This window comes from Nocardia mexicana NBRC 108244 (genome assembly GCF_001613165.1).
GTDB lineage: Bacteria > Actinomycetota > Actinomycetes > Mycobacteriales > Mycobacteriaceae > Nocardia > Nocardia mexicana.
Map to the genome: position 1 here is coordinate 1 of NZ_BDBV01000079.1, position 56,140 is coordinate 56,140.

The window sequence follows — 56,140 nt, forward strand, 5'->3', positions numbered from 1 at the left end:
CCCGCCCGGCGGCACCACCGACCTCGTCGAGCGCGACGTGCAGCCACAGGTCGTCATCAGCTTCGACCTGCCCGCCTGAGCACCCACCGTCATTCCGGATGCTTTGGCCGGAATCCACTGCGGCAGGGCATAGATCCCGGTCGAAAGCGTGCCGGGATGGCGGTGGTGGGTCGGCCGGGATGACGGTGGTTGGTCTGCCGGGATGGCGGCGGTGAGTTGTGTCGTGATGGCGGCGGGGAGCGACGGGTTACAGGTCGCTCAGGAGGGCGGCTGGGTTGTCTGTGAGCGAGGTCGTGCCGATCGTCCAGAAGTCTTGTCCCGGTGGGGCTTCCAAGGCCAGTTGGGTGGGAGTGCGCCAGGGGGCTTCCAGGCGTAGGCGCCAGGAGTGCAGGTGCGTGCGCGAGCGGGAGTCGGACTTGTCGAACAGCGGGTCGCCCGCGATGGCGTGGCCGATCCACGCCAGGTGCACGCGGATCTGGTGGCGCCGACCGGTGATCGGCCGGACCGCCAGCACCGTGCAGTCCTCGGTGCGCAGCAGGGTGGTGAATTCGGTGCGCGACGGATAATTCTTGCCCGCCAACAGATCTCGCTCCTCGACGTGCCACAGGTCGCCGTCGCGGACGATGCTCTCGCGGGGTGCGGCGATGCGCACCCGGTTCTTGCGGCCGATACCGAGCGGCAGCTCGATGACGCCGTGCTCGGGCAGCCCGGTCGACGCGGTGATCGCCAGATAGGTCTTGTCCACCGTTCGCTTGTTGAACTGCCGGGTGAGCTGCCCGTGCGCGGCGAGATCCTTGGCCAGCAGCACCAGGCCCGAGGTCACCTTGTCGATGCGGTGCACCGGGTACAACCGTTCGTCGTGCTCGGCCGCGAGCTCCACGATGTCGGTGTCGTGCCGCTCGCCGGTCACCGAGATCCCGGCGGGCTTGTTCAGCGCGAGGATTGCCTCGTCCTCGGTGATCAGGCACCGGTTGCGGAGTTCGGGCCAGTCGGCCTGCACCATCGATCCCTTTCGTCCGGCATGTACTTCCCAGACAGTACGACCCGGCGTCGGGGCGGTTCCGGCTCGGTGCCGGTACGGTGATGAACGCCTTCTAAACATTCGACAAAGGGCCGTTAAATTATGTACCGTCAAATGGCGTCATATAGCTAGGTCACCGCGGACCGATTGCGCCTCGGCCGGGTGTGCCACTCGATCTCCAGCCGAAGGTGAGGAAGAAAGAATGTTGAGGAAGTTCGCCGCCACGTCGGCGCTGTTGACCGCTGCCCTGGGGATCACCGCCGGTGCCGTCCACGCCGCGCCCGCGGCGGACGGGCCCGCGGTGAACAGTGGCGTGGTGAACTACACCGCATCGGTCGACGGCGCCTCGACCGTCATCCGGACCGACTCGGGTTCGATGGTCGACGAGAACGGGATCTTCAAGATCAAAGCGGCCGACGGCGCCACCGTAGCCGGCAGCGAACTCGGTTTCCGCGTAGACGATTTCGTCTTTCCGATCGCCGCGGAGATCACCGATCACACCGCGAGGCTGACGCCGGTGTTCGATCTGGAGCACGCGGTCTACCGGCCCGTCGCCCTGCCCTTCGAGAACGAGGCGCCGTGGAAGACGCCCTACGACCGGGAGGTCGACGCGTTCACCCGCCTGAAGGACACGGTCGCCACCGGCGCCACCATCGGCACCGTGGTGGGTGGTCTCGGCGGCGCCGCCGTCGGCTGCGTGCTCGGCGGCATCGCCGGCGCGACGGTCGCGGCCGCCACCATCGTCGGGCTGTTCGGCCCGTTCATTCCGGCCGCCGCGGTCGGCTGCCTCGGCGGCATTCTCGCGATCGGCGCGCTGGGCACCGTGGCCGGGCAACTGTTCGTCACGGCGCCGGTCGCCATCGCCGCACTCGCCCAGTACTTCACCACGATCAACGAGCCGTTCAAACCCGCGAAGTAGCGGCGCCACCGGCGGCGAAGCTGTGAGATTCCTGAGAGAGAGAGTAATCACAGTTTAGGTGGGGCGGCCGCGCGCGGATCGCTGTCTCCGGCGTGGGACGCACGAGTTGAAATGGGGTTGTTCGGGTCGAGCCCGGCGCAGCGAGAGGACCGGCGCGAGCACGGCCTGGAAGCCCGGCGGGGCAATGCTCCCGGTGGTCGCCGATGCCGGGTTTCGGCCAGGTCGTGCGCCGGTTGGCTGACCTTCGCCGCGATGCGGCCGGTACCGCGGGGGCAACCGCCGAGGGTGTCGCCGCACCGTGTCGGCGACATCCGATCCACGTCGTCTCCGCGGCTGCGCCGCAGTGGCCGCTCGCTTGCCGAAAACGTTGCTGTCGCTAATCATCTGGGCGGTCGTTCAACATGAGGCCGTTGACAAGGTTAGGTAGGGCTAACTTAAGCTCACGCCCCGTGACCTCGACAGACTCGACCAGTGCCGTGCGGTGGTGGCTCCGCGTGCCGGTGCTGGCCCTCGGGTTTGCCGCACTACTGCTGTGCGTGGTGCTCAGTCTCGCGATCGGCGCCCGCTCGGTACCGGTGCCGACCGTGGTCGAGGCCCTGCTGGGCCTGGGCGATGGGCGGGACGCGCTGGTGGTCACGGGTCTGCGGTGGCCCCGGACCGTGATCGGCCTGGTGATCGGCGCGGCGCTCGGCCTCGCCGGTGCGGTGGTTCAGGGAATTACCCGCAATCCGCTTGCCGCGCCGACGACCCTGGGTATCAACGCCGGTGCCGGGCTCGCCGTGGTGGTCGCGATCTTCGCACTGCGGCTGACCCATCCCGTGCAATTCGTGGGCTTCGCCTTCGCCGGTGCGGCCGGGGCGGCCGCGTTCACCCTCGCGCTGGGACGGCGGGCGGGCGACCTCGATCCGGTCCGGCTGGTTCTCGGCGGCACCGTGCTGCAGCTGTTGCTCGTCTCGTGGACGTCGGCGGTACTGCTGTTCAGCGAACGCACCTTGGACGAGGCGCGGTTCTGGCTGGCCGGATCGATCGCCGGGCGCGGCCTCGACGCGCTGACGCCGATGCTGCCGACGCTGATACTCGGCGCGGTCGTCGGCCTCGCGATCGGACCGGCGCTGAATGCGCTGGCCCTGGGTGACGAGGCCGCGACCGCGCTCGGTATGCCCGTCGCGCGCATCCGCTTCGCCGGAATGGCGGCGGTGGTGCTGCTGGCCGGGTCGGCCGTGGCCGTCGCGGGGCCCATCTCGTTCATCGGATTGGCGGCGCCGCATCTGGTCCGCCTGCTGGTCGGGGGCGATCATCGGCTGCTGATTCCCGGATGCCTGATCGCCGGTCCGGTGTTGCTGCTGTCGGCCGATATCGCGGGACGGCTCGTGGCGCGGCCGTCCGAGGTCGAGGTCGGCATCATCACCGCCTTCCTCGGTGCGCCACTGCTGGTCGTGCTGGCGCGGCGCGGAGCGGGCCGATGAATACCGCTCTAGGGTCACGAAAGATACTGTCCGGCAAGGACATTACGCAGAGCGTCGACGATCGTCGACGTCGGAACGCGATCCTGCTCGGGGCGGGATTCGTGCTCGCGGCGACGGCGCTCGCGGCCGTGGCGCTGTCGGTCGGCGAGATGGCGGTGCCGGTCGGCGCCGCCCTGCGGGCCGCGGTCGGTTTCGGCGATTCCGGAACCGTGTACGTCGTCCAGCAGTTCCGGGCGCCGCGGATGGTGGCCGGTGTGATCGCGGGTGCGGGCCTGGCCGTCGCCGGGGCCGTGCTGCAGCGGCTGTTCCGAAATCCGCTGGCCTCACCGGATGTCATGGGTGTCACCGGCGGTGCGTCCCTCGGGGCGGTGCTGGTGCTCGCCCTCGGCGCGGGGCAGCGGCTGATTCCGTTCGCGGCACTCGGCGGCGGATTGTTCGCCGGGGTGCTGCTCGCGATGCTGGGCCGCCGGGCGGGTCTTCCGGTCACCCGGCTGGTGCTCGTGGGCCTGGCCGTGCAGGCCGGGCTGGCCGCCACCGTGAACCTGCTCGTGGTGCGGTTTCCCCGCGAACTGGCCTCCTCGGCGATGCAGTGGACCACCGGCTCGCTCTACGGCCGGACCTGGCCGGAGGTGCAGATCGCCGCGGTCGGCAGCGTGCTCGTGCTGGCGCTGGTGTTCGCGCAGTACCGCACGCTGGCGGCGCTGGATCTGGGCGACGAATCGGCCGGTGCGCTGGGTATTCCGGCGTCGTCGGCGCGAATTCGCCTGTTGCTGAGCGCAGTTGCGCTGGCATCGCTGGCGGCCGCGCTCGCCGGGCCGATCGCGTTCGTCGCCCTGGCGGTACCGCACCTGGTGCGATTGCTGACCGGTCCGCCGACCGCGCTCGGCTTGATCGTCACCGGGCTGGCCGGTGCGGCATTGCTGCTCGGATGCGATCTCGTCGCGGCGCATGTGCTGCCGACGAGCGTGCCGGTCGGCGTCATGACGGCCACGATCGGCTCACCCTGGCTGCTCGTGTTGATGCTGCGGGAGAGCGGCCCGGCCCATCGGAGGAGCGCATGAGTATTCGGGAACGCGGCGGGCTCGACGCGGAACAGGCGGGCGCCGATGTCCTGGCGGCACAGGGGCTGGTGCTGAACTACGGCGAGCGATCCGTGATCGGCGGCATGGATCTCGAGCTGCCGGGCGGCGCGGTGACCGCCATCGTCGGACCCAATGCCTGCGGTAAATCCACACTGCTGCGCGGGTTTTCGCGGTTGCTGCGCCCCACCGGCGGTACGGTCACACTGGACGGCGCGGATATCCACCGGATGTCGGCGCGCACGCTCGCCTGCCGGCTCGGCCTGCTGCCGCAGCAGCCGATCACGCCCGAGGCGATCACCGTCGAGGCGCTGGTGCGGTTGGGCAGATACCCGCATCAGCGGCTGTTGCGCCCCTGGTCGGCCGGTGACCAGCAGGCCGTGCTCGACGCGCTGCACCGCACCGGGACCTCGGAGCTGCGGGGCCAACAGGTCGACCGGCTCTCCGGCGGTCAGCGCCAACGGGTTTGGATCGCCCTGGCGCTCGCGCAGGACACCGATCTGCTGTTGCTCGACGAGCCCACCACCTTCCTCGATCTGCGCCATCAGCTCGAGGTACTCGACCTGATCGCGGATCTGCATGCGACCGCGGGCCGGACCGTCGTGATGGTGCTGCACGATCTCGGGCAGGCCGCGCGGTACGCCGACCACCTGGTGGTCCTGGACTCCGGTGCGGTGGCGGCGGCCGGTGCACCGGCGGAGGTGCTCGACGCCGAGCTGGTGCGCACCGTTTTCGGCGTCGACTGCCGGGTGATCCCCGACCCGGAAACCGGTACGCCGCTGGTGATTCCGCGCAGCCGGGCCGCGCGACATACCGCCGCACCGGCATCCGCCGAAGGATCCTGACCCACCGTCACCGTCCGAAGCGGGCGGCCGAACACAGCTATCCGGAAGTGAGGACCACCCATGTCCACCAGGCGTTCACCTATGCGCGGATACCACCGGCTCATCGCCGCGCTGGCCGCGGCCCTGCTCGGCATCTCCGGGCTGGCGGCGTGCGGAAATGACACTGCCACAACGGGTTCGGTGTTGTCCGCCGCGGACCCGGCGAGCTTTCCCCGCACCCTGGACACCCCGATGGGGCAGGTGACGATCCCGCGGCCGCCCGCCCGGGTGGTGGTGCTCGACACCGGCGAGCTCGACTCCGCCACCCTGCTGGGTGTCACTCCGGTCGGAGCCGTGGTGCCGCACACCAAGACTCGCGGCGGCTTCCCGGACTACCTGGCGGGCAAGGTCGACGGCGTGGTGGATGTCGGCCCGATGCAGGAGCCGAATCTGGAGCGGATCGCCTCGCTGCGTCCCGATCTGATCCTGTCGTCGAAGATCCGGCACGAGCGGATCTACGACAAGCTGTCCGGCATCGCGCCGACCGTTTTCACCGAAAATACCGGTGGCCCTTGGAAAGCCAATCTGGCGGCGCACGCGAAGGCGCTGGGCCTCGATCGCCAGGCCGCCGACGCGTTGCAGCGCTACGAGCAGCGCGCGGCCGCCGTCGGCGCGGCGATCGCGGCGAAGAACGGCGGCGGCCTGCCGACCGTCTCGGTGGTGCGCTTCCTGGCCGGGCCGACGCGGCTGTACATGAGCAACTCGTTCAGCGGGGTCGTGCTGCAGGACATCGGGCTGCCGCGACCGGCGACGCAGCAATCCACCGACCCCAAGAAGATCATGCGGGAGGTCAGCCCGGAGCAGGTCGACCAGGCCGACGCCGATGCCGTCTTCGTGGCCACCATCGATGATCCGGGCAAGACCGAGAAGGCCGGGTTCACCAGCGGCCCACTCTGGCGCGATCTGCGAGCGGTCAAGGGCGGCAAGGTGTTCGAGGTGCCGGACGAGACCTGGATGTCGGGTATCGGGGTGCAGGCCGCCGATCGCATGCTCGACGACGTGGCCGCCGCATTCGGGGTGACACCGCCCGCCAAGTAGCGGGCACGGCCGCCTATCAGGCGTAATGCTCCCGCTGTTGAATGAACCGCTACATGACGGTACATTACTTTGCGACATGATTTGTCTCACAGTTAGGCCTGGTCATGAGCTCAGCGCGGCGACCTGTGGAGCTGTCGGCGCTGGCGGACGCGCTGCATGCCGAAGACGCCGGGTATCGGAGATCGCTGCGGACGCGACAGCTGCAGATGATCGCGATCGGCGGGGTGATCGGGACCGGCCTGTTTCTGGGAGCGGGCGGGCGCCTGGCGGGCGCCGGGCCCGGCCTGTTCCTGGTGTACGGCGTGTGCGGGGTGTTCATCTTCTTCATCCTGCGGGCACTCGGCGAACTCGTGCTGCATCGGCCGTCCGCCGGGTCGTTCGTCTCCTATGCGCGTGAGTTCTACGGGGAGAAGCTGGCTTTCGCGGTCGGGTGGACGTACTTCTTCCACTGGTGCATGACGGGGATCGTCGACATCACCGCCATCGCAACGTACTTCCGGTACTGGAATCCGGTCACCGTTGTCCCGCACTGGCTTCTCGCACTGATCGCTCTGATCGTGGTGGTGTGCACGAACCTGGTCTCGGTGCGATGGTTCGGGGAACTTGAGTTCTGGGTTGCCTTGATCAAAGTCGTTGCGCTCAGCGGGTTTCTGATTATCGGCACCGTATTCCTCGCGGGCCGCTTCACGATTCGTGGCAACGACACCGGAGTTGGGGTGATCGCCGAGCACGGCGGCCTGTTCCCGACCGGTGCCCTGCCGCTGGTAACGGCGACAACGGGCGTCGTATTCGCCTATGCCGCAGTGGAACTGATCGGCATTGCCGCCGGTGAGACGAAGGAACCGGAGAAGATCATGCCGCGCGCGATCAACTCCGTCATCGCCAGAATCGCGCTGTTCTATGTCGGTTCCCTGATCTTGCTCGGACTGCTGTTGCCCTACACGGCATTTCGACCGGGGGAAAGCCCGTTCGTGACATTCTTTGCGGGCCTCGGTGTTCCGGCGGCCGGATCGATAATGAACGTGATCGTCCTGACCGCGGCCTTCTCCAGTCTGAACGCGGGCCTGTACTCGACCGGGAGAATTCTGCGGTCGATGTCGATGAACGGCAGCGCCCCCGGCGTCGCCTCGCGGATGTCGGCCGGCGGGGTGCCCTACGTCGGCATCCTCGCCACCGGTGCGATCGCGCTGATCGGGGTCGCCCTCAATGCGGTGGTTCCGGATCAGGCGTTCGAAATAGTCTTGAACGTGGCGGCACTCGGGACCATCGTGTCGTGGGCCGTGGTGCTGCTGTGCCAGCTGCGGCTGTGGTACCGGTGGCGCCAGGGCATCGCGTTCCGCCCGAAGTTCCGGCTGCCCGGGACGCCGTACACGGGCGTGGCGGCCCTGGTCTTCCTCGCGAGCGTGGTCGTCCTGATGGCATGCAGCGGCACCTGGGTCCAGCGCGCCGCCGTCGTCGGGTTCATTCTGGTCGTGGTTCCGGTCCTGATCGTCGGCTGGTTCCTCACGCGCCGAAAAGTGATGCGCATAGCCGAGATTCGCCACGGCCACGCCGGGCAGTTCCCGGTCCTGGCCGAACGCCCGTGGCCCGGCCGCCCGGCCGAACCGACCGTGATCATCGAGCAGCCGCGCACCCGGTTCCCCGGGGACGAGCACCTCCGCGGGCCTATGCGGTAGCGATCTCCAGCTCCTTCAGCGCGGTGTCCAGGTGGTCGATCATCCGGGACAGGTGTGGGACCGTGCGGCGGCAGCCGACGAGGCCGAAGTCCAGGGTGTCGGCGGTGTTGGTGACGGTGATGTTCACGGCCTGGCCGTCGAGCGGGATGGACAGCGGGTAGTTGCTGTCGAGCCGGGCGCCCTGCAGATACACCGGTTTGCGCGGGCCGGGAACGTTGGAGATCACCAGGTTGAACGGGACCCGCGGCAGTGCCTGGAATCCCGGCACCAGGGTCATGCCGAGCGGCGACATCAGCAGTGCGGACAGCGCGATCGCCTCCAGCTGCGGCAGCTGCTGGAAAACCTGCTTGGAACGCCGCATCGAGGTGCTGATGGCCTGTAGCCGCTGCGCCGGGTCATCGATATCGGTACCCAGACTGCACAGCAGCGCCGCGACCATGTTGCCGTCGGATTCTCCCTCGGCCGGGCGGCGCACGTTCACCGGCACCATCGCGGTCAACGACTTGTCCGGCAGCGCATCGTGATCCAGGAGGTAGCCGCGCAGCGCCGCCGCCGACATCGCGAGCACGACGTCGTTGACCGTGGTGCCGGTCGCGCGTCGGACGGCGTGAATCCGTTCCAGCGGCCAGGACCCCACCGCGACACTGCGCGCGCCGCCGATCGGCACGTTGAACATCGTCGGTGGCGCCGACAGCGGCAGCTCGAGCCGCCCTTCGGTCAGGGCGCGCAGTGCCGAGGCCGAGGCGCCGACCCCGGTTGCTATGCGCGGCAGCGCCTTTCGTAGCTGATCCCACGGGCTGTCGGACGCCTCCGGATCGGTCTCGCGTTCCGGGCGGTCGAGCGTCCACGGCACCCGCAGCCGGGTGTCGTACGGGTCGTCGGTCAGGGTGCGCTGCATGAGCCGCAGCGCCGACACCCCGTCCATGAGTGCGTGATGGACCTTGATGTAGAGCGCGAACCTCCCCCCGGCGACGCCCTCGATCAACCTGCCCTCCCACAGCGGCCGGTGCCGGTCGAGCAGCGACGAGTGCAGCCGGCCGGTCAGGTCGAGCAGTTCGGTGGTGCCGCCGGGCGCGGGCAGGGCGCAGCGGCGCAGGTGGTAGCCGAGATCGATATCGTCGGCGTGCGACCAGACCACGCTGGAGAAGCCGCCGAGGATGCGGCGCTGACGGCGCCGGAACCGGGGCTGTACCTCGGTCGCCGCCCTCGCCTCGGCGTACATCGAACGGACGAAGTCGGCCGGGGCGTCGGCGGGCGGTTCGAACAGCTGCAGACCGCCCACGTGCATCGGATGCTCGCGCGATTCGGTCGCCAGGAAGATTGCGTCGATAGGGTTGAGAAGATCCATCGGTTCCGCCTATACCGGGTGGGCCGGAGGCCGTACGGGTACGGTCAGGCGTCGTTGCCACCGTGGGATTGAATGCGTATTACCTTATCACCGAATGTATTTGGTGTTGTCGCAAGCGACGAAGACGGTGCCGGACCGGGCAATCGCGGAAGCGGCGCCCCGGCCGTTCCACCGGCCGTAAGGCGCGCTTCATCTTCATCGGCTACCCGAAGACGGCGTTCTCAATCTGTCAGGCGGGCTGGAGATTCCCGATCGAGTCGGCTCACAGGCAGGTGTCGTCGAGATCGAGCGTGGTGCGGTCGAGCGAGTCGAGCAACTCGAACAGCGGTGTGGTGCGGGGTAGTTCCCAGCGGAAGAAGTACCGGGTCGCCGCGCGCTTGCCGTCGTAGAACGATCCGCTGCGGCCGTGCGCGGCGACGGCCTGCTCCAGCCAGATCCAGGCCAGCACCACGTGCCCGAACGCCTCCAGGTACGCCGCTGAATTCGCCAGCGCCACATCGGGATTCATATCCTTCCAGAGCAGCCCGGTGGTGGCGGCGACGCGACCGGCCGCCTGCTGCAGCGCATCGGCGTAGTCGCCCAGGTCGCCGTCGGCGGTGGCCCGGGCCGCCGCCACCGTGCCGCCGATGGTTTCGAGCAGCAGCGTCAGCGCGGCGCCGCTGTCGGCGGTGACCGCGCGCCCGAGCAGGTCCAGGCTCTGAATGCCGTGCGTGCCTTCGTGAATCGGATTGAGACGGTTGTCGCGGTAGTGCTGTTCGACGTCGTAGTCCCGGGTGTAGCCGGCGCCGCCGTGCACCTGGATGGCCAGATCGTTGGCGGCCAGGCACCACTGGCTGGGCCAGCTCTTGGCGACCGGGGTCAGCACGCGCAGCAGGGTGGAGGCGCGCTGCTGGTCGGCATCCGTGGTGGCGCTGCGCTGTTCGTCGATCAGCGTGCTGCAGTACAGCTGCAGCGCGAGCGCGCCCTCGGCGTAGGACTTCTGCGCGAGCAGCATGCGCCGGACATCGGGGTGCCGCACGATCGGAACCTGCGGGGTGGCCTGACCCTTGCTCGCGACCGGGCGGCCCTGCGGCCGCCCGCGGGCGTAGTCGAGCGATTTCAGGTACCCGGTGTAGCCGAGGGCGGTCGCGGACAGGCCGACACCCAGCCGGGCCTCGTTCATCATGTGGAACATGTAGGCGAGGCCGCGATGGGGCTCACCGACGAGATAGCCGACAGCGCCGGGCTGTCCGCCGGGGGTGTAGGCGCCGTCGCCGAAAACCGGTGCGGTGTTGACCGTTCCGCGCCAGCCCATCTTGTGGTTGATCCCGGCCAGCACGATGTCGTTGTGCTCGCCCGCCGAACCGTCTTCGGCGGGAAGGTACTTCGGGACGATGAACAGCGAGATGCCGCGGGTGCCCGCCGGTGCCTCGGGGATTCGCGCCAGCACCAGGTGGACGATGTTCTCCGACAGTTCGTGCTCGGCGCCGGAGATCCACATCTTGCGGCCGAACAACCGGTAGCCGCCGTCGTCCTGCGGAACCGCCCGGGTGGTGATGTCGGCCAGGCTGGAACCCGCCTGCGGCTCCGACAGCGCCATGGTGCCGAAGTAGCGCCCGGCCAGCATCGGCCGCACGAAGCGATCGATCTGCTCCGCGGAGGCGTGCGCGGCGAGCAGGTTCGCATTGCCCATGGTCAGCATGGCGTAGCTGGTGGTGGCGACATTGGCGGCGTAGAACCATGCCATGCAGGCGGTGAGCACGGTGTGCGGCAACTGCATTCCGCCCACCCGCTCGTCCATCGCCGCACCGACGAGCCCGGCCTCGTTGAACGCGTCCAGCGCCTGCTTCACCGCGGGCAGCAGGTGCACCTTCTCGCCGTCGAAGGTGGGTTCGTGCAGGTCGCCGTCGCGGTTGTGCGGCGCGAAGTACTTCGCCGCGAGCTCGCTGCTCAGCTGCAGCAGCTGGTCGAAGGTCTCCCGGGAATGCTCCCGGTAGCGCTCTCGGGCGGTCAGCCCGGTCACGTCCAGCCACTCGTAGAGGAGGAACTCGATATCACGGGCGGACATGATCAGCGAATCCATGACACCCACCCTTGTGGGTCGGTGCACGTCCGCGCAAGCCCCGCGTGCGGCGGCCGTTCCTAGTCGGTGCGGGTCCGCGCCTCTACGGCCAGCGGCGCGACGAAGCGCTCCAGCATCACCCGCTCCTCGTGCTCGTCCCGGCCCGGCACCGCGAGCAGCGACACGATGATTCGGGTCAGCCAGCCCGCGAGCACCGAATCCTGCTGTCCGGAACGGTCTTCCGAGGCGAACAGCGAGCCCGCGATCGCCGTGATCACCTCGGAGGTCGCCGCGATCTCGCCGGTGAGACCCGCATCGCCGGGCCGGAACCACGCGATCAGCAGTGGATCCGCGCGCACCAGGCGCAGCGCCTCCCGGACCCCCGCGACGAGGCGTTCGCCCGGGTCGTCGATCTCGCCGATCGCCCGCAGCACCGCGGTCCCGATCCGCCGCGCCTCGCGATGCACGAAGGCCAGCCGGACCGCCTGCCTGCTGTCGAAGTACCGGTACAGCGTGGCCCGCGAGCACCCGGCGGCCTTGGCGATATCGGCCATTCCGGACGCGGCCACGCCGCGCTCGGCGAACAGGCGGGCCGCGGCGTCGAGAATGCGCTCGGCCGGGTCGGCTCCCCGCCCGCTCATGCCGCCGCCCGGAAGGGGACGCTGACCGGCCAGCGCACGTAGTTGCCGTCGGTGTAGCGCACCGCGTCGAGGTCGACGGTGAAGTCGGGGCAGCGGGCGAGCAGTTCCCGCAGGGCGATGGTGGCCTGCATCCGCGCGGCGGCCGCGCCGAGGCAGTGGTGGTTGCCGTTGCCGAAGGTGAGGATGTTCCTGGGGCGTCGCGTCACATCGAGTTCGCCTGCGTCGGAACCGTATTCGCGCTCGTCGCGGTTGGCCGAGGCGTACAGCAGCAGCACGCGGCGACCCTCGGGAATGGTGACGCCCTCGATCTCGACATCGCGGGTGGTGGTGCGCGCCAGGCCCTGCACCGGCGAGGTGAGCCGCAGGAATTCGTCGACGGCCCCGGCTATCAGGTCGGGATCGTCGAGCAGCCGCCGCCGCTCGTGTGGGTACTCGGTCAGCAATTGCACTGCGCCGCCGAGGTTTCCGGTGGTCGTGTCGTTGCCGCCGGTGATCATGGTGAAGGCGAAGCCGAGGACCTGCAGGACGCCGCCGACATCGCCGTCCTCGGCCAGGCCCGAGGCCAGCAGGTGTGAGACGGTATCGTCGCCCGGCGCCGCGCGGCGGCGTTCGATCAGCCCGGCGAAGTACTGCGTCAGCTCCCCGACCGCGGCCTGCGCCTGCAGGACGCCGCCGGTGGCCGAGGCCGCCACGATGGCCTCGCTCCATTCGTCGAACTTCGACCTGTCCTCTTCCGGCACACCGAGATAGTGGGCCACCACCATCGTCGGCAGCGGCTTGAACACCTCGGCGGAGATATCGCCGCCGCCGTTCGCGCGCAGTCGTTCGATGCGCTCGACGACGAATTCCCGGACGGCCGGGCTGATCTCCTGCACCTGGCGTGGCGTGAAGCCCTTGGCGACCCGCCGCCGGAACTGGGTGTGATCCGGTGGGTCGGTGAATACGAACGGCCGGTTCTCGCCGAGGCCGATCTCGGTCAGGTTGTTGTAGTCGACGGTCAAACCCTGTGCGGAGGAGAAGGTTTCGGGGTCGCGCACCGCCTCGTACACGTCGGTGTAGCGGGCCAGCACGTAGTAGTCCTCGTGCTCGCGACCCTCGGGGACCACGTGGTGGACGGGGTCGTGCTCGCGCAGTGCGGCATACATCGTCCAGGGGTCGCGCCAGGTTTCGCCCGAGCGGAGTTGGAACCGAGCCGCATGAGACATATCGCCATGCATGTCTCGAAGATAAGACAAATCCTCGAAAGTGTCTAGAACCTGTTTCAGGATGTTCGGATCGGCTCGGTGGGTGGCTGGTCCCGCAGCTGCTCGGCCGCGCGGTCGAGCAGCGTGTGCACCGTCTCCTCGGTGACCTCGTCGAAGTGCCGGTACCACTGGCCGAGGGTGTGGAACAGCGCGGGCGTCTCCAGGCAGATCACGTTGTCCGCGCAGCTCGACAGCGCCCGGATCGGACGGCAGGAACCGACCGGGACCGCGAAGACCACCCGTGCGGCACCCCGCGCCCGCGCCCCCTCGCACGCCGCCCGCGCGGCGTTACCGGTCGTGACTCCGTCGTCGACGAGGATCACGGTGCGGCCGGCGACGGGCATCGGCAGGTGGCCACGCCGTAGGCGAGCGCTGTTGCGCAGCACCATTTCTCGCGCTTGGCGCTCCACCCGCGCCCGCTCCGGCGCGGTGATGAACGCGCGCACCACCAGGTCGTCGTCCACCACGCGCGCACCGGATTCGGCGACGGCGCCGAAGACCAGCCGCGGCCGGCCGGGCACCTCGAGCTTGCACACCACCGCGACGTCCAATGGCACGCGCAGCGCCGTGGAGACCTCGAACGCGACCGGTACACCGCCGCACGACAACCCGAGTACGACGGTGTCCGGACCGCGAAATGCGCGCAGGCGTTCGACGAGCCGTCGCCCGGCTTCGCGGCGGTCCAGGAAGGGCATCGCTCTCACCCTGACAGTTCGTAAAAGAGGATCGAGCCGCAGCAGTGGGCTCGGAAGACAGCTCGGTACTCTACGCCGGATCCGGCCTCCTGCGGGCCGAAATGGTCGCGATCTCCTTGCCTTTCGATATCGGTTTCGGCGCGGTCGCAGGTGACGGCCCCGAGGGCGGGGCATCGGGCCGCGATCGAGCAGCGAATCGGATTCCGCTCCCGTACGATCGCGTTCGAGACTCCGGCGCGACCGCCGGGCACGCCGAGAGATATTCGCGCTGCCTCTCTCCGTGCCGGACGAACGCCCGGTGCCTCGCGTGACAAGGATGAGGGGGAGGGAGCTTGGGACTTCGCCTACCGGCGACGGTCCGCAACGGCGCGGAATGGTTGCGGCGCTTCGCCGCAACGACGCCCGGTGCGATAGTCGCGATCGCTCTCGCAGCCGTACTGCTGTGCTTGGTCACCGGCCTGGTGAGCGCAAACGAGTTGAGCGGCAAGACCGCTCGGCGCGATGCGGCCCTGCAGCGCTCGGAACCGCTGGCCGATGCCGCGCAGCGGCTGTACGTGGCGCTGTCCGCGGCCGACGCCTCGGCGGCCACCGCGTTCCTGTCCGGCGGTATCGAATCACCGCAGATCCGCGGGCAGTACCAGCAGGCGCTGGCCGATGCGGCCGACGCGCTCGCGACGGCGACCGCGGGAGCGAGCGACGCCCAGACCCGGGAGGTGGCCGCGCGCATCGCGGCCGACCTGCCCGCATACACCGGCCTGGTGGAGTCCGCGCGGGCCAACAACCGGCAGGGTTTCCCGGTCGGCTCGGCCTATCTGCGCGAGGCGTCGGGCCTGATGCAGAACTCCCTGCTGCCGAGCGCCGCGAAACTCACCGACCAGCGGCACGCCGCGCTGCGGGCCGATCAGCGTGCCATCACCGGGCTGCCGTGGTGGTCGCTGACGCTGCTGGTCCTCACCATCGCCGGCGCCGTCTTCGTGTCCCGGATTCTGTTGCGGCGCACCAATCGCCGCTACAACCTCGGCGTGGTGGCCGGTGCGGGCGCGGCCGTGCTGGGCCTGCTGTGGATCCTGATCGCCACCGTCGTCTCGCACGGCTCGGTGGACACCGGTTCGAGCGGCCCGACGGCGCGCAGCGAAAATCTGGCGCAGGCGCGGATTCTCGCGCAGCAGGCCCGCACGGACGAGACCCTGGAGCTGATCACTCGCGGCGACACCAAGGAAACCGAGGAGGCCTTCAAGGCCAAGACGGCGCGGCTGCGCGACGAGCTGACGAGCGTCGCCGCTCCGAATTCCCCCATGCAGCAGCAATTCTCGCAATGGTCGGCCGGTCACGAGCGACAACTCGAGTATTACAACGCGGCCAACTACCCGGCCGCGGTCGCGCAGGCCATCGGCACCGGGCCCGAGTCGTCGGCCCTGCGCTTCGCCGAGCTGGACGGCTCCCTGCGCGCCGGGCTGGACGGGTCCAGGGTGCAACTGCGCCAACAGATCGACTCCGCCGGAGACGCCTGGATCGGCGCTGCCGTGGGCATCCTGGCGCTGATGGTGATCGCGGCCGCCGGGGCGGTCGCCGGGCTCTGGCCGCGTTTGAAGGAGTTCCTGTGAGTGCGCTGCCGAACTCGCCCCGGCGAGCACTGCGGGCGGTACTGTCCGTCGCCGCGGTGGCGATGCTGGCCGGTTGCGGCGCGGATGCGGCCGTGCCCCGCTCCGATCCGGTGCCCCCGGTGAACCCGTTGCCGCCCAAGGCCCGCGAGATCACGAACCCGACGGCCCCCGACAGCGGGTGCGATGCGGAGGCCAGCCTGCGGCCGGGTCCGCGATCCGGTGCGCTGCCGCCGGATTCGGCGCTGGCGCGAATCATGGCCAAGGGGCGGGTGACCGTCGGCGTGGACCAGAACACCTATCTGTTCGGATTCCGCAATCCGGCCACCGGGCAGCTGGAAGGCTTCGATATCGACCTGGCCCGCGAGATCGCGCGCGAGCTGTTCGGCGATGCGAACCGCATCGAGCTGCGCTCGCTGTCGACCGCGGAGCGGGTGCCAGCCCTGCAGCACAAGCAGGTGGATCTCGTCGCGCGCACCTTCTCCGTAACCTGCGAGCGGCGCCGTGACGTCGACTTCTCCAGCGTCTACTACCGTGCGGCGCAACGGATTCTGGCGCCGCGCACCTCGGGCATCCGCGGGCTGTCCGACCTGAGCGGCAAACGGGTGTGCGTGACCTTCGGCTCCAACTCCTCCCGGCCGCTGTTCACGCTGCCGACCCGGCCGACGGTGCTGGGCGTCGACAACTGGACCGATTGCCTGGTGGCGCTGCAGCAGGGCCAGGTGGACGCGATCAGCACCGACGAGTCGATCCTGATCGGGCTGGCCGAGCAGGATCGCAACCTCCAGGTGGTCGGCGACGGCCTGGGTTTCGAGAACTACGCCGTCGGTGTGCCCAAGGGCGAGGCGGATCTGGTCCGGTTCGTCAACGGTGTCCTGGACCGCCTGCGGGCGGACGGGACCTGGGAGCGGCTCTACGCCATGCACCTCGATGCGCTCGGCCCCTCCCCGGGAGCCCCGGCTCCCCGCTACACGGGGTAGGCGAGCCCGATGCGAGTGCTGACCGTCGCCGAGATCGACAGCGAATTAGCCCGGCGGGGCCGCGAAGTCGAGGCCATCACCGCGACCCTGCTGGAGTTGGACAAACACCCCGGCCTCACCCTGCTGCGCGGCTACCCGCCCAGCGGCGCGACCGCGACCCGATGGGAATCGGTGCGGCAGCAGCTGGATCTGATGTGGCAGGACTACGCGCGGCTGCAGGCGATCCTGGATCAGGCGCGGACCATCCGGTCCCGGCGTCAGCGCCCGGGCGACGCGGACCGCGCCGAACTCACCCGGCTGCTGCGTGATCGGCCGCACGAGATCTCGCGGACCGCGATTCCCCTCGCGCAGCGCTCGCTGACCGGGCCCAGCGAGGAGGTGCTGTTCGTCGGCGTCGCCGACACCGTGGAACGCATGCGCACCCACTTCCCGGTGATCGCGGAGTTCCTCGACGCCGTCGATGCCGTCAACACCCGCGTGCTGAGCGGGCTGGCGCCGGTGCAGGCCCAGCTGGACGGATTGGGCAGTGCCACCGCGGAATTGCGCGCCATCGCGGCGGGCGTGGCCGATCTGCTGCGCCGGTCGGCCACCGATCCGCTGGCCCTCACCCCCGGCGATATCGATTCCCGCGTAACGGAACTGAGCGGCCGCGTGCGGCGGGAGTCCGAGGCACTGGCGGAAGTGCGGGCCCTGAGCGCGGATTGGCCCGCCGCCGTCGACGAGACGCGCGCCCGCATCGATGCGCTGCGGGCCGCCGGAGAGCGGGCGGCCGATGCCCGCGCGGAGGCCGAGACCAAGATCGTGACCGCGCCGCTGCCGGTGCACGCCGACGATTCGGCCACGCTGCGCGCCGAATTGGCCGCGCTGTCGAGCGCCTGCGCCGATCCGGCGGGCCCGGACAGCCCCTTGACCTCGGCGGTGGCGCTGCTCGAACTGCGGCGGCGCATCGACGCGGCGGCGGCGACCGCGGCCGCCGACGAACAGCTGGCGCGGGGCCTGCTGGACCGCCGCATCGAACTGCGCGGCCGCCTCGCCGCCTACCAGTCCAAGGCCGCGCGGCTGGGCGTCAGCGAGGATCCGGAGGTGCTCTCGTCGCACCGGATCGCGAGCGGGCTGCTCTCGCGCCGGCCCTGTGACCTGGCGGCCGTCACGCGGGCCGTCACGGACTTTCAGCAGGTGATCGCGGAAAAATCGGGGAGGCGGGGATGAAGTGTACCGAAACGGGCTGTGGCGGAACGATTGTCGAGGGGTACTGCGATACATGCGGGACCGCGCCCCCGGCGGCGGAACCCGCGGGTACGGCATCGGGCCGAGGCGTGCTGTGCGGTGAATCCGGCTGTGGGGGAACGCTTGTCGACGGGTACTGCGATACATGCGGTACCGCTCCGCCGCCCGGGACGGACACCGCGCCCGGTATCGAGCGGGGGACCCGGGCGGCCACCGGGACCACGCGCACCAGCAGATCGGTGCGCACCCGGTCCAGTTCCGGGCGCTCCCGCCGACTCGGCGCGGGCATGGTGGAAATGCCGCGGGTGCAACCCGTCGATCCGTCCACCGCGGTGCTCGCCGATCCGCAGGTTCCGGAGAACAAGCGTTTCTGCGGCAGGTGCGATCGCCCGGTGGGCCGGTCCCGCGAGGGCAGTCCCGGTCGCGCCGAGGGCTTCTGCCCGCACTGCGGCACCAAGTTCTCGTTCTCGCCGAAGCTCACCCCGGGCGAGCTGGTCGGCGGTCAGTACGAGGTCCTGGGCGCCCTGGCGCACGGCGGCCTGGGCTGGATCTACCTCGCTGTCGACCACGCGGTCAACCGCCGCCCGATCGTGCTCAAGGGCCTGCTGAACGCCGCCGACCCCGATGCGGAGGCGGCGGCGGAGGCCGAGCGCCGATTCCTGGCCGAGGTCGATCACCCGAATATCGTGAAGATCCACAACTTCGCCGAACAGGTCGGCGACGACGGGGCGACGGTCGGGTACATCGTGATGGAGTACGTCGGCGGCACCTCGCTCAAACAGCTGCTGCGCCGCCGCCGCGAGAGCGACGGCTCGTATCTGCCTCCGGCACAGGCGATCGCCTACATCCTGGAGATGCTCCCGGCGCTGGGCTACCTGCACGCCCGCGGGCGTGCCTACTGTGATTTCAAGCCGGACAACGTGATGCAGACCGAGGAGCAGCTCAAGCTCATCGATCTGGGCGCGGTCATCGCGATGGACGACGAGCACAGCGCCATCTACGGCACGATCGGCTACCAGGCCCCCGAGATCGCCGAGACCGGTCCGACCGTGGCGACCGAGGTGTACACCGTCGGCCGCACGCTCGCGGTGCTGATCATGAAGGTGCCGCAGCGCGACGGGTTCTTCGCCGAACTGCCCGGCCCCGACACCGAACCCCTGCTGGCCGAACACGATTCGCTGTATCGGTTGCTGCTGCGCGCCACCGAGCCCGACCCGGAGGCGCGCTTCGCCTCCACCGAGGAGATGGCCGACCAGCTGACCGGCGTGCTGCGCGAGGTCCTGGCCGCCGCCGACGGGGTGCCGCGGCCGGGCCTGTCGGTGAACTTCGGCCCGCCGCGCGGCGTATTCGGCTACGGCATCGATACCGCACCCGAGGTGCGCGAGATCGTTGCGGCACTGCCGGTTCCGCTGGTCGACCCCACCGACACCGGCGCCGGGCTGCTGGCGACCACGGCGGGGGTCACGGTCGCCGATCTGGAGCCGGCGCTCGCCGCCGGGCTGCGGTCGGTCGTCACCGGCAAGGCGGATTCGGTCGAGATTCCGCTGCGGTTGCTCCGCGCCGCCGTGGAGGGCGGCGATGCGGGGGATGCGCAGCGCCGCATCGATGAGCTGGAGGGCACCCTCGGCGACGACTGGCGGCTGACGTGGTACCGCGGCATGACCGAGCTGCTGCGCGCCGATTTCCCCGCCGCCGCAGCGGAATTCGAATCGGTGTATCAGGCGCTGCCGGGCGAGTCGGCGCCCAAACTGGCGCTGGCCGCGGCCGCGGAACTGGCCCGCTCCGCCGACGGCGCCGAGCAGGCGGCCGAAACCGCCCGCGCCATGCGGTATTACGAGACGGTCTGGCGGACCGATCGCGGATTCGTCGCCGCCGCCTTCGGCCTGGCCCGGCTGTGCCGCGCCACGGGCGACCGGGATCGCGCCGTCACCGTGCTCGACGAGGTCGACCCCGCCTCGGCGTTGTATACCGAGGCTCGCATCGCCGCCGTGCACACGCTGCTCACCGGCCGCGATCCGGCCGACCTCACCGAAGCGCTGCTGCGCGACTGCGGCAGCCGGACCGAAGGGATCGTCATCGAATCGAAAAGCCGTGCGGCCCTGGTGCGCATGCGGGTGCTCGAGCCCGCGCTGCAGTGGCTGTCCGCCGGACACACTGCCGAAGGATCCGATCCGCTCCTGGGGCACGGGCTGGACCCGGCCGGGGTGCGCGCGGGATTGGACCGCTGTTTCCGCGACCTCGCCCACGAGACCGACGATATGTGGGCGCGGTTCGAACTGGTCGACCGCGCCAACGCGATCCGTCCGAGGTCGGTGCTGTGAAGCGGCCGACGCCAGCACGCGCTCAGGGCGGGAACAGGGGGAGTTGTGGGTGAACTGGCAACCGGGCTGCACTGCCCCGGATGCGGGCAGCGCATCGGGGCGGCCGACAGGTTCTGCGAGGAATGCGGCCGCGAACTGGCCGTGTACCGGGCCGCGCTGCCCGACCTCACGATCGATCCCGCGGCCGCCTGTGATCAGTGCGGCGGAACGGATTTCGACGACGATCGCTACTGCGCGAGCTGTGGCGCACGGCACCGGCCGCCCGATCGCGCCGAGGCCGACCTGGGCGTGGTGCAGCTGATCACCGATCGCGGAATAGCGCACGCGCGCAACGAGGACGCGGTCGCGGCCGCGGTCCTCGACGACGCGTCCGGCCCCACGATCGTGATCGCTGTGTGCGACGGCGTATCGACCTCGGACGACCCGCAGGTGGCGTCGGGCACGGCCGCCCGCACGGGGGTGGATGCGTGCCTGGCCGCCCTCGCCGCGGATCGCACCGCGGCCGAGGCCGTGATCGACGGCCTGGTGGCGGCGTTCGAGGCGGTGCGCGGGGTGTCGATCGCCGACGGCCACGCGCCCTCGTGCACCTATGTCTCGGCGGTGCTGCGGGCCTGCGGCGACGGGGAATTCGAGATCACCGTGACGAATGTCGGTGACAGCAGGGCGTATTGGCTGCGCGGCGACGGGCCCGGCGACAGCGTGGCCTCGCGGCGGCTGACCGCCGACGACTCCTACGCGCAATTGCTGGTCGACGCCGGCGGCATGGACGAGCAGACCGCGATGCGGGATCCGCGGGCGCATGCCCTGATGCGCTGGCTCGGCGCCGATTCCGAGCACGTCCCCGCCGACACGGCCGTGCACTCGCTGCGCGTACGCGGGCCGGGTGCGCTGCTGCTGTGCAGCGACGGGCTGTGGAACTACCTGCCCGACCCCACCGGACTGGCCGTGGTCGCGACCGCCTCGGCGCCGCTGCGGTCCGCCCGAGATCTGGTCGAGGTCGCGCTGCACGGCGGGGGCAGCGACAACATCACGGTGGCGCTCGCGGCGATACCCGCCGCGGCATCGATACCTGCAGGGGGTGCGCAATGAGTTCGCAAGCAGACGGTTCGGCGGCGGGCGGCGACATCTCGGTCGTCGTCGACCAGAACCCGTACCTCGCCGAGGGAGGCGACACGCTGCACGCCATCGTCACGGTGGCGACCGGTGCCGACTTCGCGGTGTCGGCCCCGCCCTCGGAACGCGTCGAGATCATCATCATCGACTGCTCGGGGTCCATGGGGGCCGGTGACCGGTTCGACGGCGCGCGGCGTGCCACCCTGGCCGCGCTCGACGAGATGCCCGACGGCACGCTGTTCGCGATCGTGCAGGGCACCCACGAGGGTGAGGTGGTGTATCCGCGACGCGGACCGCTGCGGGCCGCCGACCGCGGGTCACGATCGGACGCGCGGCGCGAGCTGGACAAGCTCCGGCCCTACGGCGGCACCGCGATGGGCACCTGGCTCGGGGTCGCCCGGCAGGTGGCGATGCAGCATCCGAAGGCACAGGTGCACGTCATCCTGCTGACCGACGGCAAGAACGAGCACGAGTCGGAGGAGCAGCTGCAATCCGAGATCGCGCAGTCGCAGGGGCATTTCACCTGTGACATCCGCGGTGTCGGAAAGGATTATCTCGTCAAGGAACTGCGCGCCATCGAGTCCGGAATGCTCGGCACGCTGGATGTGGTGCGGTCCGGTGACGAGCTGACCGCCGACTTCCGGACGATGATGCGGGGATCGATGGCGAAGGTGGTTCCGGATCTGGCGCTGCGGGTCTGGACGCCGGTCGGCGCCCGGGTGCAGTTCGTCAAGCAGGTGGCCCCGGCGCTCCAGGACCTGACCGACCGTCGCACCGAGACCGGATCGCAGGTCGGGGAGTATCCGCTCGGTTCCTGGGCGGCGGAGGAACGCGATTATCACGTTCAGGTCCGGGTCGCGCCCGCCGCGCCGGGCCGGGAGAAGCTGGCCGCCCGGATCAGCGTTGTCGCGGGCGACGAAGTGGTCGGGCAGGGGTTGGTGAAGGCGGTGTGGACCACCGACACCGAGCTGTCCACGCGGATCAATCGCCGCGTCGCCCACTACACCGGCCAGGCCGAGCTGGCCGAGGCGGTGCAGGAGGGGCTGGCCGCCCGCCGGGAGGGTGACGACGCGACCGCGACCGCGAAGCTGCAGCGGGCGGTGCAGCTCGCCGAGGAGTCCGGAAACGAGGGCACCGCAAAGCTTTTGCGCAATGTCGTGGAGGTCGACGACCGCACCGGCACCGTGCGCCTGCGCCGCGGTGTCGACGAATTCGACGAGCGCGCCCTCGATGCTCGATCCACGAAGACGGCCCGGGTGCGCAAGGAGGAGTCATGACGGCCACCTGTCCCGAGGGCCATGCCTCCGCGGCCACCGACTACTGCGATGTGTGCGGCAGCTCCATCGGCGAGGCCCCGCCCGCGGTGGAGCAGCCGACCCGATGCCCGGCCTGCGACGCGCCGATCTCGGGCAGGTTCTGCGAGGCGTGCGGTCACGATTCGGCGCTGCCCATGTCGTCGGGGCGGGTGGTGGAGGCGCTCGGTGCCTCGGCCGACGATCGGTCGGAAGTAGCGGAAGCTGTTGCCCGGCAGTCGGTATGGGTCGCGACCGTCGTCGCCGACCGGGATCTCTACGAGCGGATGCTGACCCGCAAGGGGCCCGATGCCGACCGCGTCGAGTTTCCCGACTACTACCGGGAACGGCGAATCGTGCTGCACGGCAATGATTTTCTGATCGGCAAGCGCAGCGTGTCGCAGGGGCTGCTCCCGGAGATCGACCTCGGTATCGCCCCGGTGGACATCGGAGTCTCCCGCTCCCACGCCCGCCTGCACCTCGACGACGGCGGCCTCACCGTCACCGATCTCGGGTCGACCAACGGCACCAGCCTCAACGGCAGCGACGACCTGATTCCCCCGAAGACGCCGGTGCCGCTGCGCAGCGGCGACCGCATCCACGTCGGCGGCTGGACCACCATCACCGTCACCAGCGAACCCGCCTGAGTTCGGTTGTCCGGCGTAGCCGCCGTCCGCCCGCGCACGGCCGGAGCTGCGCCTATTCCGTGAAACGGCTTGCGGCACGCAATTTTTCGACGATCTCCGCGGGGGCCTTCAGCGGCGAACCGGCGTCGTAGGGCGGCTGCGGATCGTATTCGGTCAGCAGTTGCACCGTCATCGCCAGCTCGTCACCGGCGATCTTGCCGATCAGCGTGAGCCCCATATCGATGCCGGACGAGACGCCCGCGGCCGTCACGTACTTTCCGTCCAGCACCACCCGGTCGTGGGTCGGCTGCGCACCGAAGCGCGCCAGCTCGTCCAGCGCGGCCCAGTGCGAGGTCGCGCGGCGGCCCTCCAGCAGGCCCGCGGCGGCCAGCAGCAGCGAGCCGGTGCAGACCGAGGTGGTCCAGGCGCTGGTGGCGTCGACGGCGCGCAGCCAGTCGAGCAGCCGCGGATTGTCCATCTGCAGGGTCTGTCCGGGGCCGCCCGGCACCAGCACGATATCGGGGCGCGGTGTTTCGTCCAGGGTCCGATCGGCGACCAGCGCGAGAGACGCGTTGTCGTTGCGCACCGGCCCGAGCTGTTCGCCGACGAAAACCGTTTCGGCGCCGGGGATTCGGCTCAGCACGTCGAACGGGCCGACCGCGTCCAGGGCGGTGAACTGGTCGAAGAGCACGATCGCGATCTGCATGGCTGCCTTTCGTCGACGGTGGGCCACAACCAGCGTATGCGCGAATGCACGCCTCGCCGCGAGCTGCGTGCCCGCCGCGAGCTGCGTACCCCGCTGCGGGATGCATACCCCGGCTGCTCTCGGGGTTGTTCGGTCGGATGAAATCCGCGACGGTCATTCATGGAGCTGGACAACAGGCGTGTTACCGCTCACATTTACACTGCCCCGAACCGGTAGTACAAGGAGCAACCACATGCCAGCTAGTCCGACCATGCGGGAGATCTTCCGCCGCAAACCCATCGAGTTGATCGACGACGAGCCCTCCGGCGGCCTGCAGCGGGCCCTCGGCCTGTGGCAGCTGACCGCCATCGGCGTCGGCGGCATCATCGGCGCGGGCATCTTCGCCCTCGCCGGGGCGGTCGCCAACGAGACCGCCGGTCCCGCCGTGCTGATCTCGTTCATCATCGCCGGCATCGCCAGTGCCGCGGCCGCGCTCTCGTATGCCGAGTTCGCGGGCCTGATCCCGAAGGCCGGATCCGCCTACACCTACGGTTTCGCGGTGCTCGGCGAGCCGGTCGGCTGGTTCATCGGCTGGGACCTGCTGCTGGAGTACACCGCCATCGTCGCGGTGGTCGCCATCGGCATCTCCGGGTACATCTCGTTCCTGCTGGAGCAGCTGGACATCACGCTGCCGGTGTGGATGCTCGGGGCGCCCAACACGGGTGCCGGGCACAAGGTGGACCTGTTCGCGGCGCTGCTGTGCCTGCTGATCGCGTTCCTGCTCACGCGGGGCATCAAGGCGGCGGCGCGGTTCGAGACCATCGTGGTCGGCATCAAGGTCGTGGTGGTGCTGATCGTGATCGTGGCGGGCGCGTTCTACATCAAGAACGGCAACTACAGCCCGTACTTCCCGTTCGGCTTCGGCGGGGCGGTGACCGGTGCGTCGACGGTGTTCTTCGCGGTGTTCGGCTACGACGCCATGTCGACCGCGGCGGAGGAGTCGGTGGACGCCAAACGCCATCTGCCCAAGGCGATCCTGATCTCGCTGGCGATCTCGATGGTGCTCTACGTGCTGGTGTGCCTGGTGCTGACCGGCATGCAGAAGTACACGGAGATCAACCCGAAGAGCGGGCTGTCGTCGGCGTTCGAGTCGGTCGGCCTCCCGGGCCTGGGCAGCCTGATCGCGGCGGGCGCGATCGTCGGCATCATGACCGTGCTGTTCACCTTCATGCTCGGCGTCACCCGCATCTGGTTCTCGATGAGCCGGGACGGCCTGCTGCCCCAGTGGTTCGCCAAGACCCACCCGACCCGCCACGTGCCCACCCGCATCACCTGGATCGCGGGCATCATCTCCGCGCTGATCGCCGGGTTCCTGCCGATCGGGGAGGCGGCCGAGCTGACCAATATCGGCATCCTGCTGGCGTTCGTCGTGGTGTGCGCGGCGGTGATCGTGCTGCGCTACCGGCAGCCCGATCTGCCCCGCACCTTCCGCGCCCCGTTCATGCCGATCGTGCCGCTGGTCGGCATCGGCTTCTCGATCTGGCTGATCACCTACTTGAAGCCGGAGACCTGGGGGCGCTTCGCGGTGTGGTTCGCGATCGGCCTGGTCATCTACCTCGGCTACAGCCGCCGTCATTCGCTGCTGGCGAGGGGAGGGGAGCAGACGGACTCGTCGACGGTCTCGTAACGGCCCGACCAACTGCACCGGCAGCAGGTCCGAAATGAGGGGGACCTGGTGCCGGTGCGGACCACTGTGGGTCAGGGATGTTCGCTATCGCCGATAGCTGATCGCGAGGGCGCAGATCAGCAGTGCGGCACCGCACCAGCCGAGGGCGCCGAGCCGGTCTCCGAGCAGGAGTGCCGCCAGCAGTGCCGCCGTGAGCGGTTCCAGCAGGGCGGCCAATGCGGCGAAAACCGGTGCGGCGGTGCGTAATCCGCGGAAGTACGCGGTGTAGGCGAGGGCCGTCGGGGCGCTGCCGAGGTAGGCCGCGGTGAGTAGCACGCTCGGCCGGATCGGCAGCGCCATACCGAACGCCAGTGCCGCCGGGGTGAGCAGTAGGCCGCCGGTGAGCATGCCGAATGCCGTGGTGCGCAACGGATCCAGGCCGGGTACGGGCGTGGTGGTGATCAGCGTCAGGGTCGCGAACCCGGCCGCGGCGAGCAGGGCGAAGGCGATGCCCGCCCCCAGCCGCCAGCCGCCCGCTCCGGCGCCCGGCGACCAGGTGAGCAGCACCAGCCCGGTCACCGCGACACCGATGGACAGCAGGGTGATCGCGGCGGGCCGCCGCCGGTCGCGCACCGCCGCGCCGAGCGCCACGAACACGGGCAGCATCCCGATCGTCACCATTGTCGCGATGCTGACCGAGATGTAGTGCACGGCAACGAAATAGCAGCCCTGGAAGCAGCCGAGCAGCCCGCCGGTCAGCAGGATCCGGGCGGTGGCCGCCCGGCTGCGCGGCAGCCCACGCAGGCCGCCGGAGACGGCGAGCAGCGCGACCGCCAGCCCGCCGCCCAGCAGCAGCCGGTAGGCCGCCACGGACAGCGGATGCAACTGCGCCTGGGCGGCCAGCAGGGATCCGGCGAGACCGCCGGTGCCCCAGAGGATTCCGGCGGCGAGCAAGGCCGCCGCTGATCGGTCGCGCGCGGGCGCGACAATGTCCACAGACATGGGTGATGGTGCTCCTGCGTCGAAGGAAGGGATGACGACGACGCGGGGCAGTTGCTCGTGGGTACCGATCGCGATCGGCTACGCGCCGGTGCCGCGATCAGCGGCTACGGCGACCCGGTGCTACGGAACGGCCGCGCGGTAGGTAACCGCCCGGCCCGTGAACCACCCCGCTCAGGCGGCGGGGGGCGGAGTGGACTTGAAGACTCGATGCACGGCCCCACTGTAGCGAGGCAACCGCCCAAGCAACAATGGTCAACCTACTTGACCACCTTCCACGCGCAAGGGGATGCGCGGCCCCCGGCTCTCGCGCACCCCGTGCGTGTTCCCGCACCCACTGCACGAGTTGTAGCGAGTGCGGGAACACGCACGGGGTGCGCGAGTTGTGGGGCCGGTGCGGGAAGGGTGTGTCCAATTGGACACAGTGGGGTGGGACGGCTGGGTTGTCTCCGTGTCCAATTGGACACACCGGGCGATGGGGGCAAAATCTCCGGATTCGAACTACATCCGTGTAAGACTGGGCGGCGCACAGTGTTGCTCTCCTCATCAAAGGAGGACCGTCCGTGACGAATTCTGCTGCATCACTGGATCTGCCGAAACCCTTGGTGGTGACACTGGGGAATCTGAAAGGCGGCGTCGGGAAAACCACCTCCGCCTTTTTCATCGCCGGCTACTTCGCGCTCGAGCTCGAGTTGCGGGTGCTGGTCATCGATGCCGACCCGCTGAGCCAGACCGGATATTCCTGGTATCGGCGGCTGCAGAGGGGAGAAATAGATCTGCCCTTCACGCTGATCGCGTTTCCGTCCCGGCACGTCGACGATTGCATCGCCGACAATGCCGCCGACTACGACGTGATCATCGTGGATGCCGGAGGAGAATCGGCGGATATCTTCAAGGCCGCAATTCCCTCGACCGACGAGCTCGTGCTGTTGACGAGCGTGAGTCCCTCGGAGGTGAAACGAGTGCCCAGTACCTACAAGGCCGCCGAGGAGGCGGCCGTCGATGCGGCACGCGAAATCCGGGTCCGGGTGCTGATGACGAAGGTTCCGGTAACAATGAAAAAGGGCGTCAACGTCTCCACCGAATACCGGGCCCAGCGCGGGCAGCTGGAAGACGCCGGGTACGAGGTCTTCGAATCCTATGTGAGTGCGTGGAAGTGGTACCGCGAGGCCGCCGATGGGGAAGTCGGCGAGGGCGCGGAGAATCCACTGCACGATCTGGGCGAATATCGGCAGGTGGGTGACGAATTGGTCAGCCCCTACCGCGTCGCGCTGGGGGTGCCCGCCTGATGCCTCCGCAACGCAGGAAATCCATGATCGGCGGTAAATCCGTCGGCAATACCGCCGTCGCCGTGAATCCGCTGGCCGATACCGCCGAACACACGCCGCCCGTCTCGCCGCTGCGCGACGCCGAATGGCGGCGGTCGGAACGCAACTTGACCGTGGTGCCCACCGAGGCGGGCCCGGCGCCGGAAACATCGGAGAACGTGCTCACCATGCCGCTCCCGGCAGCCGGTGACGGACCGCTCAGCGACGGTGAACAGGCCCAGCTGTCGGCGTGTGAGACGTCGATCGGCACGCTGCGCCTGGCATTCTGGGCGGCCGGTCGGGCGCTGCAGATCGTGCGCGACGGGCGGCTGTACCGCAGCGGCTACGACACCTTCGACGACTATGTCGAGCAGCGGTGGGATATGCAGCGCTCCTACGCCCACAAGCTGATCCGGGCCTGGCCGCTGGCCGCCAAGCTGCACCCGATGGCGCCGGGCATCAACGAGGGTCAGATCCGGGAGTTGCTGCCGGTGGCGGCCTCGCACGGCGAACAGGCCGCGGTCACCGTCTACGCCACGCTCGCTGCCGCGGACGTGAAGATCACCGCGGGCAAGCTGCGCGAGGCGGTGGCCGTGCTGCCCGAGCGCTTCGATTCCGACCAGGCGGTGCAGCGGCTGCAGGCGTGGGTGCGCGGCGAGGTGTCCGAGGATCGGCCCGAACCCCCGGTGGATCTGTTCAGCACCGTCGAATCCCGGCTGGCCGCCCTGACGCGGCGGGTGGTCAAGGGATCCACCGGCGATCCCGTCGCGGCTCGGGAATTCGCCGCGAAATTGCGCACGATGGCGACGGAGATCGAGGAGCAGATCACCGTCTGAGTTCGAATCGAAATGCCCCGCATCGGAAAACAATCCGATGCGGGGCATTCTTTCGAGATCTGTTGGTTTTCGATTGTTTATCGCCTTGTTATCGTTAATTACCTCTTATTTCCTTGCAATCGTATTGTCGCGGGCGAATCATGGCACCTCGGATCTGCTGGTTTGGTTAGTGCACGGTGAAGTTTTTCGAGCTTGTTCGAGAGCCACCCGGCTCTCGATGAGAGGATCGGAGGACCGCATCATGACTGGAACCGACGAAGTCCGATATATCCGCTACATGCGGCGGATGCTCTGGTGGGTGCTGGCGGCCGCGGCGGTCGTGCTCGGTGCGCTGGGCGCCCTACTATTGACCACGGGACAGGCAGCGGCGGAGCCGGTGTCCATTCCGGGAATCGGATCCATCGAGGTGCCGATCGAAGTGCAGACACCAGCGGAAATTCCAGGCATCATGGTTTCGATTCCGGACGAGGGTGAATCGGAAAGCATTCCCGATACCGATGCCGCCCCGAATAACGTGCCCGATCCGAATTCGGCGGTGACCGGAATTGTGAACGGCCTGCAGTCGGCCCTCCCGGGTGTCGATATCCGGTCGATGCTCTCTGCCCCGGGAATTCCGTCGATCCCCGAATCGCCGACCGCTCCCCGGTCCGATATCGCCCCCGGGGCGCCCGCGCCGTCGGCCCCGGCCGCCACCCAGGAGAAGAGTCGGGGCGAACTCGCGGTCGAGGCGGCCGAATCGAAGATCGGCGCCGCCTACGGGTACGGCTCGGCGGGCCCCGACGCCTTCGACTGCTCCGGCCTGGTGCAGTGGTCCTACGGGCAGGCCGGTGTCGACTTGCCCCGCACCAGCTACGGCCAGCTCTCCACCGGGACCCCGGTCGGACTGGACGAACTCGAGCGCGGGGACATGGTCTCGTTCTACGGCGGCGGCCATTCCGCCCTCTACGCGGGTGACGGCAAGGTGGTGCACGCGGGCACCAACAGCACCGGCGTGGTGATGTCGGACCTGTCGGAAATGCCCGCCAGCGGCGCCCGCCGCTTCTGACCGCGCTACCGCCGCCCGCGGAAGGTCCGGCGCAGATCGTCGACCCACTCGCCGGGCAGCTCCCACGGAATGAAGTGGCCGCCGCGATCGTGTGCCGTCGGATTGACCAGGTTGTACCAGTCGGCTCGATCGGTCGTCAGGAAGTGCTCGACGCGACGATCGCTGGTGACGCCGGGTGGATTCTCGTGGCCGACGAAGGTGATTCCGGTGGGCGCCTCGATCACGGGCCGCCGATCGTGCGACGGAGTCCACGGATAGCGATTGTTGTTGGCGTAGGTGCGTATCGAGGTCCCGATCGAGTTCGTCACCCAGAAGATCGTTGCGTGCGTGAGTAGTTCGTCGGCATCGAAGACGCTCTCCAGATCACCGCCGTTGTCGCTCCAGGACTTCCAGCGCTGCAGGATCCACGCGAGCATTCCGGCGGGGGAGTCCGACAGCCCGACGGCCAGCGTGCTGGAGTCGAGCATGTGGGCGGCGAGGTGGACGGCGAAGCGGCGGTCGAACTCGAGGATCCGATCGCGGACCTCCGGCGCCAGCCCCTCCGGAATCGGTTGCCCGCCACTGAAATCCCACGCCCGATCGCCGTTGAACAGGCTCAGCTTCAGGCCCGAGCCGATATGGATGCCGTACAGCTCGTCGGCGTACTTGTGCCCGAGCTGACCGGTGACCAGCGCCCCGACATCACACCCCGCGGCGGCGTACTTCGCGTGGCCGAGCGTTCGTGTCATCAGCAGGTGCCACAGGTCGGCAACCTTCCAGAAGTTCATGTCCGGGCGGTTCGGCAGGGGAGTGGAGAACCCGAACCCGGGAAACGACGGGACGATCACGTCGAACGCGTCGGCCGGGTCGCCGCCGAACGATCCCGGATCTGCCAGCGGGTCGACCACCTTGGACCAGTGCCAGAACGTCCACGGCCAGCCGTGCGTGAGGATCAGCGGCGTCGGGTTCTCGCCGGTGCCCGGGCGGCGCATGAAATGGATGGGCACGCCCTCGATCTCGACCCGATAGTGCGGGTAGGCGTTGATTCGTGCCTCGGCGGCGCGCCAGTCGTAGTCCGTGCGCCAGTAGTCGACGAGTCCCTGCAGATAGGCCCGGTTCACGCCGTAGTACCAGTCCTCGTTGCCCGCGTCGTCGGGCCAGCGGGTCAGCGCCAGGCGCTGCCGCAGGTCGTCGAGCACCTCGTCGGTGACGTGAATCGGTATGGGCTGCAACGGAAACGGTCGCGGTTCGGCGAAGTGGGTGGGGCTCGTGTGTCGGCTCATCGTCGGCTCCCGCTGCGAATCGAGGTTCGATACGGAGTGTACATAAGGAACTTATATAAGCATCGGATATATTTTGGGCATGGACGACGCCCCGGATGACCTGGATGTGGATGTGTTCGCGACGGCCGTCGAGAACTTCAACCGCTTCTACATACGGCTGCCCAGTTCGGAGCGGTTGTCGTTCACGACGCTGTCGGTGCTGGACACCCTCGCCTCCGGCACGGGGCCGATGCGCCTGTCGGACCTGGTGAAGACCGAGCAGATCAGCCAGCCCGGGCTCACTCAGCTCGTCGCGCGGCTCGAGCGCGACGGGTTGGTGGAACGCCGCCCGGACCCCACCGATCGGCGTGCGGCGCTGGTGGACATCACCGCGGCGGGTCGGCGCATCGGCGCCGCGCGGCGCGCCGACCGAGTCGAGCACCTGCGCCCGCTGTTCGCCGACCTGTCGCCCGAGGAACGGCGCGCTCTATCGGCCGCGCTACCCGTGCTCCACCGGCTCGCCGCACTGGGCCGGGATGCGCAGCGAGGAGCGTGAATGTGCCTGTGCGCGAGTAGATTCCGGCCAAGTGCATGCCGGAAACGCAGGGGGAGAGGCGTGTCCCCGGGAGTGAGATGGGTTAGGGGCCTGCCCTGGAGATACAGGGGGTGAGGGGCGTGCGCCGGAAGCGCAAGGGGCGAGAGGGGTGCGCCGGAGATGCAGGGTGGGAGGTATGCGCCGGAATGACAGGCGTGGCCTTGGGCGGCTTGTGTTCAGGTGGTGTGTAGGAAGAGTACGTCGTAGGCGCGGCCCGCATCCTCGGGGAAGACGAGGATGCGCATGCGGTGGCGGGCGCGGCCGGTCCCGGCCTGCGTGGATCGGATGCCGTGCTCGCGCAGCAACTGCCGCACGTCGGCGGCGGTGACCTCGTCGAAGACCGTTGCCACGGTCACCAGCAGGCCGTAGTCGTCGTCCGGCTGCCTGCGGCGCCACACTTTGCCCATCACGAGTGACCTTCGTTGTCGCTGTCCATCACGCGTCCACAGTGATTTCAGCACAGCCCCGCGCACCCGCTCACACCGGGCCGATCACCGCGAGAACCGGTGCCGGGCGCGGGATCTGCGGTGAGCTAGCGGGGCGAGCGGCCGGGCTGGTCCGCGGCGCGGCTCGCGGCCCGCAGGCTGACCGCCGTCGGGACGGGCTGCTGCGGGGCCGGAGCCTGCCGCGGCGCCTCGGAATACGGGTCGAGGCGCGGCCAGCTGCGGCCGCTGTCGGCGAGCGCCTCCTCGTCGTCCGCGCCGGAGTCGCGCCGCGACGGGGCGTCGACCTCGGCCAGGCCGACCAGCACGATCAGCATCATGGTGATCAGCGTGACGGTCATGATCAGCGGCGTGAGCAGCTGCACCGGTTCGACACCCTTGGTCACCGCGCCGTGGTTGCCGTGCTGGGCGCTCATGGCCGCCATGCCCGTGTAGTGCATGCCGCACACCGCCAGGCCCATGATCACCGCCGCGCCGAGCGTCGCCCCGAAGCCGTGCACGTGCAGCATGAACCACAGTGCCGCGGTCGCCGCCACCACCGCGATCACGACGGACAGCGCGACCAGCGTGATGTTGTATTCGACGTGTGCCCCCACGTGCATGGCGGACATGCCCAGATAGTGCATGGCCGCCACCCCGACGCCGGTGATGGCGCCGCCGATCGGCAGGGCCAGGATCTCGCGCCGCACCCGCACCACGATGGACAGCCCGATCCACACCACGACGATCGCGATGGCCGCGCTGAGGAGCGTCATCGGCACGTCGTAGCGCAGCGTCATCCCCTGAACGGAGAATCCGAGCATCGCGGTGAAGTGCATGACCCAGATACCGCAACCGCCCAGCGCCACCGCCGCGGCGACCAGCCAGCCGCCGGGCCATCGGGACGAGCGGGCATGGACGGCGCAGCGGAGGCCGAGCACGGAGCCGATGAAAGACATGAGATAGGCCAGGATGGGTGTCAACAGGCCATGGTTGAAATGGTCGAGCTCCAGCACTGCGTTCTCCAAGTGGGGCAAAAGCGGTAATCAATCCGTTACCGGACGATAGTTCAAGTGGGTCGATCTTGGGGATTGCAATGTGAAAGCTTCGCAACACCGGGGCATCGGCTCAAGCCAGCAGGTGGGTCGGGGTCGCCTGCGGACGTACCTTGTGCACGAAGTTTCGTCGCAGCCGGTGGTACGGCTCGTGCTCGCCGTAGAAGTTCTGGCGCATTTGCGCCAGTTCGTAATCCCGGTAGGCAGCCAGCGGCTTGGCGGCCTCGTCCGCGGCGCGGCGCTGCTTCTTCGCGACCAGTCGGTCCGCCAGTTCCGGCGCCGCGGCCAGGGCCTCGGCCTCCCCGCGTACCCGGCCCCAGAACTCGACCGGACCGCCGGAGACGACCCGGTCCACCAGCCCCAGCCGACCGGCGGCGCGGGCCCCGACCGGCATCGTCTCGCGGGTCAGGCGGTCGGCCTGTTCGGCGCCGACCCGGCGGGGCAGCGTGTAGGTCCAGTACTCCGATCCGTGCAGGCCCATCAGCCGGTAGTGCGGGTTCAGCACCGCCGACTCCCGGCACCAGACCTCGTCGGCCGCCAGCGCCAGCATCACGCCACCGGCGGCGGCATTACCGGCCACCGCGGCGATCACCAGCTTGTCGGTGGTGGTCAGGATGGCCTCGACCAGGTCATTCATGGCATTGATGTTGTGCCAGGACTCCTCGGCCGGATCGTCGGCCGCCTCGATCACGTTCAGGTGGATGCCATTGGAGAAGAAGTCGCGGTCCGGGCCGAGCACCAGCACGTCCACCGGGCGCTCGCACGCCTGCCGGTAGGCGGCCAGCAGGCGGCGGCACTGGCCGGTGCTCATCGCGCCGCCCGCGAACGCGAATTCCAGGTAGCCGACCTCGCCGTGCTCGCGGTAGCGCAGCTCCGACCAGGTGTCGCGGGAGGCCGCCTCGAACGGCGTGACCCCGACCTCCGGCACGCCGGCCAGCAGGTCGGGCCCGAGCGCGTCGGCGGCGGGCCGCTTGAACGTGACGGGGCCGCCGGGGGTGCGGCGCGGCCGCAGCTGCGGCAGCCACACCGCGCCGTCGATGGTGGCCCGGCAGATCGCGCCGTCGCGGGTGGCGACGATCGTGCCCGGATAACCGCGCAGCCGGTCCTCGTTGTGGCCGCCGTGTACGAAGAACTCCCGCCCGAACAGCTCGTCCAGCACGCCGGGCTGGGAGTCGGCGGCCCGGAGCTTGCGCAGCACGGTGGCGGTGTCGTCGGCCGACCAGTCGATCCGGCGGTACTGCTGGGAGTGGTAGGGGCGCAGCCGCCCGCGCACGTCGGGACGGTCGTAGTCGAGCGGCTCGGGCGTGAACCGGCCGTCGGCGAAGCGCTCGACCGCCAGCAGCACCGCGCGCACCGCCGCGTCCGAAACCTCGTTGCGGTACAGCTGGCTCTTGCCGTGCGGCCCGACCGCGAAGGGTTCGGAGGCCCAGATCGGGCCCGCGTCCATCTCGGCGACCGCCTGCAGCACCGTGACGCCCCACTCCGCCGCGCCCTCGCCGATCGCCCAGTCCAGGGAGGACGGGCCGCGGTCGCCCTTCGGCCCGGGATGCACGATCAGCACGGTGTGCTCGGACCAGATGTCCTCCGGAATCGCGGTGGTGAGCATCGGGGCGAGGATCAGGTCCGGTTCGAATTGGGCCACCCGCGCGCGCAGCAGATCGTCGCCCAGCGCCAACTCGACACCGACCCGGTGTCCTCGGTCCCGCAGTTCGGTGTGAATCCGCTGCGTGAGACTGTTGAATGCGCTGGCGACCAGCAGGATGCGCACGGTGTTTCCTCCATCAGGCAGTACTGCTAGGCGAACCGGGCGGCCGGTTCGGGTCAAGAACGTCCCCAACGAAACTAGCGGTGTGCCAATTGCGATGCATCTCGGGCACACGCGGAGTTACCAGAACGTGTTTCACCTCCCGGAGTCCGGATCCCGCGACCACATTCGCCGCCCCGATCACGAGGCGTGCGGATATCGCGACGAGCAGGAAGAACGCTGTCGGACAACAACTCTCGACACAGCGATGCCGTCTCGCCGTAACAGCCCGCACACACGATCCCGGACCGCGACAGCGTGCCGCCGAGGTTGCCGACCGGGCGTGGCGGCCCGCGGTGCACCAACTCTTCCCGCACCCCTGGCATGCGCTCGCACCCCTTGTAGGGGGCTGTAGTGAGTGCGGGAACAAGCAAGGGGTGCGGGACGGGCGGTTGCGGGAGGTGGGTCGGGAGGTGCGGCATCGGGCGGGGGCGCGGAGATCCGGGGTGGTCGAGTCGGCGGGAATCGGTCGTGGCGGAATGGGGTCTTTCGGGTCGGGGTTGGCGGGGGAGTGAGCCTTGGAATCGCGCTGTCGCCTGCCCCGCTCGATGCCTCCGAGAACGCCGTGGACGCGGCCGTCGCCGTCGGGAGGGAGATCTCCGCGGCCGGGCTGGGTTCGCTGTGGTTCGGTCAGCTGTTCTCGCACGACACCGTGACGCTGTCGGCGGTGGTGGGGCACGAGGTTCCGGGGCTCGAGGTGGGGACGTCCGCGGTGCCGATCCCGGCGCGGCACCCGCTGCTGATCGCGAGCGCGGCGCAGACCGCGCAGGCCGCGGCGCGGGGACGGTTCACGCTCGGACTGGGCCTGGGCGCGGCACAGTTCACCGAGCCGGTGTTCGGCGTCGGCTTCGATCGGCCGATCGCCCGGCTGCGCGAGTTCCTCACCGTGCTGAACGACGTATTCGACACGGGCACAACCGAATTCCGGGGTGAGACGGTGACCGCGGTGACCCCGATGCCCGCGACGGTGGCGGGCGCCGAGCCGCGGCCGCAGGTGCTGGTCGCCGCGATGGGGCCGCAGGCGCTACGTGCCACCGGCGAGCTGGCCGACGGCACCCTGCCGTTCCTCGTCGGTCCGCGCGCGCTGGGCGAGCACGTCGTGGCGCCGATCGTCCGGGCCGCCGAGCGGGCGGGTCGTGCCCGGCCGCGCATCGTCGCCCTGGTGCCCGGCGTCGTCACCGCCGATGTGGACCGGGCGCGCGAGGCGGCCGCGAAGGAGACCGCGTTCTACGACGGCATCCCGTCCTACGCCCGGATGAGCGAGCTGTCCGGGGTGTCCCGGGCTGCCGACCTGGTGGTGATCGGTGACGAGGAGACCGTCGCGGCCCGCGTCGAGGAGTACTTCGCCGCCGGTGCGACGGATGTGGTGTTCTCCCAGACCGATCTGACCACCCCGGAGGATCAGCGCCGGACCTGGCGGCTGCTCGGCGAGCTGAACCGCGCTCGCTGAGTGCCGTCACATCGGCTCGCTGACCCTCGTCAGATCAGGTTGTCCTCGCTGCAGGACGCGGGCGTGCGCCAGGTCGGCTCCGGGCGGGCGGCGTCGGAATCGAAGCGCCACTGCGAGATCGGCGCGGCGGCCTTCCAGAACGGCCTGCCGTCCCGCGCGCGGACTACCTGATACACGTCCTCGGTGCCGGGGATCAGCTGGCTGCCGACGCAGTAGTCGTTGTAGCTGGTGCCGGGCTGCCGGGCGCCGGGGCTGAACCGCCCGGCGGGGTCGGTGCGGGAGCCGGGCGCCGCGACGGTGTCGGGCCGATCGGTCGGCGGCCCGCCGAACCAGTACGCACCGAGATCGTCTGTGCCGCAGACATAATCGCGGCCACCCGCGACGACGGTCGTTCCCGTCGGGTGAGCGGCGCCGTCCCAGAGGCAGACCGCGGCGGGCCGGGTCCCCGAGGTCCTGACGTCCGCGTCGGCGACCCCGGCGCCGAGGCCCAGACCCCCTGCCGTCATCGCCGCGATCGCGGACAGGGTGAGGGTTACGCGAGGAACTCGTGCCATGGGACTCGCCTCTTTCTGCTCACCATTGAGCATCTACTATCTACGTACGTAAATAGTAGATGGCCATCGTCCCTGCTCGCCATGTCGCGAACGTCACCGAGACATCCTCGGGGCCGGCTCCAGCACGACCTTCCCGGCCTCGGGCGCCACGAACGGCAGGAGCCGCTCGGCCTCGGCCCGCACCGCGGCCTCGTCGTCGGCGGTCAGTGGGTGCCACGGCGTGACGCGCAGCGTCGAACCCTCCAGATCCCAACGGCCGTGGACGAATCCGTCGACCAGGTACATCGGCACACCGGCCGAGGCCTCCTTGCTGATCCGGTTGCGGTCCTCGTCGCTGATGATCCGGCGGCGATCCTTGTGGCCGAGCAGCGCATTGTCGAAGGCGGGCAGGAACCGCACCGGCACCGGCAGATCCGGATCGGCGAGCGGGGCGTCCGGGAGGTCGAACAGCTCCCGGCCGGAATCATCGCGGAGCGACCGCAGCCGCGGCCGCAGGCGCTCCACCACCTCCGCCAGGCGGGTGACGCCCGCCCAGGCCTGCACGTCGGCGACGCTCGCGGGGCCGAACGCCGCGAGATAGCGCAGCACCATCGTCTCCGGCTGCGGCAGGGATTCCATCGGTTCGCCGATCCACTCCTCGGCCAGGGCGACCGACACGTAGCGCGTCCGCCACCCGCCCCAGTCGCCCGAATCTCCCACGTGCACAAGCGGAATCATCAGCCCGACGGATTGCGCGAGGCGTCCCGGATGCCGCTGCGGGAACCGCTCGGCCAGCAATCGGCCCAATTCGCGTCGGGTCGGGGTGGTCCCGGTCAGCAGTTCCCGGCCGGTCGCGGCGAGTTCGCCGAGATCCATGCCCGCGATCTCGTCGGAGAAGTAGGGCGCCCGCAGCATCGATTCGACGTACGGCTGCATCGTCGGGTGCAGCCAGCGGAAATCCGCGGCCGTGGACAGGTGCACGGTCCGGCGAATCATGGTGGAGCGCACCACCTTCCGGTCCCGCAGCAGGGATTCCAGCTCCTCGTGCCGGAATCCGGCGAGCCGCGCCCACAGGCCCACGTACGGCCAGTTCGGCTCCTGCCCCTGGACGGCCACCAGATGCCGGACCAGATCGACTGCGGGCATCGAGACCCGTTCGGTCAGTAGCTGCCGCCGCAGCAGGGTCCGGTTCAGGGTGCGCAGCGAGAGTTCGGTCATGAGCCCATCCTGACCGGCATATAGGACAGATTCGGTCCTACGTATCGATGTGCGACGAATTCCGGGACGGTGGGCGATCATGGAGACATGCCCAGTGATCTAGCGGAGTTCGTGCGCGGCCTGCCCAAGGCGGAACTGCACCTGCACCTGGAGGGCACGCTGGAACCGGAGTTGAAGTTCCGGCTGGCCCGCCGCAACGGCATCGAATTGCCGGAACACACGGTGGAGGAGGTGCGGCAGACCTACGACTTCCACGACCTCACCTCCTTCCTGCAGGTCTACTACCCGGCCATGCGGGTCCTGCAGCAGGCGCCGGACTTTCACGATCTGGCCTACGAGTACCTGCGCCGGGCCCACGCCCAGGGCGTGCGCCACGTGGAGATGTTCTTCGACCCGCAGGCCCACACCGGCCGCGGTGTGCCCTTCGGCACCGTGATCGGCGGGTACCGCTCGGCGATCGTGCGCGCCCGCCGCGAGTTCGGGATCTCCGCCGAGCTCATTCTGTGCTTCCTGCGCGACTATTCGGCCGAGTACGCGATGGCGACGCTGCTGGAGGCGCTGCCGTACCGCGACTGGATCATCGGCGTCGGCCTCGATTCCGACGAGCGCGGCAATCCGCCGAGCAAGTTCGCGGCCGTCTTCGACCGCGCCCGCCGCGAGGGCTTCCTGCTGACCATGCACTGCGATATCGACCAGCAGAACTCGGTCGAGCACATCCGTCAGGCGCTGGAGGACATCGGCGTCGACCGCCTCGACCACGGCACCAATATCGTCGAGGACGACCGGCTGGTCGAGTTGGCCGAGTCCCGGGGCGTCGCGTTCACCTGCTGCCCGGTCTCCAACTCCTTCGTCACCACGCAGATGAAGGCGGCCGAGATCACCGGTCTGCTGGAGCGCGGCCTGCTCGTCACCGTGAACAGCGACGACCCCGCCTACTTCGGCGCCTACGCCGCCGACAACTACCTGGCGCTGGCCGAGCACGCCGGGCTCACCACCGACCGCCTGGCGGAACTGGCGCGAAATTCCTTCCGGGCCTCGTGGATTACGGAGACGCGGCGGGACGGATACCTGGCCGAGATCGACGCGTATGTCGCGGGTACGGCCCGGATTGATTCTGTGCCAGGGTGATTCCCGCAGCGTCGGTTCGTCCGGGCGGGCTACGGACGGCCCGGCGGGAGAATCCGGCGCACGAACGGTATCGAGTCCGCGAGGGACGGCTGCAGGGTGCCGCTGTGATCGGCCGGGTACGTGCGCAGGGTGAGGGCCTGGTTGTTCGCCCGCATCAGCCCCGCGACGGCGAGGGTGCCGGGTGCGGGGGACTGCGTGTCGAACCAGCCCTGCCCGATGAACACCGGCCGGTCGTAGCCGGTGACCGGAATCCCCATGTGCTCGTTCAGCAGCCTGGGCGCATCGGGTAGGGCGGCCAAGGGTTTCGCGAACATGTCTCCGAGAACGACAGGCGCCGCGGCGAATTCGGCGGCCAGCTCGGACTCGCAGACCTGCTCGGCATGGTTCACCCAGAAGCGGCCCGCATCGGTCAGGTAGGAGTCGATGTCCAACTGCGGGAAGGAGGTTCGCAGACCGGACAGCGAATACAGCGCGAGGGCCGTGGTATCCGCCGGGACCGGCACCGGCGGGACGTGCGGCCCCAGCGCCAGCACCGCGTTCTCCAGCAGGCCCGGCACGCCGGTGGCGACGGCGCCGCGGTAGTCGGTCTCGGTGCCGCGGCGGGTGGCCTCGCGGGCCGCCCACAGGGCCGCGGCGCCGCCCTGCGACTGGCCGACCACGACCCAGCGGTTCGACAGCACGCCGGGGAACGCCCGCACCGCCGCGGTGGCGGCGTCGACGACGCTGTGGGCCGCGACGAGCCCGTTGTCCTTCGGGTGTGGGCCGGGCGTGCCCAGGCCCACGTAATCGGTGGCGACGATCGCGTACCCCTGGCGCAGCCAGGCGTCGAGGTAGCCCCAATCCCGTTCGCGCAGAGCGGGTCCCGCGATGCTGTAGGCGCAGTGGTCGGCGAGGCCGACGGTGCCGTGCGCCCAGACGACCATCGGCCATCCGCCGGCGGGCGGCTCCCCGGGCGGGAGGTACACGGCGGCGCTGTTCAGCGCGGGCCGCTCACCCGCACCCGTGGACCAGTGCACCAGGCGCCGGGCGTCACCGGATCCGGGCAGCGTGGCCTCCGGCGCGAGCTCCGTGACCGATACCAATTGCCCTGGGCTGCCGGATGTCTCGGCGGTGGCGACCGGTGCGGCCGCCAGCGTCGCGAGGACCGCGGTCAGTGCGGACACACAGAGTGCGACGAGTGCGCGAAGGTGCGTCGGGGCCACCTCGAACAGGGTAGCCGCCGCATACTCGCGCGAAGGCGCCCGACCCGAGGGCCGGGCGCCGCTGTCGGGCGTATCAGTTGTAGACGGCGCCGAAGGACGGAACCGAGACGGTGCCCAATTGATACTGGTAGCCATCGGGATTCGCGTCGCTCACCGGCACGGACCAGCGGTGCCACAGCGTGCCGTAGACCGCGGCCACGACCGGGCCGGGGCCGGGATCCAGGACCGCGGTGCGGATGGTGGTGTCCACGGGAACGTCGTTGTGCTCGATGAGCACATTGGTTCCGCTGCGGAAGTTGGCGAGGTTGATCCACACCACCTCGAGTTTCGCGCCGCTCTGATTCGGCGCGATGGTGCCGGGTCCGCCGAAGAACCCGAACCGGAATCCGTCCAGGCCCAGCGCGATTCCCGAACCGTAGACGCCGGGCCCGCCGCCGCGGCCGATATCGGACTGCGCCGGAATCTGGAACGGCTGTGCGGGCAGTGCCACGTCGACGGCGCCCGGTGACGAGGCGATCAAGCGGTCCACGGCCTGTTCGGCGGCGGGGTTGCCGGCGGCGGCGGTCCGCAGGTGCTGCACGGCGCTCGTCCACTCGAGCGCCGGATCCGCGGCGGCGGGGCCACTCGCCAGACCGGCCATGACCAGCCCGGCGGCGGCCGTCACGGCCAAACGGTGGGTGAAGCGGGATCTACGCATAATCGAATCTCCTCGGATTGTGCTGTACCGCATGGATATCGGATGCGGCGCGGACGGAGTGCGATGCGAACGCGCCGACCCCATCCGTGCCTCGGCATACCCGATTCACGCATACAAGCACCTCTCCGCCCGCTTTGGTCACCGACTCGCCGTGGACCCGGCAGGTAGTGCACGGTTGTGCACTAGGGAGATAGCGTTATCAGATGCGTCTGCCGACCGCGTACTCGACGCGCGAATAAGCCTCGGCCACCCGGCTTCTCACATCGCGGGGCCGTCCGCCGCGGCGCCGGTCGGTCCGTGCGCGCAGTGCGCCCAGGGCCAGTGCCGCGATCTCTTCGTTCAGTTCGCGCAGCTCCCCTTCGACATCCACCGCCGCCCGGCGCGCCGAGCGATTCGCCCGCCGGAGGCGAACCGCCGTGGCCGCCTTCACCTCACGCGCGAATTCCGAGGCCCAATCCACCTCCTCGGCCACCGCCCGCGAGCAGCGACGCGTCAGATCCGACCAGACCTCGGTCCCCTGTCGACTCATCTCCACGCTCCAGTCGATCGAAATTAGTGCACGACTGTTCACTGACATTGCAAAGAGTATCCGTACTTCCGGTCACAGGCAATGGCCGACCGTGCCGATGATTGCGGAGTGGACGAGCGGGTAGCCGCAGACCGTGGCCGCGGCGCCGCAGCCAGGAAGGAGGGGCTATGACGTCATGGCGTGCACGGGCGATGATCGCGCGAATGCGGTTGCGGCGGAACAAGCGCTTCTATGCCGAGCCCGCCGTCATGCGCGAACGATTGCCGGAGCACCAGGCGCCCGAGCGCTCCCGCCCGCCTCGGCGCGTGACCGATTCGTACGAGGTCACCAGGCGCGTGATCGATGATCACCACCTCTACACCCTCGCGCCCGTGGGCGGCCCCACGTCGCCGTGGCACATCTTCCACATGCACGGCGGCGGTTTCGTCGAGGCGCCCGAGGCGCACCACTGGCGTTTCGCGGCCAGGATGGTCGACCGGGTCGGGTGTACCTACTCGATGCCGATGTACCCGTTGGCACCCGAACACGACCACCGATCCACCATCCCGATGATCGAGCAGGCGTACACCGAGGTCACCGGCGATGTCGAACCTCGGAACCGGATCGTGTTCGGGGATTCGGCCGGTGGCACCCTCGCGCTCACCCTGGCCCGCCACCTGCGCGAGCGCGGACAGCCGCAACCGGCGGCCCTCGCACTGTTCTCCCCGTGGATCGATCTGGCCACCGACGACCCGCTCTCGCTGACCCTCGACGACCGCGACCCGGAACTCGGTGTGACGGGCCTGAAACAGGCGGGGCGGTGGTACGCGGGCGAACGCGCGCTCGACGATCCGGAGGTCAGCCCGGCCTTCGCCGACCTCTCCGGGCTCGCCCCGGCCGTCGTCTTCATCGGCCATCGCGACATCCTGCTCCCCGACGCCCGGCGCATCAAGGAACTCGGCGATATCGCCGGTATGCCCGTCGAACTGCACGAATATCCCGCCATGCCGCACAACTGGATCATGAAGAACATCCCCGAGGCCCGCCGTGCCGTCGACGAACTACTGGACTTCCTGCACACCGTGGAGAAGGGAGCCGACCATGATCGTCAGAACCACCGATGACATCACCGGAACCGACCGCCAGGTGGACACCGACACCTGGACCTCGAAGCGAATCATCCTCTCCGACGACAAGGTCGGATTCTCGTACCACGAGACGACGGTCGCCGCCGGTACGAAGACCCCGCTGCATTACCCCGACTACGTCGAGGCCGTCTGGCTGATCGAAGGCACCGGCACACTGCTGGATCGCGATAACGAGGTGACCTATCCGCTGGCGCCGGGCACCATGTATCTCCTCGACAAGCACGAGCGCCACACCATCATCGCCGACACCCAGCTACGAATGTACTGCGTGTTCCTGCCCGCCGTACCGCCCGGAAGCGACTGAGGGCGGGGTTCGATATCCGCACCGGCCGCTGTGGGTGAGTGCGGTCACTTCTGATATCGCTTGCGATGCCCTCAGTAAGGACGGCTGGAGCGGGCCCAAACCAGGGACGGTTCACTGCCCGGTTATCCGGTTGCTTCCCACCAACTCTGGAGCAACCTTCCGAATCTTCGAAACGACGTTCGCCGTCCGCTCCGAGTCCACCGCGTCAAGGACCGGCAAGGCGGACCGCCACAGTTTCGCGGCATCTTCATGGCGCCCGAGGCTCCATCGAATCAATCCGGTCTCTGCGCTCGTCAGCGCATGGATACGGGGATGCGTCCCCGGGTTCCACACCTGCGCCGACAGATGCTGATACCTCTCCGCGTTTCCCCAATCATGCAGAGCCGCAAAGGCTTTTGCTGTCTGCGTCGCCCGGGTTGCACCGTTCGGGCTGGACAAGGCGATCCAGCGGGGAAGCTCGCTTGTGATATCTGGCGAGTCGATTACCGGCTGGATCCGCGAGATAACCTCCCGCGCACCCCGCTGGTTTCCAGTCTCGGCATACGCACGTGCCAACGCCGCCTCGTGCAGAGCGATAGCGTCGGGACCGAATCTCCCCCGAGCGATAGACACAGCCCTTTCTGCTAGAGGGACCGCATGGTCAGGGTGGCCAACGTCGGCAGAGTGCAAAGACAGAATTCGAAACACCCAAGCGTCGCGCCCCGGTATCCCGGATTCCTGGGCGAGCCTCAGTGCGGCAAGGTAGTAGCGCTGTGCAACGGCGTCCAACCCTCCATCGTGACTCTTGAATCCGCACAAGTACGCCAATTCAGCTGCCGCTGAGAACATTTCAGACTTGATCGACTCGTGGGCAAACTGGGAACGCAACAGAGTGGAAACGTCGGTAGCCAGGAACTCTGCAACGGCCGTTCGACCGAATCCACCGCCTCTGACCTCGTCCAGGGCAGCGAACGAGTCCGTGACCCGTTGAACGGCTTCAACTTCGGCCGCACCGACCCGAGAAGATTCCGTGACCCCGACTATTCGAGCCACGTCAGGCAAAGCGGCCAACCCTGTTGCTGTGAGTGCAACCGAGTAGGCAGCGCGTCGCAGAAATGAGCGTCTATCAACGTCAGCACGGCCTAGCACACTCACCACGGTAACCGGATCCCCCGGCCCGCAAGTTTCCATGTACATCCGTTCGACCTCAGAGGTGATGCTCCGGTGGCCCTGTTCGAACAGCCCCAAAGCCGCCTTGCTGTAGGGAACGCGAGTAGCCAACTCCGCGAGGCTGAAGCCCGCCGTTTCCCGCAGAACACGGAGCTTTGCACCGATCACGGCATCGCCGGTCATTCCAGAACTGTAGACGGCTGTCGACGCTTTCACCTACCGATCCATACCCCTGGTTGCGACGGTTGCTGACAGGCCCCGACCCCAGGACGAACTACTCAACAACTCCCTGGGGCCGGGTGCCCCTTCCACGCCACCTGAACCACGCAAAGGCAACGCGCTATGAGGACACATCCGACGGCGTTCGCTTGGGTCGACCCGAATATAAGCCCGTGGGGCGACTGGGAGAACGCCAGAATCCGCCAGCTCGCGCGGCGACTCGGCTATGCCCTGTACTGGCCCGGCCCGTCCGCGCTCCCGCTGGTCGACCAAGCGCGCGCCGCTGACGTCGATGCAGTGATCACACCGTCGCCCGGCCATCTCGACGTGATCCAGCTACACGCACTGATGTGCATAGTCGACGTCGAAACTGTCGCCCCCCGAATGAGTTTCGCCCGTTGGACGATGCTCCCCTGTCAGGTCGGACAGACATGAACACCGCCACTGCCTGGTTGGTCCTCGTTGCACTCGTCGTGATCTTCGGCGGGGCGGTCAAAGTACTGCTACGCGGCGACTTCGACGACGAGACCGACGACTTCGGCGAGGCGCCCGCGAACACCTTCGAGATCGTGACCTATACGCACACCGCGCCGGGTCGGCCCTTCACCGTGCCGCAGGCCCATCGCGCCATGCAACAGCACCGGACCTGCCGCCGGGAGGACTGCCCACGCAAACGCGCCGCCTACCAGGCCCTGGTCGACGCCCGACACATCCGACCCGACTCCGGGCGCGCGTTCTGACCCCACAAGAGGCGGGAGCCAAGTTCCCGCACCCCCTGCACGTTCTCGCACCCTCTACAAGCGCTTGTACTGGGTGCGGGAAAGAGCGCGGGGTGCGGGAACGGGCCAGGGCGTATCAGACGGTGGAGGTGTGGTGGATGATGATGTTGCCGTAGGCGTTTCGTGCGTGGACGTGCACGGTGTCGCCGCTGTTCTGCGTGCGGCCGACGGGCCCTATCTGGTTCTGTACGGTACCGAAGGTTGCGTTGGTCTCCAACCGCGCCGCGCTGCCCGGGGCGATACCCACCTCCAGCTCGCCCATGGCCGTCTCCAGGCGCAGCTCGCCGCGGGTGGCCTCGCCGATCCGGATATCGCCCTTGGCGACCTTCGCGGTGACCGAGCCGAGCGGGCGCTCCACGATGATGTCGCCCGCGGAGACCTCCAGGTCACAGGCTCCGAGTGCGCCGATGCCCCGCAGCAAGCCCACCGCGGAGGCGGCCCTTAGCCGGGACCCCGTGGGCACCTCGATGGTGACCTCGATCGTCGGGTTGCCGCCGAACGGCGTGTGGGTCCGCCAGTCCTTGGCCGTCTTCACGGTCAGCGTGCCGCCGCTGAAATCGACGCGGGTCTGCTCGGCGGCGCGCACGTCGCCCTTCTTCGCCGCGTCGGCGGGACGGACGTCGACGACGGTGTCGCCGCGGTCGGAGGCGACGACGGTGACGGTGCCGGAGAGCACCTCGACGCTGAGGTCGATCGGCTCGGGGGTGGTGAATGTGGACATGACTCGAGCTCCTTGTGATTCGGGATGATTGCTACCGGTCCGGTTACGCCCAGGTGACCGGAAGCTCGTGAACGCCATAGATATTCATGTCGGTCCGGAGCTTCACCTCCTCGGCGGGGATCGCGAGCCGCAGGGCCGGGAAGCGCCGCACCAGACCGGCGAAACCGGCGCGCATCTCGATGCGGGCCAGCTGCTGGCCGAGGCACTGGTGGATGCCGTGGCCGAAGGACACCAGGCCGCGGGCCCGGCGGTGGATGTCCAGGGTGTCGGGGTCGTGGAAGCGCCGCGGATCGTGGTTGGCGGCCAGCAGCGAGACGACGACGGTCGACCCCTTGCCGATGGTTTCCCCGCCGAGCTCGATGTCCTCGGTGGCGTAGCGGTAGAAGATGTCGGCGACCGACAGATAGCGCAGGAGTTCCTCGACGGCCTCGGGAACCAGTTCCGAGTCGGCGCGCAGTTCGGCGAGCTGGTCCGGATTCTCCAGGAGCGCGAAGGTGCCCAGTCCCAGCATGTTCGCGGTGGTTTCGTGACCCGCGAGCAGCAGCAGGAACGCGATGCCGGTCAGCTCCTCGACGCTGAGGTCCTCGTCGCGCGCCAGGTCGGACAGGATGTCCTCGCCGGGTTCGGCGCGCTTGCTCATGACCAGTCCGGCCAGGTACGTGGTCATCGCGCCGTAGGCGCCCATCTTCTCCTCCAGCGACTGCTCCCGGACCAGGAACTTGGCGGAGTTGACCTGGAAGGTCGCCCGGTCCTCGTACGGGACGCCCAGCAGTTCGCAGATCACCAGCGACGGCACCGGCAGCGCGAACTCGGTGACCAGGTCGACCGGCGGGGTCAGCTTCGCCATCTCGTCGAGCTGCCGCTCGGTGATCTCGACGATGTGCTCCTCGAGCTGCTTCATGCGCTTGACGGTGAAGGCGCCGATGAGCTTGCGCCGCAGCCGGGTGTGGTCCGGCGGGTCCATGGCGACGAACAGGCCCGGAATCTGCGGGGACGGCTCGGTCTGCACGGGCATATCCGGGTTGTCCTCCACCGAGTGGACGATGCCGATGTCCTGGCGGGAGCTGAACCGGGTATCGGCCATGAGCTTGCGGACCTCGTCATAGCCGGTGACCAGCCAGCCCTCGTGGCCGTCGGGGAAGACCAGCGGGCTCACCGGGCGGGCCTCGCGCAGGCGGCTGATCTCGGCGGGCGGATTGAAGGGGCCCGCGGTGCGTTCGACGGGGAGGCCGTGGGGGACAGGAGCAGTCATCGGATTTTCCTTATCGAGTAGTAGAGATGACGGTGACCGGCGCTCGGGCCGGAGCGGGATCTAGGAGGAGACGAGGGTGATCGCGCCGGACGGGCACACCTGGACGGCCTCGCCGACGGCAGGTTCCAGATCGTGCGCGGGCGTGGAGTTCAGCAGCAGCACGCGGCCGTCCTCGTCGCTCTGGTCGAATACCGCGGGGGCGGTCATGACGCACATACCGGCGCCGATGCAGCGCTCGCGGTCCACTCGGATCTCCATCGGTCACCCCTTCCGCAGCGGGGAAGCTGCGATTGCCGTGCTGTTCATGGGAGTACTGTCGCCAACCCGGCTGACACCGCCCTGATACGCACCTGACACCGTCTGCGGCAGAATGGGCCGGTGCAGATCGGAATGCTTGGACCGCTCGACATCCGAGCAGATGACGGGGGATCGATCGAGGTGCCGGGCGTCCGGTTGCGGGCGCTGCTGGCCGCGCTCGCGCTCGAACCCGGCCGCTCGGTCCCGAAAACGACGCTGGTCGACTGGATCTGGGGTGAGAAGCCGCCGTCCGATGCGGCGAATGCCCTGCAGGCCCTGGTCTCCCGGCTGCGGCGACTGCTGCCCGACGGCTCGCTCGACGGGCAGGCGGGCGGCTACCGGCTGACCGTGGCGCCCGGCGCCGTCGACGCCGTCCGGTTCGAACAACTCCTCGAGCAGGCCCGTGGCGGCGGCGACGCGCACCGGGCCGACCTGCTGCGCGAGGCGCTCGACCTGTGGCGCGGCACCGCCTTGCAGGACGTCGGTGTGCGGGACAGCGAGGCTTTCGACGCGGTGATCACCCGTCTCGAGGGCCTGCGCGCGGCCGCGGCGGAGGATCGGTACGAGGCGGAGATCCGGCTCGGCCGGGGCGCGGAGCTGGTCCCCGAGCTGACCGAGCTGGTGGCCCGGGATCCGTTGCGGGAACGGCTGGTTGCCGCGCTGATGCGTGCGCTCGGCGCGGCGGGTCGCGGCAACGAGGCGCTGGTCGTGTACGAGCGCGCCCGCGAAGCCCTCGCCGACGAACTGGGCGCCGACCCCTCACCCGAGCTGTCCGAACTGCACGTCGCACTCCTGCGCGGTGAGGTGGGCGCTCGGAAGGAAGATCGCCGAACCAACCTGCGTGCCGAATTGACCAGCTTCGTCGGCAAATACGCCGACGTCGCCGTGGTGCGCGAACTCATCGCCGAACACCGGCTCACCACGTTGACCGGGCCCGGCGGTTCCGGGAAGACCAGGCTGGCCCTGGAAACCGCACGGACCATGCTCGACGACCTGCCGGACGGGGCGTGGCTGGTGGAACTGGCCTCCGTCGGCGCGCACGGTGATCTCGCGCAGTCGGCGCTCGCCGCGCTCGGGCTCCGGGACGCGCTGCTGGGCGGCGGATCCGATGCGGAACCGATCGACCGGCTCATCGCGGCCATCCGCGACCGCGAAACGCTGGTGATCCTGGACAACTGCGAGCACGTGATCGAGTCCGCGGCGGCCTTCGCCCACCGGCTGCTCGGCGAATGCCGCGGGCTGCGGATCCTCGCCACCAGCCGCGAACCGCTCGGCATCACCGGCGAGGCGCTGTGGCAGGTCGCGCCGCTCGCACTGCCGGCCGCGAACGCCGACCCGGCCGAGATCGAATCCTCCCCGGCCGTCCAGCTGTTCCGGGACCGCGCCGGTGCGGTCCGCAAGGATCTCACCGCCGATCCCCGTGCGCTGGCGACCATGGTGCGCGTGTGCCGGGCCCTCGACGGGATACCGCTGGCGATCGAGCTGGCCGCGGCCCGGCTGCGCACCATGTCCCTCGAACAGCTCGCCGACCGCCTCGCCGACCGGTTCCGCCTGCTGACCGGCGGCAGCCGCACCGCCATCCCGCAGCATCGGACGCTGCGCGCGGTCGTGGACTGGAGTTGGGAACTGCTCACCGATGCCGAGCGAATGGTGCTGCGCAGGCTCGCCGTATTCTCCGGCGGAACGAGTCTGGAAGCGGCAGAACGGGTTTGCGCGGCGGCGGCTAGCGGCCCCCAGGAACGGGAGGGCGGGACCGGTGCGGGCAGCAGTTCGATCGCGGGCGGGTCGAGCACCGCGGGTGGGCCGGAAGATCATGGGGGAGAAGGCAATGCGTCGGTCGAGCAGTGGGAGGTGCTCGAGCTGCTGACCGCGCTGACCGAGAAATCGCTGTTGCTCGCCGTCGACGACGGTACCGCCCCGCGCTACCGAATGCTCGACACGATCAGGCAGTACGCCCGGGACCGGCTCACGGAGTCGGGAGAGGCGGAACTCGCACGCCGAGCGCATCTTTCGTACTTCACCGATCTGGCCGCGACCGCGGAACCGCACCTGCGCCGCGCAGAGCAGGTGGAATGGCTCGCCACGCTCGGGGCCGAACACGACAATATCGCCGCGGCGATGCGCGGCGCGCTCGCGGCGGGCGACGCGGCCGAAGCGATGCCGCTCGCGGCGGCCGCGGGCTGGTACTGGTGGCTCGGCGGCCACAAGGCCGAGGGTCTGGAGCTGATCACCGCGGCCGCCGAACTGCCCGGCGAGGTGGAGGACGAGACCCGCGCCACCGTGTACGCGCTGGTGGTGCATTTCCTGTCCTCCGGCCCGAATGACGCCAGCCAGCTACAGGATTGGATCCGCAAGGCATCCCGGTTCGATCGGCACAGCGCGGCCCGGCACCCGACGATGGGCCTCATCGGCGCGCTGGAACGCCTGCTGGAAGGTCCGGACGCGATGCTGTCCGCGTTCGAGCCGCAGCTCACCGACGGCGACCCCTGGGTGCGCGCCCTGGCGCGCCTGCAGATGGGCAGGATGCGGATCGTGGTCGGCCGGGACGGGCAGGCGGCGGACGAGTACCTCGAGTCGGCGCTCACCGAATTCCGCGCCCTCGGCGAGCGCTGGGGGATGTCGTTCGCGCTGACCGAACTGGCGGATCGACTCGCCGGGCGCGGCGAATTCGCCTCCGCCTGTGAACTTTTCGACCAGGCGATAACGGTGGTCACCCCGGTCGGCACGCTCGAGGACGTCGCCCGGATCCGATCGCGGCAGGCGCAGCTGTACCGGCTGCTGGACGACCCCGTAGCGAGCGCGGCCGCCCTGGCCGAGGCGGAGCATTACGCGGATCGGGCCGCCTGGCCCAACGCACTGGCCATGCTGGCCCTGGAGAAGGCGGAGCTGGCCCGGTGGAGCGGTGACACCGAGCAGGTGTATCGCCAAATCGACGTCGCGACAACAATATTGGGCAGCGATTCGGAGCTGGCGAACGTCCGGGCGCAGGTCCGAAACCTGCTCGGTTACCTCGCGGCAGATCTCGGCGAGGCCCGCGAGCACCACGCCGCGGCCTTCCGTGCGGCCTCCGAGGCCGGATACGCGCCACTCACGGCCCGGACCCTCGTCGGGGTCGCGGACCTGGCGCTGCGCGAGGAACAGGACCGGCAGGCCGTGCGGCTGCTCGCGGCGAGCGCCGAGGTCCGCGGGCTGCCCGACCGCTCGCTGCCGGACCGGGCGCGGATCGAGCAGACAGCACGAGATCGCCTCGGCGAAGCGGACTTCACCGAGGCGATGGCGGAGGGTGCGATGGCGGATCCACAGGAGCTGGTCGCGGCTACGCTCGCTTGTTGAACGTGGCCCGGGACCACAGGTATCCGACGAGGGCGAACCCGGCGCACCAGGCGAGCGCGGCGGCGGTGTAGCCGCCCGACGGATGGCCGCCGAGAAACCCGCGCAGCGATTCGATGATCGGAGTGAACGGCTGATACTGCGCGAACTGCCGCACGCCCTGTCCCATCTTGTCCGCCGGGACGACCGCGCTGCTCAGGAAGGGCAGCATGATCAACGGCACCACGGCCATGCCCGCGGACTCCGGGGTCTTCGCCGCCATGCCCGCTGCGACCGTGAGCCAGGCCGCCGCGAACGAGGTCGCGGCCATGACGCCGATCGCACCCAGCCAGTCGAGTGCGGTCGCGGACGGCCGGAACCCCAGCGCGAAGGCCACGCCGATGACGGCCGCGATGGCCACCGCATTGGTGACGATGGTGGCCGCGACATGCCCGGTCAGCACGGCGCCGCGGGAGACGTCCATGACCTTGAATCGGTTGATGATGCCCTTCGCCATATCGGAACTCACCGATACCGCGGTGCCCGACAGCCCGTAGCTGATGGCCAGCAGCAGCATGCCCGGTGTCGCGTAGTCGATGTAGTCCTCGCCGACGTCGAAGGCGCTGCCGAAGACGTACACGAAGATCAGCATCATCACGACCGGCATCAGCGCCGCGTTGAAGATGGTGACCGGGGTCCGGACGGTGTGTTTGAAGTTGCGCCGCAACATGATCGACGAATCGGCCAGGGACGCTGTGATGGTGCTCATTTTTCGACAACCTCCGTGGTCGCGTGTCCGGTCAGGGAAAGGAAAACGTCATCGAGATCGGGGGTGTGGACCGAGACCTCCTCGGCCTCGAGCGAGTACTCGGCGAGCCGATCCAGCAGGTGGCGAAGGAATTTCGTGCCGCCGTTGCCGGGGACCCGCAGCGCCAGGGCCTCGTCGTCGCGGGTGGCGCCGGGCAGAATCCGTTGCGCCGCATCCAGTTCCGTGACGGTGGTGAAGCGGAGCCGGACGTGGCTGCCGGGCACGCGGCGCTTGAGCTCCTCGGGGGTGCCCTCGGCGACGATGCGTCCCTGGTCGAGTACCGCGATGCGGTCGGCCAGCTGGTCGGCTTCCTCGAGGTACTGGGTGGTGAGGAATATCGTCACACCGCCGGAGGTCAGGTCCCGCACGATCTCCCACATCGTGCGGCGGCTGCGCGGATCCAGCCCGGTGGTCGGCTCGTCCAGGAATACGATGTCCGGCTTGGTGACCAGCGTCATCGCCAGGTCCAGCTTCCGGCGCATGCCGCCGGAGTAGGTGGCCGCCCGCTTGTGCGCCGACTCCGCCAGATCGAATCGTTCCAGCAGGTCGGTGATGACGCGCTTGCTCTCGCCGCCGCGCAGGCGGTGCAGGTCCGCCATCAGTTGCAGGTTCTCTTCTCCCGTCAGCAGTTCGTCCACCGCCGCGAACTGGCCGGTGACCCCGATCGCCGCGCGCACCGCCTTGGTCTCGGTCGCGATGTCGTGTCCGGCGACGCGCGCCGTGCCGCCGTCGGCCTGCAGCAGCGTGGTCAGGACGTTCACCGTCGTGGTCTTGCCCGCCCCGTTCGGACCGAGCAGGGAGAAGATCGAACCGGCGCCGATATTCAGATCGATGCCGTCGAGGACCGTCTTGTCCCCGTACGCCTTCCGCAGCCCGGAGGCCGCAATTGCTGTGCTGTTCATGGCTGTACTGTCGCGATCCCGGCTGATACGGCCCTGATGCCGACCTGATACGGCCGCTGACAGGCCCGGCGGCGGTGTGGCAGAAAATTGATGGAACATGTCTTCTCGGCCACTTGGCCGGAAGGTGAGCCTTGGACACAGTGGTCTCATGACTGGAACCACGGAGACGGGCGTGCGGAGGACCACGGTCGAGGTCGACGGCCACGCGGCCAGCTACCTGACCGCGGGCGAGGGCGGCCCGCCGGTGCTGCTGCTGCACGGGACGTATTGGAGCCGGGTGTGGCAGCCGGTGCTGGGCCGCCTCGCGGCGGCGGGGCTGCGGCCCGTCGCGGTCGACCTCCCCGGACTGGGGCGATCGGGAGGGGAGCTCACGCCGGAGACGGCCACCGTCCCCGCCCTGGCCGAGTGGGTGGTGCGATTCGCCGCGGCGCTGCGGCTCCCCGGGCCGATCGCCGTGGCGGCGCACGATATCGGCGGGGCCGTCGCCCAGCACCTGCTCGCCCATGAGCTGCTGGGGATTTCGCGGCTGGCCCTGGTCAACTCGGTGTCCTACGACTCCTGGCCCGCGCCGCACGTGGCCCGGTTCCGGGACAGCTCCGCGGCGGACGACATTCTCGCCGCCCGTCGGCAGGCCGTGACATCCGCGCTCGCCGGCGCCGCCACCGAGGCGCTGATCGCCGAGTATGTGGATCCGTGGACCGATCCGCGGGTCCGCCGCTCCTGGCTGGCGCTGGCGAGCGCCGCCGACAGCCGCTACACGCTGGATCTCGTTCCCGCGCTGCGGCAATCGGTGACGCCCAAGTTATTGATATGGGGCGAGGACGACGGCTTCGAAAGGGTCGAGTACGCGGAGAAGTTCGCTCTCGAGATCCCGCACACCACGCTCATCCGGATCCCCGGCGCCGACCACATCCCGACGGAGAACGCCCCCGGCCCGATCGCCGATGCCCTCGTCGACTTCTTCATGAGGTGACAGTCGGCCCGGCCCCCAATTCCTGCGGCATTGGTCCCGAGTCGCCTCATCGGCACCGGCACCCCCGCTACCATCGGGAAATTGTGCTCGAGGGGTCGTCCGATCCGCAGGAGTCGCACGCCGATCGGATTTCCGTGGTCAGCACTGGGATCCTCAGGAGGCGGGCATGTTCGGAAGAAAAATCGCGTTGATCCTGGCCGCGGGCGCCTCGATCACGGCGCTGTGCGCGGCGCCCGCCGGTGCCGACGCGGACGACGACTTCATCACGCTGAACCCGGTGGTCACGAATCAGCCCGGCGGGCTGCAGGCCACCGGAACCTTCACGTGCACAGGCGGTATCGGCTATCTCGATGTGTCGGCGCAGATGGATACCACCGGCAGCGGCACGATCCAGCTGGTCAGCTCCCCGCCGGGTATCACCCTGCACTGCACCGGCCGCACCGAGACCTGGACCGCCAAGCTCGTCCCGGCCAACGGCCAGCAGGTGCTGGTCCCTTACACCACCGGAACGGGCCACGCCCAGCTGAACCGGAAGTATTGGCAGGCCGACTCGGGCCAGGTCGCCCTTCACACGTGATGCTCGTGTTCCAGCGCGGGCAGGCGATGCCGGGTTGTGCGCTCGTTCATCGGATCGCGGTGGCTTCAGCCGGTTGTGTTGCGCGGCAGCAGGCCTCGGGTCAGGCGGGTCACCGTCTCGTCCAGTAGGTCGTCGATGCCTTCCGGGGCGACCAACCCGGAGGTGACGAAGCTGACCAGCCCCTGCAGGGCGACGGCGACCGTCCAGCCGATGCGCATCGGGTCGCCCTCGACGATCTCGCCGCGCGCCTGGGCCGCGGCGGTCAGCGCGACCGGAACGGCGAAGGCGTCCTCGACCGCGGCGGCAACCTCCGTCCCCGCGGCGGGGCTGTGCTTGCGGGCGAACATCAGGGTGAGCAATGCCGGGTTGTCGAGGGCGAAGTCGACGTAGGCGCGCGCCAGGACGCGGAACTGCCGCTCGAACGATTGCCCCTCGGCCGCGGCCGCCGCGCCGCGATTGGCCTCGCCGATCCGCTGAAATCCCCTGAGCGCCAAGGCATCCAGAAGTGCCTGCTTGTCCGGGAAATGGCGGCTGGGCGCATTGTGCGTGACGCCCACCTCGCGGGCGAGCCGACGCAGCGAGAGTTGCTCGGCGCCGTGTTCGCGCAGGGCCTGCTCCGCGCGTTCGAGGAGCTGGTCGCGGAGGCCACCGTGGTGGTACGGGCGATCGGCAGACATGGTGAGCACGAGCCTAACCGATGTGGGCATTGACCACTTTGTGGTCAGTGTCTACATTGGGGATATGTCGAGCTACCGAGGACGGCCATGAGCGATCTCTATCACCGGGTGCTGCGCGCCCATAAGTGGATCTACGAGAATTCCCGCGGGCTGGCCGGTCACCGTCTCCTGTTCGGCAACCCGACCCTGTTGCTGCACACCGTCGGCCGCAGATCCGGCCTGCCTCGCACCACGGCATTGACCTATGCCCGCGACGGCCGGGCCTACCTGGTGGTGGCCTCCGCCGGCGGCGCGCCTACCCCGCCCGACTGGCTGGCCAATCTCGAGGCCCGGCCCGAATGCTCGATCCGAATCGGCCCGCGCACCCGCCGCGCCCGGGCCCGCATCACCCTCCCCGCCGACCCGGACTACGCCCGCCGCTGGTCGATCCTCGACGCCGTGAACAAGGGCCGATTCACCACCCATCAGCAGAAGACCCAGCGCACGATCCCGATAGTCGAACTCGAACCGACGACGTGATGAAAACTGTTGAACCCCAGTAATTTGCGAATCAAGGTTCCGGTTGCGCGAACCCGTCGCGTGGCAGGCTCGCCTGGTAGCGGCCGGGGGTCTGGCCGAGGATCGCCGTGAAGGCGTCGATGAAGCTCGTGGTGTTGGCCCAGCCGCACAGGCTGGATGTCCGGGTGACGCTGCGGCCGTCCATGAGGTGCACGAGAGCGTGCTGGACGCGCAGTTGGGCGCGCCACTGATGGAAGCTCATGCCGAGTTCGGCATGGAACAGCCTGCTGAGGGTCCGTTCCCCGGCCCCGACGACCCGGCCCAGTTCGGTCAGCGAGGATCCGTCGGCGGGGTCGGTGTGCAGCAGGTCGGTCACCGCGCGGAGCCGGTCGTCGCGCGGTCTGGGCAGGTGCAGCGGCTGCTCGGGCGTTTCGAGCAGTTCGTCGACGATGACCCGGCGCAGTCGCAGCGCCGCATCCTTCGCCGGTCTCCGAGGGCCGGTCAGCCGCAGCACCGCCGCGCGCAGCAGCGGTGAGGCGGCGAATACGGTCGGCCGGTCCGGCAGGGCGCCGGACAGGGCCTTCGGCAGCAGCAGCGTCCGCACGTCGGTTTCGCCGTACGCGCGATGCTCGTGGTCGAAGCCCGCCGGGGTCCAGCTGACACGGTTGGCGGGTGTGATCCACACGCCGCTCTCCGTCGTGGTCGAGAGGATCCCGCGCGACGGGTAGATCAGCTGGCCCCGAGGGTGCCGATGGGTAGCCATGCGTCCGCCGTGCAGCCAGAGCCGGGCGGACTCCGGCGCGGGCACGAACTGGCGGGTTTCTGGCATAGATTGTCATTTTACCGGTGGTTGTCGAGGTGTTGATCAACAACAGTGGAGCCATGGGCAAGGAGGACTCCATGGGCGACAACCGAATCGAAGAC

53 protein-coding genes (1 of these 53 cut by a window edge) are annotated in these 56,140 nt (G+C 69.2%); 28 read left to right on the forward strand and 25 right to left on the reverse strand.

The features are described 5' to 3' along the window. Nucleotides 1–247 precede the first annotated feature (247 nt). Nucleotides 248–1,003 (reverse strand): RluA family pseudouridine synthase, encoded by a 756-nt coding sequence (locus tag NM1_RS29135; RefSeq protein WP_068026956.1) that lies wholly within the window; start codon nt 1,001–1,003, stop codon nt 248–250. A gap of 220 nt (nt 1,004–1,223) precedes the next feature. Here NM1_RS29135 and NM1_RS29140 point away from each other — a divergent pair, with 220 nt between their 5' ends. The 6 genes from NM1_RS29140 (at nt 1,224) to NM1_RS29165 (ending at nt 8,083) form a co-directional block, all read left to right on the forward strand. Beyond that, complete coding sequence (locus NM1_RS29140) at nt 1,224–1,940, forward strand: DUF8020 domain-containing protein (RefSeq protein WP_068026958.1); 717 nt, start codon at nt 1,224–1,226, stop codon at nt 1,938–1,940. A 449-nt stretch (nt 1,941–2,389) separates the two neighbouring features. After that, the gene (locus NM1_RS29145; RefSeq protein ID WP_246011690.1) at nt 2,390–3,406 is read left to right on the forward strand and encodes a FecCD family ABC transporter permease; all 1,017 of its coding nucleotides are present in this window, start codon (nt 2,390–2,392) and stop codon (nt 3,404–3,406) included. After that, nucleotides 3,403–4,467, forward strand: coding sequence for a FecCD family ABC transporter permease (locus NM1_RS29150; RefSeq protein ID WP_084520154.1), 1,065 nt, complete (start codon nt 3,403–3,405; stop codon nt 4,465–4,467). The genes NM1_RS29145 and NM1_RS29150 overlap by 4 nt, the downstream gene beginning before the upstream one ends. Beyond that, entirely contained in the window at nt 4,464–5,330 is an 867-nt protein-coding gene (locus tag NM1_RS29155; protein ID WP_068026963.1) for an ABC transporter ATP-binding protein, read from the forward strand. Before NM1_RS29150 ends, NM1_RS29155 begins: the two co-directional genes overlap by 4 nt. A 60-nt stretch (nt 5,331–5,390) precedes the next feature. Beyond that, complete coding sequence (locus NM1_RS29160) at nt 5,391–6,407, forward strand: ABC transporter substrate-binding protein (RefSeq protein ID WP_068026966.1); 1,017 nt, start codon at nt 5,391–5,393, stop codon at nt 6,405–6,407. 104 nt (nt 6,408–6,511) lie between these two features. Next, entirely contained in the window at nt 6,512–8,083 is a 1,572-nt protein-coding gene (locus tag NM1_RS29165; RefSeq protein ID WP_068026970.1) for an amino acid permease, read from the forward strand. Here NM1_RS29165 and NM1_RS29170 read toward each other — a convergent pair. The 5 genes from NM1_RS29170 to NM1_RS29190 all read right to left on the reverse strand — a co-directional run bounded on the left by NM1_RS29170 (nt 8,073) and on the right by NM1_RS29190 (nt 14,052). Continuing rightward, nucleotides 8,073–9,431 (reverse strand): WS/DGAT/MGAT family O-acyltransferase, encoded by a 1,359-nt coding sequence (locus NM1_RS29170; RefSeq protein ID WP_068026974.1) that lies wholly within the window; start codon nt 9,429–9,431, stop codon nt 8,073–8,075. The two genes, NM1_RS29165 and NM1_RS29170, sit on opposite strands and share 11 nt — an antisense overlap. A gap of 262 nt (nt 9,432–9,693) precedes the next feature. Then, nucleotides 9,694–11,493: an acyl-CoA dehydrogenase gene (locus tag NM1_RS29175; protein ID WP_068026976.1), complete on the reverse strand. Its 1,800-nt coding sequence runs from the start codon at nt 11,491–11,493 to the stop codon at nt 9,694–9,696. A gap of 59 nt (nt 11,494–11,552) precedes the next feature. Continuing rightward, nucleotides 11,553–12,113 carry a TetR/AcrR family transcriptional regulator gene (locus NM1_RS29180; protein WP_068026978.1) on the reverse strand — a complete coding sequence of 187 codons (561 nt, stop codon included), beginning with the start codon at nt 12,111–12,113 and terminating at the stop codon, nt 11,553–11,555. After that, nucleotides 12,110–13,330 carry a cytochrome P450 gene (locus NM1_RS29185; RefSeq protein WP_068026983.1) on the reverse strand — a complete coding sequence of 407 codons (1,221 nt, stop codon included), beginning with the start codon at nt 13,328–13,330 and terminating at the stop codon, nt 12,110–12,112. Before NM1_RS29185 ends, NM1_RS29180 begins: the two co-directional genes overlap by 4 nt. A 44-nt stretch (nt 13,331–13,374) precedes the next feature. Further along, complete coding sequence (locus tag NM1_RS29190; RefSeq protein WP_068026986.1) at nt 13,375–14,052, reverse strand: phosphoribosyltransferase; 678 nt, start codon at nt 14,050–14,052, stop codon at nt 13,375–13,377. Between the two features lie 332 nt (nt 14,053–14,384). Here NM1_RS29190 and NM1_RS29200 point away from each other — a divergent pair, with 332 nt between their 5' ends. The 7 genes from NM1_RS29200 (at nt 14,385) to NM1_RS29230 (ending at nt 23,233) form a co-directional block, all read left to right on the forward strand. Then, nucleotides 14,385–15,656: a GlnX family signal transduction membrane protein gene (locus NM1_RS29200; protein WP_246011689.1), complete on the forward strand. Its 1,272-nt coding sequence runs from the start codon at nt 14,385–14,387 to the stop codon at nt 15,654–15,656. 62 nt (nt 15,657–15,718) lie between these two features. Continuing rightward, complete coding sequence (locus tag NM1_RS29205; protein WP_084520164.1) at nt 15,719–16,633, forward strand: glutamate ABC transporter substrate-binding protein; 915 nt, start codon at nt 15,719–15,721, stop codon at nt 16,631–16,633. A gap of 9 nt (nt 16,634–16,642) precedes the next feature. Next, nucleotides 16,643–17,842, forward strand: a complete 1,200-nt coding sequence (locus tag NM1_RS29210; protein ID WP_068026998.1) for a hypothetical protein — start codon at nt 16,643–16,645, stop codon at nt 17,840–17,842. Between the two features lie 257 nt (nt 17,843–18,099). Then, entirely contained in the window at nt 18,100–20,181 is a 2,082-nt protein-coding gene (locus NM1_RS29215) for a serine/threonine-protein kinase (protein ID WP_246011688.1), read from the forward strand. A 45-nt stretch (nt 20,182–20,226) separates the two neighbouring features. Continuing rightward, nucleotides 20,227–21,270: a PP2C family protein-serine/threonine phosphatase gene (locus NM1_RS29220; protein ID WP_084520156.1), complete on the forward strand. Its 1,044-nt coding sequence runs from the start codon at nt 20,227–20,229 to the stop codon at nt 21,268–21,270. Continuing rightward, nucleotides 21,267–22,571 (forward strand): vWA domain-containing protein, encoded by a 1,305-nt coding sequence (locus tag NM1_RS29225; protein WP_068027004.1) that lies wholly within the window; start codon nt 21,267–21,269, stop codon nt 22,569–22,571. Before NM1_RS29220 ends, NM1_RS29225 begins: the two co-directional genes overlap by 4 nt. After that, the gene (locus NM1_RS29230; RefSeq protein WP_068027007.1) at nt 22,568–23,233 is read left to right on the forward strand and encodes a double zinc ribbon and FHA domain-containing protein; all 666 of its coding nucleotides are present in this window, start codon (nt 22,568–22,570) and stop codon (nt 23,231–23,233) included. The genes NM1_RS29225 and NM1_RS29230 overlap by 4 nt, the downstream gene beginning before the upstream one ends. 52 nt (nt 23,234–23,285) lie before the next feature. On the opposite strand, the gene NM1_RS29235 is transcribed toward NM1_RS29230, so the two are convergent. Beyond that, the gene (locus tag NM1_RS29235) at nt 23,286–23,918 is read right to left on the reverse strand and encodes a DJ-1/PfpI family protein (RefSeq protein WP_068027010.1); all 633 of its coding nucleotides are present in this window, start codon (nt 23,916–23,918) and stop codon (nt 23,286–23,288) included. 232 nt (nt 23,919–24,150) lie between these two features. Here NM1_RS29235 and NM1_RS29240 point away from each other — a divergent pair, with 232 nt between their 5' ends. Further along, the gene (locus NM1_RS29240) at nt 24,151–25,584 is read left to right on the forward strand and encodes an amino acid permease (RefSeq protein WP_068027013.1); all 1,434 of its coding nucleotides are present in this window, start codon (nt 24,151–24,153) and stop codon (nt 25,582–25,584) included. Nucleotides 25,585–25,668: 84 nt separating this feature from the next. Here the strand turns inward: NM1_RS29240 and NM1_RS29245 are convergent, their stop codons facing one another. Next, the gene (locus tag NM1_RS29245; protein ID WP_068027015.1) at nt 25,669–26,565 is read right to left on the reverse strand and encodes a DMT family transporter; all 897 of its coding nucleotides are present in this window, start codon (nt 26,563–26,565) and stop codon (nt 25,669–25,671) included. 560 nt (nt 26,566–27,125) lie between these two features. On the opposite strand from NM1_RS29245, the gene NM1_RS29250 reads away from it, so the two are divergent. The 3 genes from NM1_RS29250 (at nt 27,126) to NM1_RS44215 (ending at nt 29,750) form a co-directional block, all read left to right on the forward strand. Beyond that, complete coding sequence (locus NM1_RS29250) at nt 27,126–27,851, forward strand: ParA family protein (protein ID WP_169814339.1); 726 nt, start codon at nt 27,126–27,128, stop codon at nt 27,849–27,851. Further along, nucleotides 27,851–28,705: a hypothetical protein gene (locus NM1_RS29255; RefSeq protein ID WP_147289131.1), complete on the forward strand. Its 855-nt coding sequence runs from the start codon at nt 27,851–27,853 to the stop codon at nt 28,703–28,705. Before NM1_RS29250 ends, NM1_RS29255 begins: the two co-directional genes overlap by 1 nt. Nucleotides 28,706–28,946: 241 nt before the next feature. Beyond that, nucleotides 28,947–29,750 carry a C40 family peptidase gene (locus NM1_RS44215; protein WP_246011687.1) on the forward strand — a complete coding sequence of 268 codons (804 nt, stop codon included), beginning with the start codon at nt 28,947–28,949 and terminating at the stop codon, nt 29,748–29,750. Between the two features lie 5 nt (nt 29,751–29,755). On the opposite strand, the gene NM1_RS29265 is transcribed toward NM1_RS44215, so the two are convergent. Continuing rightward, on the reverse strand, nt 29,756–31,012 hold the full coding sequence (locus NM1_RS29265) for an epoxide hydrolase family protein (RefSeq protein WP_068027024.1): 1,257 nt from the start codon (nt 31,010–31,012) through the stop codon (nt 29,756–29,758). A gap of 79 nt (nt 31,013–31,091) precedes the next feature. Here NM1_RS29265 and NM1_RS29270 point away from each other — a divergent pair, with 79 nt between their 5' ends. Further along, the gene (locus NM1_RS29270) at nt 31,092–31,547 is read left to right on the forward strand and encodes a MarR family winged helix-turn-helix transcriptional regulator (protein ID WP_068027027.1); all 456 of its coding nucleotides are present in this window, start codon (nt 31,092–31,094) and stop codon (nt 31,545–31,547) included. A gap of 215 nt (nt 31,548–31,762) precedes the next feature. Here NM1_RS29270 and NM1_RS29275 read toward each other — a convergent pair whose 3' ends face one another. From NM1_RS29275 to NM1_RS29285, 3 genes are all read right to left on the reverse strand, one after another. Beyond that, the gene (locus NM1_RS29275) at nt 31,763–31,993 is read right to left on the reverse strand and encodes a hypothetical protein (protein WP_068027031.1); all 231 of its coding nucleotides are present in this window, start codon (nt 31,991–31,993) and stop codon (nt 31,763–31,765) included. 125 nt (nt 31,994–32,118) lie between these two features. Continuing rightward, nucleotides 32,119–33,024: an MHYT domain-containing protein gene (locus NM1_RS29280; protein WP_246011685.1), complete on the reverse strand. Its 906-nt coding sequence runs from the start codon at nt 33,022–33,024 to the stop codon at nt 32,119–32,121. Between the two features lie 112 nt (nt 33,025–33,136). After that, nucleotides 33,137–34,831: a hydrogenase maturation protein gene (locus tag NM1_RS29285; RefSeq protein ID WP_068027034.1), complete on the reverse strand. Its 1,695-nt coding sequence runs from the start codon at nt 34,829–34,831 to the stop codon at nt 33,137–33,139. Nucleotides 34,832–35,378: 547 nt separating this feature from the next. Between NM1_RS29285 and NM1_RS29290 the strand changes: the two genes are divergently transcribed. Then, on the forward strand, nt 35,379–36,317 hold the full coding sequence (locus NM1_RS29290; RefSeq protein WP_068027037.1) for a TIGR03564 family F420-dependent LLM class oxidoreductase: 939 nt from the start codon (nt 35,379–35,381) through the stop codon (nt 36,315–36,317). 29 nt (nt 36,318–36,346) lie between these two features. Here the strand turns inward: NM1_RS29290 and NM1_RS29295 are convergent, their stop codons facing one another. Both NM1_RS29295 and NM1_RS29300 read right to left on the reverse strand, forming a co-directional pair. Beyond that, on the reverse strand, nt 36,347–36,871 hold the full coding sequence (locus NM1_RS29295; RefSeq protein WP_147289130.1) for a hypothetical protein: 525 nt from the start codon (nt 36,869–36,871) through the stop codon (nt 36,347–36,349). A gap of 93 nt (nt 36,872–36,964) precedes the next feature. Continuing rightward, entirely contained in the window at nt 36,965–38,068 is a 1,104-nt protein-coding gene (locus NM1_RS29300) for a winged helix DNA-binding domain-containing protein (RefSeq protein WP_068027043.1), read from the reverse strand. Nucleotides 38,069–38,155: 87 nt separating this feature from the next. Here NM1_RS29300 and add point away from each other — a divergent pair, with 87 nt between their 5' ends. Next, entirely contained in the window at nt 38,156–39,196 is a 1,041-nt protein-coding gene (gene add / locus NM1_RS29305; protein ID WP_068027188.1) for an adenosine deaminase, read from the forward strand. 29 nt (nt 39,197–39,225) lie between these two features. Here the strand turns inward: add and NM1_RS29310 are convergent, their stop codons facing one another. From NM1_RS29310 to NM1_RS29320, 3 genes are all read right to left on the reverse strand, one after another. Beyond that, nucleotides 39,226–40,398 carry an alpha/beta hydrolase gene (locus NM1_RS29310; protein ID WP_068027045.1) on the reverse strand — a complete coding sequence of 391 codons (1,173 nt, stop codon included), beginning with the start codon at nt 40,396–40,398 and terminating at the stop codon, nt 39,226–39,228. Between the two features lie 73 nt (nt 40,399–40,471). Then, nucleotides 40,472–41,095 carry a hypothetical protein gene (locus NM1_RS29315; protein ID WP_068027047.1) on the reverse strand — a complete coding sequence of 208 codons (624 nt, stop codon included), beginning with the start codon at nt 41,093–41,095 and terminating at the stop codon, nt 40,472–40,474. Nucleotides 41,096–41,294: 199 nt separating this feature from the next. Continuing rightward, nucleotides 41,295–41,672, reverse strand: a complete 378-nt coding sequence (locus NM1_RS29320) for a hypothetical protein (RefSeq protein WP_147289129.1) — start codon at nt 41,670–41,672, stop codon at nt 41,295–41,297. 119 nt (nt 41,673–41,791) lie between these two features. Here NM1_RS29320 and NM1_RS29325 point away from each other — a divergent pair, with 119 nt between their 5' ends. Together NM1_RS29325 and NM1_RS29330 are read left to right on the forward strand one after the other, a co-directional pair. Beyond that, a complete protein-coding gene (locus NM1_RS29325) occupies nt 41,792–42,727 on the forward strand; it encodes an alpha/beta hydrolase fold domain-containing protein (RefSeq protein ID WP_068027053.1) in 936 nt (311 codons plus the stop codon). Next, on the forward strand, nt 42,705–43,055 hold the full coding sequence (locus NM1_RS29330; RefSeq protein WP_068027056.1) for an ectoine synthase: 351 nt from the start codon (nt 42,705–42,707) through the stop codon (nt 43,053–43,055). Before NM1_RS29325 ends, NM1_RS29330 begins: the two co-directional genes overlap by 23 nt. A 111-nt stretch (nt 43,056–43,166) precedes the next feature. Here NM1_RS29330 and NM1_RS42575 read toward each other — a convergent pair whose 3' ends face one another. After that, the gene (locus tag NM1_RS42575; protein WP_147289128.1) at nt 43,167–44,387 is read right to left on the reverse strand and encodes a helix-turn-helix domain-containing protein; all 1,221 of its coding nucleotides are present in this window, start codon (nt 44,385–44,387) and stop codon (nt 43,167–43,169) included. Nucleotides 44,388–44,854: 467 nt separating this feature from the next. Here NM1_RS42575 and NM1_RS29340 point away from each other — a divergent pair, with 467 nt between their 5' ends. Then, nucleotides 44,855–45,163, forward strand: coding sequence for a hypothetical protein (locus tag NM1_RS29340; RefSeq protein WP_068027063.1), 309 nt, complete (start codon nt 44,855–44,857; stop codon nt 45,161–45,163). A gap of 115 nt (nt 45,164–45,278) precedes the next feature. Here NM1_RS29340 and NM1_RS29345 read toward each other — a convergent pair whose 3' ends face one another. From NM1_RS29345 to NM1_RS29355, 3 genes are read right to left on the reverse strand one after another with little or no spacing between them, the layout of a single operon-like run. After that, a complete protein-coding gene (locus NM1_RS29345; protein ID WP_068027065.1) occupies nt 45,279–45,923 on the reverse strand; it encodes a DUF4097 family beta strand repeat-containing protein in 645 nt (214 codons plus the stop codon). A 43-nt stretch (nt 45,924–45,966) separates the two neighbouring features. Next, nucleotides 45,967–47,175 (reverse strand): cytochrome P450, encoded by a 1,209-nt coding sequence (locus NM1_RS29350; protein ID WP_068027069.1) that lies wholly within the window; start codon nt 47,173–47,175, stop codon nt 45,967–45,969. 60 nt (nt 47,176–47,235) lie between these two features. After that, the gene (locus tag NM1_RS29355) at nt 47,236–47,433 is read right to left on the reverse strand and encodes a ferredoxin (RefSeq protein ID WP_068027072.1); all 198 of its coding nucleotides are present in this window, start codon (nt 47,431–47,433) and stop codon (nt 47,236–47,238) included. A gap of 120 nt (nt 47,434–47,553) precedes the next feature. Between NM1_RS29355 and NM1_RS29360 the strand changes: the two genes are divergently transcribed. Then, the gene (locus NM1_RS29360) at nt 47,554–50,805 is read left to right on the forward strand and encodes an ATP-binding protein (protein WP_068027076.1); all 3,252 of its coding nucleotides are present in this window, start codon (nt 47,554–47,556) and stop codon (nt 50,803–50,805) included. On the opposite strand, the gene NM1_RS29365 is transcribed toward NM1_RS29360, so the two are convergent. Both NM1_RS29365 and NM1_RS29370 read right to left on the reverse strand, forming a co-directional pair. Then, entirely contained in the window at nt 50,789–51,550 is a 762-nt protein-coding gene (locus NM1_RS29365) for an ABC transporter permease (protein WP_068027079.1), read from the reverse strand. The genes NM1_RS29360 and NM1_RS29365 overlap by 17 nt on opposite strands. Next, a complete protein-coding gene (locus NM1_RS29370; RefSeq protein ID WP_068027082.1) occupies nt 51,547–52,491 on the reverse strand; it encodes an ATP-binding cassette domain-containing protein in 945 nt (314 codons plus the stop codon). The genes NM1_RS29365 and NM1_RS29370 overlap by 4 nt, the downstream gene beginning before the upstream one ends. A gap of 148 nt (nt 52,492–52,639) precedes the next feature. Here NM1_RS29370 and NM1_RS29375 point away from each other — a divergent pair, with 148 nt between their 5' ends. Both NM1_RS29375 and NM1_RS29380 read left to right on the forward strand, forming a co-directional pair. Continuing rightward, nucleotides 52,640–53,464, forward strand: coding sequence for an alpha/beta fold hydrolase (locus tag NM1_RS29375; protein ID WP_068027085.1), 825 nt, complete (start codon nt 52,640–52,642; stop codon nt 53,462–53,464). Between the two features lie 166 nt (nt 53,465–53,630). Beyond that, entirely contained in the window at nt 53,631–54,041 is a 411-nt protein-coding gene (locus tag NM1_RS29380) for a hypothetical protein (RefSeq protein ID WP_147289127.1), read from the forward strand. Between the two features lie 65 nt (nt 54,042–54,106). Here NM1_RS29380 and NM1_RS29385 read toward each other — a convergent pair whose 3' ends face one another. After that, nucleotides 54,107–54,718 (reverse strand): TetR/AcrR family transcriptional regulator, encoded by a 612-nt coding sequence (locus NM1_RS29385; protein ID WP_068027191.1) that lies wholly within the window; start codon nt 54,716–54,718, stop codon nt 54,107–54,109. An 87-nt stretch (nt 54,719–54,805) separates the two neighbouring features. On the opposite strand from NM1_RS29385, the gene NM1_RS29390 reads away from it, so the two are divergent. Further along, on the forward strand, nt 54,806–55,237 hold the full coding sequence (locus tag NM1_RS29390) for a nitroreductase/quinone reductase family protein (RefSeq protein WP_068027091.1): 432 nt from the start codon (nt 54,806–54,808) through the stop codon (nt 55,235–55,237). 31 nt (nt 55,238–55,268) lie between these two features. Here the strand turns inward: NM1_RS29390 and NM1_RS29395 are convergent, their stop codons facing one another. Continuing rightward, on the reverse strand, nt 55,269–56,045 hold the full coding sequence (locus tag NM1_RS29395) for an AraC family transcriptional regulator (protein ID WP_068027093.1): 777 nt from the start codon (nt 56,043–56,045) through the stop codon (nt 55,269–55,271). 71 nt (nt 56,046–56,116) lie between these two features. Between NM1_RS29395 and NM1_RS29400 the strand changes: the two genes are divergently transcribed. Beyond that, a protein-coding gene (locus tag NM1_RS29400) for a nuclear transport factor 2 family protein (protein ID WP_068027194.1) crosses the window boundary here: on the forward strand, nt 56,117–56,140 show its start. 582 nt of this gene lie beyond the right edge of the window; 24 of the gene's 606 nt are visible here — the first part of the coding sequence; the start codon lies at nt 56,117–56,119; its stop codon lies beyond the right edge, outside the window.

Bases quoted from the DNA above. Each gene is read 5' to 3' on its own strand.
- NM1_RS29175 (WP_068026976.1), bottom strand. From the start codon at position 11,493: ATGGATTCGCTGATCATGTCCGCCCGTGATATCGAGTTCCTCCTCTAC.
- NM1_RS29315 (WP_068027047.1), bottom strand. From the start codon at position 41,095: ATGCGTAGATCCCGCTTCACCCACCGTTTGGCCGTGACGGCCGCCGCC.
- NM1_RS42575 (WP_147289128.1), bottom strand. From the start codon at position 44,387: ATGACCGGCGATGCCGTGATCGGTGCAAAGCTCCGTGTTCTGCGGGAA.
- NM1_RS29140 (WP_068026958.1), top strand. From the start codon at position 1,224: ATGTTGAGGAAGTTCGCCGCCACGTCGGCGCTGTTGACCGCTGCCCTG.
- add (WP_068027188.1), top strand. From the start codon at position 38,156: ATGCCCAGTGATCTAGCGGAGTTCGTGCGCGGCCTGCCCAAGGCGGAA.
- NM1_RS29380 (WP_147289127.1), top strand. From the start codon at position 53,631: ATGTTCGGAAGAAAAATCGCGTTGATCCTGGCCGCGGGCGCCTCGATC.
- NM1_RS29330 (WP_068027056.1), top strand. From the start codon at position 42,705: ATGATCGTCAGAACCACCGATGACATCACCGGAACCGACCGCCAGGTG.
- NM1_RS29325 (WP_068027053.1), top strand. From the start codon at position 41,792: ATGACGTCATGGCGTGCACGGGCGATGATCGCGCGAATGCGGTTGCGG.
- NM1_RS29240 (WP_068027013.1), top strand. From the start codon at position 24,151: ATGCCAGCTAGTCCGACCATGCGGGAGATCTTCCGCCGCAAACCCATC.
- NM1_RS44215 (WP_246011687.1), top strand. From the start codon at position 28,947: ATGACTGGAACCGACGAAGTCCGATATATCCGCTACATGCGGCGGATG.
- NM1_RS29225 (WP_068027004.1), top strand. From the start codon at position 21,267: ATGAGTTCGCAAGCAGACGGTTCGGCGGCGGGCGGCGACATCTCGGTC.
- NM1_RS29230 (WP_068027007.1), top strand. From the start codon at position 22,568: ATGACGGCCACCTGTCCCGAGGGCCATGCCTCCGCGGCCACCGACTAC.
- NM1_RS29160 (WP_068026966.1), top strand. From the start codon at position 5,391: ATGTCCACCAGGCGTTCACCTATGCGCGGATACCACCGGCTCATCGCC.
- NM1_RS29205 (WP_084520164.1), top strand. From the start codon at position 15,719: ATGCTGGCCGGTTGCGGCGCGGATGCGGCCGTGCCCCGCTCCGATCCG.
- NM1_RS29340 (WP_068027063.1), top strand. From the start codon at position 44,855: ATGAACACCGCCACTGCCTGGTTGGTCCTCGTTGCACTCGTCGTGATC.
- NM1_RS29370 (WP_068027082.1), bottom strand. From the start codon at position 52,491: ATGAACAGCACAGCAATTGCGGCCTCCGGGCTGCGGAAGGCGTACGGG.
- NM1_RS29165 (WP_068026970.1), top strand. From the start codon at position 6,512: ATGAGCTCAGCGCGGCGACCTGTGGAGCTGTCGGCGCTGGCGGACGCG.
- NM1_RS29190 (WP_068026986.1), bottom strand. From the start codon at position 14,052: ATGCCCTTCCTGGACCGCCGCGAAGCCGGGCGACGGCTCGTCGAACGC.
- NM1_RS29255 (WP_147289131.1), top strand. From the start codon at position 27,851: ATGCCTCCGCAACGCAGGAAATCCATGATCGGCGGTAAATCCGTCGGC.
- NM1_RS29245 (WP_068027015.1), bottom strand. From the start codon at position 26,565: ATGTCTGTGGACATTGTCGCGCCCGCGCGCGACCGATCAGCGGCGGCC.
- NM1_RS29270 (WP_068027027.1), top strand. From the start codon at position 31,092: ATGGACGACGCCCCGGATGACCTGGATGTGGATGTGTTCGCGACGGCC.
- NM1_RS29170 (WP_068026974.1), bottom strand. From the start codon at position 9,431: ATGGATCTTCTCAACCCTATCGACGCAATCTTCCTGGCGACCGAATCG.
- NM1_RS29275 (WP_068027031.1), bottom strand. From the start codon at position 31,993: ATGGGCAAAGTGTGGCGCCGCAGGCAGCCGGACGACGACTACGGCCTG.
- NM1_RS29155 (WP_068026963.1), top strand. From the start codon at position 4,464: ATGAGTATTCGGGAACGCGGCGGGCTCGACGCGGAACAGGCGGGCGCC.
- NM1_RS29350 (WP_068027069.1), bottom strand. From the start codon at position 47,175: ATGACTGCTCCTGTCCCCCACGGCCTCCCCGTCGAACGCACCGCGGGC.
- NM1_RS29395 (WP_068027093.1), bottom strand. From the start codon at position 56,045: ATGCCAGAAACCCGCCAGTTCGTGCCCGCGCCGGAGTCCGCCCGGCTC.
- NM1_RS29320 (WP_147289129.1), bottom strand. From the start codon at position 41,672: ATGTCAGTGAACAGTCGTGCACTAATTTCGATCGACTGGAGCGTGGAG.
- NM1_RS29300 (WP_068027043.1), bottom strand. From the start codon at position 38,068: ATGACCGAACTCTCGCTGCGCACCCTGAACCGGACCCTGCTGCGGCGG.
- NM1_RS29180 (WP_068026978.1), bottom strand. From the start codon at position 12,113: ATGAGCGGGCGGGGAGCCGACCCGGCCGAGCGCATTCTCGACGCCGCG.
- NM1_RS29235 (WP_068027010.1), bottom strand. From the start codon at position 23,918: ATGCAGATCGCGATCGTGCTCTTCGACCAGTTCACCGCCCTGGACGCG.
- NM1_RS29365 (WP_068027079.1), bottom strand. From the start codon at position 51,550: ATGAGCACCATCACAGCGTCCCTGGCCGATTCGTCGATCATGTTGCGG.
- NM1_RS29355 (WP_068027072.1), bottom strand. From the start codon at position 47,433: ATGGAGATCCGAGTGGACCGCGAGCGCTGCATCGGCGCCGGTATGTGC.
- NM1_RS29390 (WP_068027091.1), top strand. From the start codon at position 54,806: ATGAGCGATCTCTATCACCGGGTGCTGCGCGCCCATAAGTGGATCTAC.
- NM1_RS29135 (WP_068026956.1), bottom strand. From the start codon at position 1,003: ATGGTGCAGGCCGACTGGCCCGAACTCCGCAACCGGTGCCTGATCACC.
- NM1_RS29210 (WP_068026998.1), top strand. From the start codon at position 16,643: ATGCGAGTGCTGACCGTCGCCGAGATCGACAGCGAATTAGCCCGGCGG.
- NM1_RS29265 (WP_068027024.1), bottom strand. From the start codon at position 31,012: ATGAGCCGACACACGAGCCCCACCCACTTCGCCGAACCGCGACCGTTT.
- NM1_RS29375 (WP_068027085.1), top strand. From the start codon at position 52,640: ATGACTGGAACCACGGAGACGGGCGTGCGGAGGACCACGGTCGAGGTC.
- NM1_RS29150 (WP_084520154.1), top strand. From the start codon at position 3,403: ATGAATACCGCTCTAGGGTCACGAAAGATACTGTCCGGCAAGGACATT.
- NM1_RS29345 (WP_068027065.1), bottom strand. From the start codon at position 45,923: ATGTCCACATTCACCACCCCCGAGCCGATCGACCTCAGCGTCGAGGTG.
- NM1_RS29185 (WP_068026983.1), bottom strand. From the start codon at position 13,330: ATGCATGGCGATATGTCTCATGCGGCTCGGTTCCAACTCCGCTCGGGC.
- NM1_RS29295 (WP_147289130.1), bottom strand. From the start codon at position 36,871: ATGGCACGAGTTCCTCGCGTAACCCTCACCCTGTCCGCGATCGCGGCG.
- NM1_RS29385 (WP_068027191.1), bottom strand. From the start codon at position 54,718: ATGTCTGCCGATCGCCCGTACCACCACGGTGGCCTCCGCGACCAGCTC.